The following is a 56,300-nucleotide window of genomic DNA, read 5'->3' as shown; positions in this document are numbered from 1 at the left end:
GAAGACGAGGTTGCCCGCCTCGCGGAGGTAGCCGCGCTCCGCCGCGACGGAGCCACCCGGGCCGTCCTCGACGCGGACGCGGTAGTGCTGACGGCGCAGCTCCTGCGCGGCCCGCTCCAGGACGGCGGCGGGCGCGTCGTCACCGGGCGCGAGGTCGGCGCTGCCGTACGCGGGGAGGCGGCGGAGGTTCCGGGGCGTCCGGGGCGGCTGGGCGCGCAGCGCGCGGGCGTAGACCCGGACGCGGGGCACGATGCAGCCGATCAGCGAGACGAACAGCAGCAGGTAGACCGCGGAGAACCACGGCGAGTGGTAGACGCCGAACAGCCCGACCTTGTCGTAGACCGGCCCGAGCGTCGGGTGCGCGGCGATGAAGTCGTCGACGCGGATGGGCGAGACGTTGCGCTGCGGGATGAGCGAGCCGGGGATCGCCGCGACCGCGAGCGCGAAGAGCAGCACGAGGGCGGTGCGCATCGAGGTGAGCTGCGCCCACACGAAGCGCAGCGTGCCGCGCCAGCCCAGGCGGGGCAGGTCGGGGCCCGTGGGCTCGGGCCTGCTGTCGGCGTGGCCCGCGGGGCGGGTCTGGGTGTCGGTCATCGTCTCGTGGTCATGGCTGGCGGCTCAGATCGGTGGGGTGAAGGAGGCGAAGGTCTGACGGAGGTCGGCGGTGATGACCGTCCACAGGCCGGTGACGAGGAGCAGGCCGACGACGACCATGAGGACGCCCCCGGTCCGCATCAGGGCGACCTGGTGCCGGCGCAGGAAGCCGACGGCCCGGGACACCCGCGTGTAGAGCAGACCGGCGACCACGAACGGGACGCCCAGGCCGAGCGCGAAGACGAAGGCCAGCAGCGCACCCCGGGACGCGGTCCCCTCGTTGAGCGCGAGGCTGTAGACGACGGCGAGCGTCGGGCCGATGCACGGCGTCCAGCCGAGGGCGAAGACCACGCCGAGCAGCGGCGCGGCGGCGACCCCGACGGCCGGCATCCGGTGGATCCGCAGGTCGCGACGGCCGAGCGGGAGGACACCGGCGAACATCAGCCCGAGGGCGATGATCAGCACACCGAGCACGCGGCTGATGGCGTCCGCGTGGCTCAGGACCAGGACGCCGGCGCTGCCGATCACCGCACCCGTCACGACGAAGACGGCGGCGATGCCGAGGACGAAGAGCGACGTCCCGGCGAGCATCCGCCCGCGGCGCCGGGTGCCCTCGACGACCTCGGCCGCCCCGAGCCCCGTCGCGTACGAGAGGTAGCCGGGCAGGAGCGGGACGACGCACGGGGAGAAGAACGAGACCAGCCCGGCCGCCAGCGCCACGGGGAGCGCGAGCAGCATCGACCCGCCGACGGCCTGCTGGGCCCAGGTCGCCAGGTCGAGGGGACTGAGCGCGTACAGCTCCAGCGACGTCACCGGCCGGCCGCGACCTCGGCCACCATAGCGGTGAGCGTGTTCTCCGAGACCTGGCCGAGGACGCGGATGGCCACGCGGCCCTCGCGGTCGAGCACGAGGGTCGACGGGATGGCGCTCGGCGGGACCTGGCCCGCGAGCTGGAGGAGGCTCTTGCCGGACGGGTCGAAGATGCTGGGGTAGGTGACGCCCTGCGTCCGCAGGAACGCCTCCGGCGCCGCCGGCGAGGCGTCGCGCGTGTTGATCCCGACGAACTGCGCGTCCGCCTTCGTCGCCACGCTGGCCGCCTGCAGGCCCGCGGCCTCCTGACGGCACGGCGGGCACCACGAGCCCCAGACGTTGAGCACGACGACCTTGCCCGGGTAGTCCGCGGTCGACACGGTCTTGTCGGTGGCCCCGAGCTGTTCGCCGCTCACCGTCGGGCCGGGCTCGCGCTGGTCGGGCGCGATGCGGGTGAGCGCGCCGTCCGACCCCACGTAGCCCTGCTGGTCCGCACCGCGGGTGGGCTCGTCCGCCCCGGTGGCCGAGCAGCCCGCCAGCAGCAGCGACGTGGCGGCGGCGACCGCCAGCGACGCGACGACCCCTCGGCGCGCCCTACGCACCGGCCACGAACTTCCGCGTCCGGCGCAGCGTGTAGAGCTCGGCCGCGGGCTCGGCGTAGTCGACCGCGGCGACCCGGCCGTCGACGAAGGTGAGCGAGGTGACGCTGGCCAGGTTGCACTGGCGCCTGCGCGGGTCGTGGGCGAGCCGTCGGCCCTCGGCGTCGCAGCGGGCCATCCAGATCGGGAGCTGGTGGGACACGATGACCGCCTCGTGGCCGCGCGCGGCCTCCTCGGCGTCGCGGATCGCGAGCCGCATCCGCGCGACGATCTCGCGGTAGGGCTCGCCCCAGGTCGGCCGGAGCGCGTTGCGGAACAGCCACCAGTCCTGCGGACGACGGGCCGTCCGGCCGAGCGTGAACTTGACGCCCTCGAGGTAGTTGTCGGCCTCGATCACGCGGCCGTCGGTCGTGACCGGCAGCCCGAAGACGTCGACGACCGGCTCCATCGTCTCCTGCGCCCGCTCCAGCGGCGAGCAGCGCAGGTGCACCACGTCGCGACCGCGCAGGTGCTCGGCGACGAGGTCGGCCATCGCCCGGCCGGTGTCGGAGAGGTGGTAGTCGGGCAGCCGGCCGTAGATGACCCCGGTCGGGTTGAAGACCTGCCCGTGCCGGACGAGGTGCACCGTCGTACGGGTCACGTCACACCTCCGCGGCCGCGGCCGCTGCTGCCGGGAGCGCCGCGACCACGCGGTCGAGCACCGCGTCGTCGTGGGCGCTCGAGAGGAACCACGACTCGTACGCGCTCGGCGGCAGGTAGACGCCCGCGTCGAGCATCGAGTGGAAGAACGCCGAGTAGCGCGTCGTCACCTGCGTCGACGCGGTGGCGTAGTCCGGCACGGAGTCCACGTCCTCACCCACGAAGAAGACGCTGAACATGTTCCCGGCGGTCTGGATGACGTGCGGCACGCTGGCCGACTCCAGCACGGCGTGGACCTCGCGCTGCAGGAGCGCCGACGCCCGGTCGACGTGCGCGTACACCTCGGGCGTGGCCAGCCGCAGCGTGGTCAGACCGGCCGCCGTGGCGACGGGGTTCCCCGAGAGGGTGCCGGCCTGGTAGACGCCGCCGACCGGGGCGAGGCTGTGCATGAGCTCGGTCCGCCCGCCGAACGCCGCGGCCGGGAAGCCGCCGCCCATCACCTTGCCGAAGGTCATGAGGTCGGGCACGACGCCGTCGACGCCGAACCAGCCCGACGCGGTCACGCGGAAACCGGTCATGACCTCGTCGCTGATGAACAGCGCCCCGTGGGCGTGGCACGTCTCGGACAGGAACGTGTTGAACCCGACCCCGTCCTCGACCCCGGGGGGGATGACACCCATGTTCCCGCAGGCGGCCTCGGTGATGAGGCAGGCGATCTGGTCGCCGTACGTGGCGAACGCCTCGCGCACGGCGGCGCGGTCGTTGTACGGCAGCACGATCGTGTCTGCGGTCGTGGCCTCCGTGACGCCGGGGGTGCCGGGGATGGCCAGCGTCGCGACGCCGGAGCCGGCCGAGGCCAGCAGGGAGTCGACGTGGCCGTGGTAGCAGCCGGCGAACTTCACGATCTTGTCGCGCCCGGTGATCCCGCGCGCCAGGCGCAGGACCGACATGGTCGCCTCGGTGCCGCTGTTGACGAGCCGCACCATCTCGACCGGGGTGCGGTCGACGATGGCCGCGGCCAGGTCGACCTCGGCCTGCGTCGGGGCGCCGTACGACGTCCCGTGCTGCGCCGCGTCCGCGACCGCACCCAGCACCTCGGGGTGGGCGTGGCCGAGCAGCATCGGGCCCCACGAGCAGATGAGGTCGACGAGCTCGTTGCCGTCGAGGTCCCACAGGTAGGCACCCTTGGCCCGGGCGATGAAGCGGGGCGTGCCGCCGACGGAGAGGAAGGCGCGGACGGGCGAGTTCACGCCGCCGGGGATGACCTCGCGGGCGCGGGCGAAGGCCGCGGCTGACTTCGTGTCCACCGCCGTGCCCTGAGCCGTCATCGCCGACCTCCCCGGCGCTGCGCGACCTCGAGGGCCCAGTAGGTGAGGACGATGTCCGCACCCGCCCTGCGGATCGAGGTGAGCGTCTCGCCGATGGCGGCGTCGCGGTCGATCCAGCCGTTCGCTGCGGCCGCCTCGACCATCGCGTACTCCCCCGAGATGTTGTACGCCGCGACCGGCACGTCCACCACCTCGCGGACCGCGCGGATCACGTCGAGGTAGGCCAGCGCCGGCTTGACCATGACGAGGTCGGCGCCCTCGGCGAGGTCGAGGGCGACCTCGTGCAGCGCCTCGCGCAGGTTGGCGCCGTCCTGCTGGTAGGTCCTGCGGTCACCCTGGAGGGACGACGCGACGGCCTCCCGGAAGGGCCCGTAGAAGGCGGAGGCGTACTTGGCCGCGTACGCGAGGATCGCGGTGTCGACGTGGCCGGCGGCCTCGAGGGCGTCGCGGATCGCCCCGACCTGGCCGTCCATCATCCCGCTGGGGGCGACGACGTGCGCCCCGGCCTCGGCGTGCAGGACGGCCATCTCGGCGTAGATCGCCACCGTCGCGTCGTTGTCGACCGCGCCGCCGGGGGTCAGCACGCCGCAGTGTCCGTGGTCGGTGAACTCGTCGAGGCAGACGTCGGTCATGACCAGGCAGTCGTCGCCGACCTCCTGGCGCACGGCCCGGATCGCCTCGGTGAGGATGCCGTGCTCGTCGAGCGCCCCGGAACCCCGTGCGTCCTTGGTCGCGGGGACGCCGAAGAGCATGACCCCGGCGAGCCCGGCCTGCGCCGCCTCGACCGCGGTCTTGCGCAGGGTGTCGAGCGTGTGCTGGACGACGCCGGGCATCGAGCTGATCGGGCGGGGCTCGGTCAGACCCTCCGCGACGAACACCGGCAGCACGAGCTGACGGGGCTCGACGCTGGTCTGCGCGACCATCGCCCGCATGACCGGCGACGTGCGCAGCCGTCGGGGACGCTGTCGCAGCGACGTGAGAGGCACGCTCCCAATCTAGTCGCCGAACCGCCCACGACCCTCCTCCGGCGGAGTGGACAACCTCACGATCCGGGTCCGCATCTGCCGGTCCGGCGGGAGATGTCTCCCCAGGTCAGGACCGTGTTGTCCGTCGGGCCGACTCCTGTGCACAACTCCGCGACCGGGCCGGTCGCGAGGGGTGGTTCGACCAGGCTGCGGGACATGGACGACGACATCCCTGCCCTGCTCCCGCTCCACCAGGTCGCGCCGCTGCGCACGCAGGCGGACCTGCACCACCAGTGGCGCGCCATGATGGGCCCGCTCGGCTTCGGCTCCCGGCGCCTGTGGCTGCTCTTCCTCGACCCGGACGACCGGCCGACCGAGCTCCTCATGCAGATCGACGACATCCCCGACGTCCCCCGCGAGGGCGAGACCGACTCGCTCCTCCGCCTGTGCCACGAGGTCCGGCGCGAGCACGGGCTCGGACGGGTGGCCGTGCTCCTCAGCCGGCCCGGCGAGGGCCCGGTCCGGGCCAGCGACCGGCGGTGGGGGCGCGCCCTGCTCGCGTCGGGACGCCGGCTCGACGTCCCGCTGGCCCCGCTGCACCTGGCCCACGACGCGGCGGTCGTCCCCCTGGCCGGGGACGACCTGCTCGCCGTCGTCTGACGGGGTGATCCGACGGGCTGGTCGGACCCGGGCCGGCCGACCGGCGCGGGCGTCAGGCGTTCGCGTCGGTCGCCGGGTCCCCGTCGGCCGCGCGGACGATCCGCGGCAGCGCCTGGTCGATGGCCCACCGGTTGCTGAGGACGCTCCCCCAGTCCATGGAGTAGAGGAGGTCGTCGTTCCCCCCGTTCGGCGCGAGCACGTAGCGGCCCTGCTGCGTGGTCTGCAGGGTCTTGACCAGCGGGTCGGCGAAGACCTTCTTCTCCTCCGCGACGTCGGTGCTCCAGACGACCACGTCGACCTGGTCGAGCAGGTCGATCTTCTCCGGGCTCAGCGGGGCGTTGTAGCCCTTCCCCGCGAGCGCGGTGAGGGCCGCGTGGGGCGTCATGCCGACGTCGGCGAGGAACTGGGTGCGCGGTGCCGAGGTCCCCAGGACGGCGTACTGCCCGCCGAAGACCTCTGCGCAGACCGCGGTGCGCCCGGCCAGCTGCGGGTTCGCGGCCCGGGCTCCGGCGAACGCCGCGTCGAGCTCGTCGACGAGGGTCCGCGCCAGGTCCGGCTTCCCGAGGGCCTCACCGATGTGCTCGGTGTGCTGGCGGTACGGCACGGCCCAGTCCTCCGCGTCGACCGGCTGCGCCACGGTCGGGGCGATCTGGCTGAGCTTGGCGTAGTCCTCCTTGGTCACCCCGCTCATGACGGCCAGGATCAGGTCCGGCGCGAGCGCGGCGACCTTCTCGAACGCGATCTCCTGCATGTCGAGGACCGGCGGCGGCGGGCCGGTCCGGCCGGCCTCGTTCCACGGCCGGAACGGGGTGTACGAGCCGCCGAGGAAGCCACCGACCGCGACCGGCACGAAGCCGAGCGCGATGGCCGCGTCGTGGTCGGTCTGGCCGAGCGTCACGACCCGCTGCGGCGGGCCGGTGACGGCCGTCGTGCCGTAGCGGTGACGGACCTCCCACGAGGTCGGGGCGGCCGCGGCCGGGGTCGTGACCGGGGCGGTGGCCCCGGCGTCGGTGCGGGAGCAGGCCGGCAGCGCGAGGGCCGCTGCCGCCGCCCCGAGCCCACCGAGAAAGAGTCGTCGGTCCATCGTGCCTCCTGGTTAGGTACGGCTAACCTAACCAGACTCGGAGCCGAGCGTCGTCCCTCGTCCAGCCCACGCGTCCCGGGCCGAGGTGCGCGGGGGTCCCCGGACGCACGAACCGCGCAGCACGTCACGTGCTGCGCGGTCCGGGTGGGACGGAGGTGTGACTCAGACCCGGCGGGTCGGCGCCTTGCGCTGCGAGGGACGGAGCACCGGCTCGCCACTTGCCAGCATCGCGTCGCGCCGGTCGGCGGCGAACGCGGCGAGCGCGTCGGCCAGGGCGACGACGGACGGCTTGTCGGCCACCACGTCGACCCGCAGCCCGTGCTCCTCGCACGTCTTCTGCGTGGCCGGGCCGATCACGGCGATGATCGTGCCGGGGTGAGGCTTGCCGGCGATGCCGACGAGGTTGCGCACCGTCGAGGACGAGGTGAACACGACGGCGTCGAACTTGCCCGTCTTGATCGCCTCGCGCACGGCGGCGGGCGGCGGGGCGGCGCGGACGGTCCGGTAGGCCGTGACGTCCTCCACCTCCCAGCCGAGCTCGATCAGCCCGGCGGCCAGCGTCTCGGTGGCGATGTCGGCGCGCGGCAGGAAGACCCGGTTGATGGGGTCGAGGACCTCGTCGTACGGGGGGAACTCCGCGGCCAGGCCCGCGGCCGACTGCTCGTCGCGCGGGACCAGGTCGGGCTCGATGCCCCACGCCCGCAGCGCGGTGGCGGTGACGTCGCCGACCACGGCGACCTTGAGGCCGGAGAACGCGCGGGCGTCCAACCCGTACTCCTCGAACTTCTCGCGGACGGCCTTGACGGCGTTGACCGACGTGAAGGCGATCCACTCGTAGCGGCCCTCGACGAGGCCGCGGATCGCCTTGTCCATCTGCAGCGGGCTGCGCGGCGGCTCGACCGAGATGGTCGGGACCTCCTCGCTGTGGGCCCCGTACGTGCGCAGCCGGGCGACCATGGCCGAGGCCTGGTCCTTGGTGCGCGGCACGAGGACGCGCCAGCCGAACAGCGGCTTGGTCTCGTACCAGCTCAGCTCGCCCCGCTGCTCCGCGGCGACGCCCATGATCACGTGGACCGGGTCGTGGTCGGGAGCCTCGGTGGCCGACATCGCGGTCACGACGTCGGCGAGCAGGCAGGGCACCGTCACCTGGTTGGTGCTCCCGCCGTGCAGCGTGAGGACGACGTGGTCGTCACCGGCCCGGCCGGCCGCGCGGGCGGCGTCGACGAGCGAGGAGAGGTGCCCGACCAGGGTGCTGACGACCACCGTGGCCGCGTTGCCCCAGGGCGTGGTGGCCACCTTGGTGAAGCGGCCGTCGGTCATGGACGCGAACTGGACCCCACCAGCGTGCACGAGGTCGATGCCCGCGTACTCGGGGACCGCGGTCAGGCTGGAGACGCCGGGGACGACCTCGAAGTCGATGCCGCCGCGGACGCAGGCGGCGGCCTCGTCGGCCACGGCGTTGTCCCAGAACGGGTCGCCGGTGACCAGGCGGACCACGCGGCCCCCGCCCGCCGCCTGCTTGAGGACGATGCGGGCCCGGGCGGAGGGGGTGAGGGGCTTCTGGCCCTCGGTGAAGCCGAGGGTGGTCACGGAGGCGTCGCTGCCGAGGGTGATCGCGGGGTGACCGAGGATCTCGCGCTGGCGGTCGTCGTCCAAGATCACGGCGCTCGCGTCGGCCAGGGCGGCGATCGCCCCGAGCGTCAGAAGATCAGGATCGCCCGGCCCGGCACCCACGAAGATCACGCGGCCGCGGGTGCCGGTGGAGCTCGAGGAGCCGGCGGAGCTCGAGGGGGGGTCGGAGGTGGTGGGGACCGAGGTTGTGCTCACGTGGCTCTCTCGATTCGGGCAGGCGCGGACCCGGCGCCGGTGCGCCGGACCTCGTCGTTCAGCTGGTCGAGCACCGACCGGGCCAGGTCCGTACCGAGCTGCGCCGGGTCGTTCGTCGACCCGGAGACGGCGGTCCGTACCGGAGGCTGTTTGGTCAGTCCCGACAAGGTGTTCAGCAACGTTCTTTCAACAACGGCCGACATAGTCAAATCGAAGGCGTTACCACGACGACCGGTGACGCGAGCACGCACCCCCACCGGCGCGGTGCACCCGGCCTCGAGCGTGGCGAGGAAGGCGCGCTCGGCGCGCGTCTCGGCGTGCGCGACCGCGTCGTCGAGCAGGGCCACCGCGTCCCGCGCGGGCCCCTCGAGCGACCGGCGGACCTCGAGCGCCAGGGCGCCCTGACCGGGCGCCGGGAGCATCAGCTCCTCGTCGATGATCTCCGAGAGCAGCCCTTTGACAACGGTGTCCTTTTTGTCAGAACCCGACAACTGGTCGTCGACACCCAGGTAGCCGAGCCGACGCAGGCCGGCTCCGGCGAGCACCACCGCGTCGAGCCCGCCGCCCCGGGCCAGCTCGATGCGGGTGTCGACGTTCCCGCGGACCGGGACGACCTCGAGACGCCGACCCTGCAGGCGCGCCCAGTCGAGGAGCTGCAGCGCCCGGCGGGGCGCTCCCGTGCCGATCCGGGCGCCGTCCGGCAGGTCGGCGAGCGTCGAGCCGACGAGCACGTCGCGCACGTCCTCGCGTGCCGGCACGGCCAGCACCTCAAGATCAGCTTCGGCGGCGGTGGGCAGGTCCTTGAGCGAGTGGACCGCGCAGTCGATCTTGTCGGCCCGCAACGCCTCGCGGACGCCGAGCGCGAAGACGCCGGTGCCGCCGATCTCGGTCAGCAAGCGGGGATCAAGATCACCCGACGTCGTGACCCCGACGAAGGAGGATCCCGCGCCCCGCGCGGCCAGCAGGCCGGCGACGAGGTCCACCTGGGCCCGGGCGAGCGGCGACGTGCGCGCGCCCAGCCGGAGCAGGAGCGGGTCGGTCGTCGACGGGTCGGTCATGACGGAGGTCATCCTGCCCGGTCGGGCCAGGCCCTACGCGTTCGTCTCGGGAGACATGACGGCGGCGACGGCCTGCGGGTCGAGCGCGAACAGCTCCCGCAGCGCGGCGGCGTAGTCGAGCGCGTCCGGGTCGGCGGAGAGCTCCTGCACGCGCACGGTCGGCGAGTGCAGCAGCTTGTCGGCGATGCGGCGCATCGTGCGCTGCACCTCGCCGCGCTCGTGGTCGTCCAGGCCGGGCACGCGGGCGTCGAGCCGCTTCATCTCGGCGGCGACGACCTGGGAGGCCATGCTGCGCAGCGCCACGACCGTCGGGGCGACCGCGGCCGCCCGGCGGACGCCGAGGAAGTCGCGCACCTCGGAGCGGACGAGCTCGCGCGCGGCCTCCACCTCGGGGGTCGCGGTCTCCGACCGGGTCGCGACGAGCAGGTCGAGGTTGACCAGCAGGATGCCCAGCCCCGTCACGTCGGCCGAGATGTCCGAGGGCAGGGCGAGGTCGACGGCGGCCGTGACGGGGGTGCCCGCGAAGTCGTCCGCGTCCAGGTGCAGCGAACGCGCCCCCGTGCAGGTGACGACGACGTCGGCCTCGCGCAGCGCGACGGACAACCGGCTCAGCGGCTCTGCCCGGCCGCCGACCGAGTCCGCGAGCCGCTGGGCCCGCTCGAGCGTGCGGTTGACGCAGGTCACGTGGGCCCCGGCCGCCGCGGCGGTCCGGGCGGCCAGCCCGGCCATCGCGCCGGCGCCGACGACCAGCACCCGGCGGTCCTCGAGGTCGCCCTGCGCCTCGACCAGGAGGTCGTACGCGGCCGTGACCAGCGAGCGGCCCGCGCCGGCGACGCCGGTCTCGGTCTGGACCCGCTTGCCCACGCGGATGGCCTGCTGGAACAGCGCGTTGAGGACGGTGCCGACGGTGCCCTGCTCCTGGCACACGACGAGCGCGCCGCGGACCTGCCCGAGGATCTGGCTCTCGCCCAGCACGACCGAGTCGAGCCCGGAGGCGACGGAGAAGGCGTGGGCGACCGCGCCCTCGTCGAAGAAGACGCGCGCCATGGCGCGCAGGTCGGCGACCGGCTCACCGGCGAGGTCGGACAGCGCCAGCACGGCGTCGTCGAGGCCCCCGTGGAAGCGGGAGACCGACACCCACAGCTCGGTGCGGTTGCAGGTGGAGAGGACGACGGCCTCGTCGATGTGCTCGCTGCCGACGAGAGTCTGGGCCAGCTTGCCGGCGGTGGCCGGGTCCAGCGCCAGCGCGGCCAGCCGGGCCATCGACGTGGAGCGGTGCGAGACGCTCACCGCAAGGATGCTCATGGGTGTGCGATCTCCTCGATCTTGCGCTGCTCGTGGAACGCCAGGATGGCGAGCTCCTGACCCAGGTCCACCTTGCGCACGTTGACTCCTTCGGGCACCACGAGCGCGGTGGACGCGAAGTTGAGGATGCTGGTCACCCCCTGATACACGAGCCGGTCAGTGACGGCCTGGGCCGCATCGGCCGGGGTGGCGACGACGGCGATGACGGCGCCCGCGTTACGGACCACCGCCTCGAGCTCGGTGAGGTCGGTGACGACCAGCCCGGTGACGGTCGTGCCGACCAGCGCCGGCGACGGGTCGACCAGGGCGACGACGCGGAAGCCGCGCGCCGCGAAGCCGGCGTAGTTGGCCAGGGCCGTGCCGAGGTGGCCGACCCCGACGATGACGACCGGCCACTCGGAGGCGGCGCCGATGTGGGTGGCGATCTGGCGCTGCAGGCGCGTGACGTCGTAGCCGACGCCCCGGGTCCCGTACGTGCCCAGGCAGGACAGGTCCTTGCGCAGCTGCGAGGGACTCACCCCGGCGGCCTCGGCGAGCGCCGTGCTGCTGACGACCTCGACGTGGCCGTCGAAGAGCCGGCCGAGGGCCTCGTGGTAGAGCGGGAGCCGGGCGACCGTCGCGTCGGGGACGCCTCGAGCGGGTCGGGTTCCCGCGCCGGCGCCCGGCAGCAGGTCCGAGATCACCGACCCACCTTACGTGCGGGCACGCGCGAGGGCCGCCCTGAGCCGGGCCGGGTCCACCCGCCAGTAGGCGTGCTGGGCGCCGTCGACGAAGGCCACCGGGACCTCGTCGGTGTAGCGCCGGAGCAGGTCGGGGTCGTCAGCCGCAGCGCGGTCGAGGTCGACCTCCTCGTACATCTCCCCGGCCTCCGCGCACACCTGCGCGACGACTGCACGGGCCTCCTCGCAGAGGTGGCAGCCGGTGCGGGTCAGCAGCCGGACGCGAGCCGGAGCAGCGGCGGTGCGTTCCACGGGTGGAGTCTCCCACGGGCGTCGGCGCCCACCCCTACGCTGGCACCGTGCCGACGTCGGAGCCCGTCTCGTCGATGGCGCCCGAGTCCCTGCCGCACGGGGCGGGCGCCGTCCAGCTCGTCGGCGGCCCCGTCCGGCGCCGGGACCCCATCGAGCCCGACCCGCTGGCCGCCGCCTTCTTCGACCTCGACAACACGATCGTCCAGGGCGCGTCGATCTTCCACTTCGCCAAGGGCATGTACCGCCGCGGCTTCTTCGACGCCCGCACGATCATCAAGGCGCTGTGGTTCCAGACGTACTTCCGCGCCGCCGGCAAGGAGAGCGCCGCGCACGTCGCAGACGCGCGCGCGACGATGCTGTCCTTCATCGCGGGCCACACCGTCGCCGAGATCACGCAGGTCGGCGAGGAGGTGTACGAGGAGTCCGTCGCGCAACGCATCTGGCCCGGCACGCGGGCGATCGCGCAGCTGCACCTCGACGCGGGCCAGCAGGTCTGGCTCGTCACCGCCGCCCCGGTCGAGATGGCCGGCATCATCGCCTCCCGCCTCGGCCTGACGGGCGCCCTCGGAACCACGGCCGAGCACGACGGCGGCGTCTACACCGGTCGGCTGGTGGGCGAGATGCTGCACGGCCCGGCCAAGGCGGAGGCCGTGCGTGACCTCGCCGTCGAGCACGGGCTGGACCTCGCCCGCAGCTTCGCCTACTCCGACTCCTACAACGACCTGCCGATGCTCTCGCTCGTCGGCCACCCCGTCGCCATCAACCCCGACCGTCGCCTCTCTGCGCTGGCCGAGGACCAGGACTGGCAGGTGCGCGACTTCCGCACCGGCCGCCGGGCCGCGCGGGTGGGCCTGCTGAGCGCCGCCGGCGCGGGCGCGCTCGCCGGGGGCATCGCCGCCACGGTCGCGGTCACGCGCTACCTGCGCCGCTGACCGGGGATCGGGATCAAGGGACGTTCGCGGCGCGGCGGGCGCCGCGGCGGGCCGTACGGCGGATGAGCACGACGGCCACGAGCAGGTAGACCAGGTACGCGATCAGGCCCAGGACGCCCATGGCCTCGGCCGGCCCGCCGCGGCCGACCAGGCCGAGCACGAGGACGGCGACGCCGAGCACCGCCAGGGCGCCGGACCCCACGAACACGAAACCCTGGACCTGCTCGAGGTCCACCCCGCCCGGCAGGGGTTCGGCCGCGCGTCGGCGGACGCGCCACCAGACGAGGCCGGACGCGAAGAGGGCCGTCGCGACGACGAGCAGGGCGAGAGGTCCGTACACGGTGCTCAGCCGCTCAGAAGAACGTGCCGCGCCGCTGCATGAGCAGCGTGTACAGCGTCTGCTGGATGGTCTCGCGCACCTGGTCGGTCACGTCGAAGACGACCATCGGGTCGTCGGCCGCACCGGGGGGCAGCTCGTCGGTCGCGATCGCCTCGCCCACCTCGATGACCCACTTGCTGGGCAGCGGCACCGCGCCGAGCGGCCCGAGCCACGGGAACGTGGGTGTCAGCGGGAAGTACGGCCACCCGAGCGCCCGGGCGAGGGTCGGGAGGCGACCGAGGACGGGGTAGATCTCCTCGGAGCCGACGATCGAGACCGGGACGATCGGCACGGACGCCCGCACCGCGGTCGACACGAAGCCGCCGCGGCCGAAGCGCTGCAGCTTGTAGCGGTCGGCGAAGCGCTTGCCCAGCCCCTTGAACCCCTCGGGGAAGACGGAGACGAGCTCGCCGGCGCGCAGGAGACGTTCCGCGTCCTCGGGGCAGGCCAGCGTCGTGCCGGTCTTGCGGGCGAGGTCGGCGGAGAACGGGGTGGAGAAGATCAGGTCCGCGCCGAGCATCCGCGGGTGGCGCCCGATCTCGTCGAACACGACCGTGTGGAGCACCATCCCGTCCAGCGGAAATGCGCCGGCGTGGTTGGAGACGAGCAGGGCCGGCCCGGTGGTCGGCAGGTTCTCCGCCCCGCGCAGCTCGACGCGGAACCACGACCGGACGAGCGGGCGCAGCAGCGGCAGGAACACGAGCTCGGTGAGCTCGACGTCGAAGCCGAACGCGTCGACCGGGTAGTCGCCCTGGACGCGCGAGCGCAGGAACGCGGTCAGCTCCTCCGCCGCGGCGTCGGGGTCCAGCCCGAGCGGCTCGGCCAGGGAGCGCACCGCGCTGACCGGGTCGTCGGCCACGGCGCGCACGAAGCGACGACCGGAGGCGCCGGCGTCGCGGAGCGCCGCGCCCAGCCGGGCCGCGAGGCTCTCCTCCGGTGTGGGCGGCGGCCTCACGGGGTCCTCGACCAGCACGAGCTCGCCGTCAGGCACGTCCGGCCCGTCGGGCAGCGTGTCGGTCGGCGCGGCGGTCAGCGCGCTCGGCGAAGCGGGCGACGGCACCGGCGGCGCCCTCGACCCGCTCGGCGGAGAGGAGCCCGGGCTGCGCGGTGGCCACGAACTCCGCGAGCGCCTCGGCCGTCGAACGACAAGGGACGAACCCGGCCTCGGTGAACCGCGAGGTGTCCATGACCCGACCGTAGGTCAGGGCGTCGATCTGGTCGGCCGAGAAGTCGGCCGCGCGCCAGGACCGGAAGAGGGAGGCGACCAGGGGCGCGCTCCCGCGGGGCACGCCCACGGTCGGGCGGCCCATGCGGCGGATGGCCTGGGAGAGGGTGACGACGTCGGGCGCGGCGACGTTGAACGTGCCGGGGAGGTCCTCGCGGACGACGAGCTCGAGGGCGCGTACGGCGTCGTCGGGGTGCAGCAGCTGCAGGCGGGCGTCGAAGCCGAGCACCCGTGGCACCACGGGCAGGGAGAGGTAGCGCGCGAGGCGGCTGTCCACGCCGGCACCCAGCAGGGTCGCCAGGCGCAGGGTCGTCACGACGACGTCGGGCCGGCGGCGGCCGAACCCGCGGACGTACGACTCGATCTCGATCGCGTCGTGGCCGAAGCCCGTCCTCGGCTGGACCCGTGCGGAGTCCTCCTCGGTGAAGGCCGCCGGGTCACGGGGTGACGCCCCGTAGACCGAGACCGAGCTCTGCACCACCAGCTTGCGGAACGTCGCCGCCCGCTGGCACGCGGCCAGCAGCTGCATGGTGCCGATGACGTTGATCTCTTTGGCGGTCTCCCGCGCCGATGCCCGGCCGGACTCCCCCGCGGGGGTCGCCACGATGGCCATGTGCACGACGGTGTCGACCCCGCGGCCCTGCACCACCTTGGCGATGGCGGGGCTGCGGATGTCGGCCCGGACGAACGTCGCCCGACCGAGGTCGTCACGCGGCGGGGTCATGTCGACCCCGATGACCTCGCACACTGTGTCAGCGGCGGCAGCGCGCGCGAAACGAGCGGCCAGAGAACGGGAAACCCCCGTGACCAGGACCGTAGGGGTCGTGGCCACGGGTCTGCGCTACTTGCCGGCGCGACGACGCTGGATGCGCGTCTTCTTCAGGAGCTTGCGGTGCTTCTTCTTCGCCATACGCTTGCGCCGCTTCTTGATGACCGAACCCACAGGTGACCCTCTCGTAACCGAGACAGCCTGGCCCCGGACTTCTTGTTCTGACAGCCCAGGAAGACTACCCGGATCGAGCGCGGTGGTCACCTCGAGGACATTCCGGGGCCACCACTAGGTTCGTGGGGTGGACGAACACGGCCTCGACCTGGACCTGGACTACCTCGAGGACACGGGCCCCGGGACCGGGAGACGGACCCCCGCGCGGGCCTGGGTCGACACCGACGCACCCGCGCTGAGCCTCGACGGCGACTGGCGCTTTCGCTGGTCGCCCTCCCCCGTCGGCCTGGGCACCGCCTTCGCGGACCCGGCGTACGACGACTCCGGCTGGGACACGCTGCCCGTCCCCTCGCACTGGGTCCTGCACGGCGACCCGTCGGGCGCGCGCCGCTACGGGGCGCCGATCTACACGAACGTGCAGTACCCCTTCCCGCTCGACCCGCCGCACGTGCCCGACGAGAACCCGACGGGCGACCACCGGCGGACGTTCGCCGGGCCCGGCTGGGTCGGCGAGGAGGGAACCCGGACCCTGCTGCGCCTCGACGGCGTCGAGTCGGTCTACCGCGTGTGGCTGAACGGCGTCGAGATCGGCGTCGGCCGCGGCAGCCGGCTCGTGCAGGAGCTCGACGTGACGCAGGCCCTGCGCCCGGGCGAGAACGTGATCGCCGTCCGCGTGCACCAGTGGTCGGCCGCCAGCTACGTCGAGGACCAGGACCAGTGGTGGCTGCCCGGCATCTTCCGCTCGGTCACCCTGCTCGCCCGCCCCGCCGGCAGCCTCGACGACGTCTGGCTCGCGACCTCGTACGCGCCCTCGGGCCGCACGCGCGGGCACGGCCGCCTCGACCCGCGCGTCGTGGCCGGGCCGGAGGCGTTCCCGCTGACCGTCCGGGTCCCCGAGCTCGGGGTCGAGCGCTCCTTCGGCTCGGCCGCCGAGCTGGGGACCTTCGACCTCGGTGAGGTCGAGCCGTGGACCGCCGAGTCCCCCCGCCTGTACGCCGCGACCGTCACGTCGACCGGCGAGACGGTCTCGGTCCGCCTGGGCTTCCGCAGCGTGACGATCGCGGGCGACCGGCTCCTCGTGAACGGCGACCGGCTCGTCTTCCGCGGCATGAACCGGCACGAGACGCACGCTGTGCGCGGCCGCGTCTTCGACGAGGACTTCGCCCGCGAGGACCTGCTCGCCATGAAGCGCGCCGGCGTCAACGCCGTCCGCACCAGCCACTACCCGCCGCACCCGCGGGTGCTGGACCTGCTCGACGAGCTCGGCTTCTGGGTCGTGCTGGAGTGCGACCTGGAGACGCACGGCTTCTTCTTGGCCGACTGGGCCGGCAACCCGAGCGACGACCCGGCGTGGGCCGAGGCGTACCTCGACCGCATCGAGCGGACCGTCGAGCGCGACAAGAACCACCCCAGCGTCGTCGTCTGGTCGCTCGGCAACGAGGCCTGGACCGGGCGCAACCTCGCCGCCATGGCCGACTGGGTGCACCGCCGCGACCCGAGCCGGCCGGTCCACTACGAGGGCGACCACAGCTGCTCCTACACCGACCTCTACTCGCGGATGTACCCGAACTACCGCGAGACCGCGGCCATCGGATCCGACGCCGGGTTCGTCGACTACCTGCACGGCCCCGCCGAGGCGGTGCGGATCCGGCAGCGGCCGGCGGTCCTCTGCGAGTACGTCCACGCCATGGGCAACGGCCCCGGCGGCGTCCGGACGTACGACGACCTGTTCGAGGAGCACCCGCGCCTGCACGGCGGCTTCGTCTGGGAGTGGCGCGACCACGGGCTGCTGGCGCACCGTCCGGACGGGACCGAGTTCTACGCGTACGGCGGCGACTTCGGCGAGGTCGTGCACGACGGCAACTTCGTCATGGACGGGATGGTCCTGCCCGACGGCACCCCGACGCCGGGGCTGGCGGAGTGGAGCGCGGTCAACGCGCCGGTCCGCCTGGAGTGCTCGGGCTCGATCCTGAGCGTCCGCAACCGGCAGCACTCGGCCACCACCGCCGGGCTGCGGTTCGTCGGGGTGCGCGATGTCGACGGGCACGCGGACGCCGAGGTGCGCATCGACGCGATGCCGGTCGAGGCCGGCGAGACGGGGCGGCTGGCGCTGCCCGCTGCGCTGCTCGAGCCGGCGGACACCGGGGAGACCTGGCTGACCGTGCGGGCCGAGCTGGCGCACGACACCCCTTGGGCGCCCGCCGGCCACGTGGTCGCCCGGACGCAGTGCGACCTCACGCCGCAGGCCGCCCGGCCCGTCACCGCGGCGCGACGCCCGGAACGGCTGCACCTCGCCGACCGGTCCGCCTCCGTCCGGCTCGGTCCGGCCGAGCTGGACCTCGCGACGGGCCTGCTCACGCGCATCGGTGACCTCGCCGTGTCGGGTCCGCGCCTCGAGCTGTGGCGCGCCCCCACCGACAACGACCGGAGCGCCGAGCGGGGCTCGTACGAGCTGGCCGCCCCCGAGGACAGCCTCGGCGAGGGGGTCCCGGGTCCGTCGTCCGACCAGCGCTGGCGCGAGCGCGGCCTGGACCGGCTCGTCCACCGGGTGACGGCCGTCGAGGTCGGTGACGACACCGCCGTCGTCCGGGTCCGGGTCGGCGCGGCGACGCAGGCGCTCGGCGTGGACGTCACGTTCCGCTACGGCGTGCGGGACGACGCCGTGACGCTGCGCGTCGAGGTCCAGCCCGACCCGGGCTGGGACTGCACCTGGCCGCGGGTCGGCGTGCGCCTCGATCTGCCGGTGGGGCTCGACCGGGCCGAGTGGTTCGGGACCGGGCCGCACGAGAGCTACCCCGACACCCACGACGCGGCGTACGTCGGACGCTTCGCCGCCGACCTGGGCGGGCTCGACGTGCGCTACTCGCGCCCGCAGGAGACCGGGCACCGCGCGGAGCTGCGCGAGCTGGTGGTGCGTGACGCCGACGCGGCCCGCCTGGTGGTCCGGACGCGCGCGGCCGCCGACGGCCACCGTCCCGGCTTCACCCTCACCGGGTGGACGCCGCAGCAGCTCGACCGGGCCCGGCACCCGGACGAGCTGCCGACGCCGGACGCGACGTTCCTGTTCGTGGACGACGCCGTGCACGGCATCGGGAGCCGCGCGTGCGGCATGGACGTGCTACCCGAGCACGCCCTGTGGCCGGGCGCGCGGGCGTTCGAGGTCGAGCTGTCGCTGCCCTGAGCGGTACCAGCGCAGGCAGACCAGCACGGCGAGCAGCAGGTCCACGGCGTCGCCGCCGTAGTACATGACGAGCGCGCCCCGCTGCTCGTCGAGCACGTCCGGTCCGGTCGCCGCCGCGTAGAGGCGCTTGGCCAGGACGTCGTGCGCGGCGAGGGCGAGCACGAGCACCGCGAGCAGGTGCCGCGTCCCGCGGCGGTGCGGCAGCGGGTCCGGCCCGACGAGCACCGCGGTGAAGAGGTAGCCCGCGAGCAGGACGTGCAGGTGCACGACCACGTCCACGGGCGGGTGCGCGTGCGCGACCTCGAGCAGCGGCGTCGCGTAGATCAGCCAGAGCCCGCCGACCGCGAGCACCGCGGCGACCGTGGGCTCGGTGAGGGCCCGCAGCGGACGGCTCCGCAGCAGCCGGCTCAGCCGCCGGGCGGTGGTGACGGATAGCGCGTTCAGCGCGAGGGTGACCGGCGCGCCCAGCACGAGCAGGAGCGGCGCGAGCATGCCCAGCAGGACGTGCCCGGCCATGTGCGCGGTCCAGCTGCTCGTGGCCGCCGCGGCCAGCGGGCCGCTGACGGCCGCGGTGGCCAGCAGGCAGCCGACCACCCAGGACGCCGTCCGCCGGAGCGACCAGCTCCGGCCGCGCCGCCGGGCGCGGCCGACGAGGAGCCCGTACGCGAGCAGGGCCAGCAGCGCGACGACGGGCCCGAGCACCGCGAGGAGGTCGACGCCGCCCGCGTGGTGCCCGCTCACGCGACCGCCGGCTGCGGGCCGCGCGAGCGCACGGTCAGGACGGCGCCGACGACCAGCATCGCGACGGCGAGGACGTTCCAGGTGAGGTCGTACGGCAGCAGGTCGACCTCGTAGCGGATCTGGTGCAGCCCGAAGACCTTGTGCTGGACGAGGCCGTCGTAGAGCTGGAACCCGCCCGCGCCGAGCAGCAGCCCACCGACCCACCGCCGCACGACGAGCGCCTGGTGGCGGCGCAGGTCGGCGAGGAGGAACAGCCCGGTGACGACGGCGACGAAGCCGACGGCGTGGAACAGCCCGTCCGAGACGAGGCCGGCGTCCGGCGTCGAGCGGTCGTAGAAGTGGTGCCAGTGCAGCAGCTGGTGGAACACGGTCTCGTCGACGAAGGCGACGAGACCGACCCCGGCGAGGACGCCGGACAGGGTGCTGCGGGCGGCGGGCTGACGACGGGCGGGGCTGGGCACGGGCGGGACCTCCGGGGGACGGGACTACCTGCACCCCGTACCCCGCGGAGCCCTCGCCTAGCCGGTCTCGTAGAAGGACTCCTTGAGGTAGGCGTCGACGGCGCCCTCCTTGACCCGGAAGCTGCGGCCGAAGCGCACCGCCTCCAGCTCGCCGGCGTGGATGAGGCGGTAGACGCTCATCTTGGAGACCCGCATGACCGCGGCGACCTCGGCGACCGTGAGGAAATTGACGTTCGTCAGGTTGCCGCCGATCGGCCTGACGCCGCTCGGGGCGGTCTTGTCCACCATGCTCGTGTGCTCGTTTCTGTGCCGTCGGCGCCGGGCTTCCCCTCCGGCGTCACGCGAGCACTGGTGTGAGAGTAGTGGTAAACGGTGCCCCTGGTACAGACTCCTCACAGGAAATTCTTCGACACGCAGGGCTTGGTGCTTGACGCTCAACTCGAGGGTCACACCACCCCTCCGAGCGTCGGGTAGCCGGAGCCCCGGTTCGGTCTGGACGACGAGCGAGTCAGCTGCCGAGCGGCGGCAGCGGCAGGGACGACCGCTGACGAGCGAGGAGGAAGACCGAAGCGTCAGGGCGTAGGCGGGCGCGAGGAGGACAGCTAAAAACCGGGGTCGAGGCCCAGCTCGGGGAACACGGCCCGCCGGGTCGCCATGATCGCCTGGTCGAGCCGGCTCTCCGGGTTGAAGCCGTCGTCGAAGCGACGGAAGGAGACCTGCACGCCGTCGCCCATGGTCTCCGGCGCGTACGCCCCGATCCGGTCGCGCCAGGCCTGCGGCGTGGGCGTCTCCGGGTCGAGCGGGTGGCCGCCGACGACGGCGAGGAGATGGGTCCAGGCGCGGGGCACGACGTGCAGCACGGCGTAGCCGCCCCCGCCCGTCGACACCCAGCGGCCGTCGGCGAGCTCGTCGGCCAGGTTCGCGAGGGCCACGTACGAGGCGCGCTGCCCGTCGAGGGTCAGGTCGAGGTCGGCCAGCGGGTCGTGGCTGTGGGAGTCGCAGCCGTGCTGCGTGACCAGGACCTGCGGACTGTGGGCGGCGAGGACCTGCGGCACGACCGCGTCGAACGCCCGCAGCCAGCCGGCGTCGCCGGTCCCCGGGGGCAGGGCCACGTTCACCGCGGAGCCCAGGGCGTCCGGCCCGCCGATCTCGGTCGGGAAGCCCGTGCCGGGGAACAGGCACACCGGCGTCTCGTGCAGGCTCACGGTCATGACGCGCGGGTCGTCCCAGAAGACCTTCTGGACGCCGTCGCCATGGTGCACGTCGACGTCGACGTACGCCACCCGCTCGACCCCCTGGTCGAGGAGCCACTGGATGGCGACCGCGACGTCGTTGTAGACGCAGAAGCCGCTGGTCCGGTCCGGCATCGCGTGGTGCAGGCCGCCGGCGATGTTGCTCGCCCGGCGGGCCGGGCCCTCCCAGACCTGCCGGGCCGCCTCGACCGTCGCGGTGACGACCTGCGAGGAGACCTCGTGCATCTCGGGGAACACCGGGTTGTCGCTGGTGCCGAGGCCGTGGCGCTCGTCGGCCACGCCACGCCGTACGGCCTCGATGTACTCGGGCGTGTGGACCGTAGCGAGCAGGGCGTCGTCGGCGGGCGGCGGGGCGACGACGTCGAGCGCGTCGAGCACGCCGAGGCTGGCGGCCAGCGCGACCGCGGACCGTACGCGGCCCGGCGACATCGCGTGGTCGGAGCCGAAGTCGTAGCCGGTGAGGGCCTCGGAGTAGACGAAGACCGGGCGCCCGGTCACCGGTGCGCCTGCTGGTCGCGCGCGGCGGCCGCCAGCGCCTGGCTGCGGTCGCGCGCCGCCTCCATCGCGCTGAGGAACGCGGCCCGCACCTTGTGGTCCTCGAGCTCGCGCAGCGCCGCCGCCGTCGTCCCGCCGGGCGAGGTCACGCGTTCGCGGAGCACGGTCGGGTGCTCCCCGCTCTCGCGCAGGAGCTTGGCCGAGCCGAGCATCGTCTGCACGACGAGCTCGGTGCTCAGGTCGCGGGGCAGCCCGAGGTGCACGCCGGCCTCGATCATGGCCTCGACGACGAAGAAGAGGTACGCGGGCCCCGACCCCGAGATCGCGGTCACCGCGTCGAGGTAGCCCTCGGGCACGACCTCGACGCGACCGGTGGCCGAGAGGATGTCGCGGACCCGTTCGAGGTGGTCGGGCGTGGCCGACGACCCGGCCGCGACGGCGGCCATGCCCTCGTCGACCTGGGCCGGCGTGTTGGCCATGACGCGGACCACGGGCTGGCCCGCCGGCAGGCCGGCCTCGAGCGTGGCGGTGTCGACGCCGGCCGCGAGCGAGACCACGAGGGCCTCGGCGTCGAGCGTCGGCGCGATCTCGGACAGCAGGCCGCGCATGTCCTGGGGCTTGACCACGAGGACCACGGTCGACGCCCCGGCCACCGCGTCGACGTTGGTCGTCATGGTGATGCCGTACGCGGCCTCGAGCTCGGCGACCCGTTCGGGCCGGCGGTCGGTGGCGACGAGGTCGGTCGGGTCCCAGCCCGCCCGGACGAGACCGGACAGCACGGTCTCCCCCATCACGCCGGCCCCGAGCAGGGCGAGCCGGCTGCGCTGCCGACCTTCCGCGGTCTCCGTCACCTCAGACCCGGCTGCCCGAGACCAGGTCCTGCGAGACGAGCTCCGCGATCTGCACCGCGTTGAGCGCCGCACCCTTGCGCAGGTTGTCGTTGCTGATGAACATCACCAGCCCCTTGCCGTCCGGCGCCGAGCGGTCGGCCCGGATCCGGCCGACGTAGCTCGGGTCGCGCCCCGCGGCGTCGAGCGGCGTCGGGACGTCCATGAGCTCGACCCCGGCGGCCTCGGCGAGCAGGGCGGTCGCCTGCTCGGCGCTGAGGTCCTCGGCGAACTCGGCGTGCACCGCGAGCGAGTGCCCGGTGAAGACCGGGACGCGCACGCAGGTGCCCGCGACCAGCAGGTCCGGGATGTGCAGGATCTTGCGCGACTCGTTGCGGAGCTTCTGCTCCTCGTCGGTCTCGCCCCAGCCGTCGTCGACGATGGAGCCGGCCATCGGCAGCACGTTGAAGGCGATGGGCTTCACGTACAGCTCGGGTGCCGGCAGCGCGACGGCCCGGCCGTCGAAGGCGAGCGCCGAGGCCCGGTCGGCCACGGCGCGGACCTGGGCGTCGAGCTCGGCGACGCCGGCCCCGCCGGAGCCGGACACGGCCTGGAAGGTCGCGACTTGCAGCCGGACGAGCCGGGCGGCTCGGTGGAGCGGTGCGAGCACCGGCATCGCGGCCATGGTCGTGCAGTTCGGGTTGGCGATGATGCCCTTGGCCGGGCGCAGGGCGTCGTCGGGGTTGACCTCGGCGACGACGAGCGGCACGTCGGGGTCCATCCGCCACGCGGACGAGTTGTCGATGACGACGGCCCCGGCCTCGACGACGCGCGGCGCGGTCGCCTTGGAGGCCGCCTTGCCGTTGGAGAACAGCGCCAGGTCGAGCCCGGTGAAGTCCGCGGTGTCGGTGTCCTCCACCACGACCTCGCCGTCGCCCCACGGCAACGTCGTGCCGGCGGACCGGGCCGAGGCGAAGAAACGGACCTGCTCGAGGGGGAACCCGCGCTCGGCGAGCAGCGCCCGCATGACGCCGCCGACCTGCCCGGTGGCCCCGAAGACTCCAACACGCATGGGGGCCAGCGTAGAGCGTGTGCGAAGCATCACCCCTCTCCTTCCGCGGACGTGCAGGATGGGCGCGTGATCGTCGGGCGCGTACGCGCAGGTCTGGCCGGGCTCGACGGACCGTGGCCGCAGCCGCACGGGCGGGCCGCCGGCGGGTGGATCGGGCTGGAGATCTTCCTCGTCCTCGGGCTGTCGCTGGGGCGTTCCGCGATCTACTCGATCCTGTCGATCATCGAGCGCTCGACACGCGGCACGCCGCTCTCGTCGCAGACCTCCACGCTGAACGCGTCGGCCACGCCGGACCGCCCGTGGCTCGACCTCGGCTACCAGCTCGTGGCCATCGGCTTCGCGATGGTGCCGGTGCTGCTGGCCCTCTACCTGCTCAACCAGACCAACGCGCCCGCCGGGCGCCTGGTCGGCCTCGTCCCGCCGCGCCCGAGGACCGACCTCCTCGGCGGCCTCGCCATCGCGGCGGCGATCGGGATCCCCGGGCTGGGGCTCTACCTCGGCGCCCGCGCGCTCGGCCTCAACACCCAGGTCCAGGCGTCGGGGCTCGGCGACAGCTGGTGGACGATCCCCGTGCTGGTCCTCTCGGCCGCGCAGAACGCGGCGCTCGAGGAGGTCGTGATGGTCGGCTACCTCGTCGTCCGGCTCCGGCAGCTCGGGTGGGGCCTGCCGGCGGTGGTCGCGTTCAGCGCGGTCGTGCGCGGGTCGTACCACCTCTACCAGGGCTACGGCGGCTTCGTCGGGAACCTGATCATGGGCGTGATCTTCGTGCTCGTGTTCCTGCGGTGGCGCCGCGTCACGCCGCTGGTGGTCGCGCACACGCTGCTCGACGTCGCGGCGTTCGTCGGGTACGCCCTGGTCGCGCCGTACGTCACCTGGCTGTGAGGATGCTCCCGTGATGCAGAAGGCCCCCGTCGTCGTCCTGCGACCCGCGACCGCTCCCGGCGGCAGCGCCGAGGCGTGGACGCAGGCCTGGTCGGCCCAGGGCCGTACGGCGCTCGTCCCCGACCTCACGCCGCAGCCCGGCCTGGTCGTGCTGGAGTCGCCCGGGCTCGAGGTGCTGGCCGCGCTGTCGGCCTCCGGCGCGGAACGGGCCGTGCTGCACGGGAGCGGCTACGGCGCGATGGTGGCGCTGCACGTCGCCGCCAACTACCCCGAGCGCGTCGCCGCCCTGGTGCTCAGTACTGCGAGTCGGGTCATGGACCGCCAGCGCCGCGGCATCGCCGACGCGGCGTACGGACTGCTCGCGGTCTCCCGCGTGCAGCAGCTGCACGGTCCGCAGGGCCGGGTGCTGGAGCTGCTCGACCAGGTCCGGACGGTCGACTGGTCCCCGTTCGCGGACCGCGTCCGCACCCCCGCGCTGGTCGTCCTCGGCGACAAGGACGCGATCAACCGCGGCCCGAGCCGCCGCCTCGCCGCCGTCCTGCCCGAGTCGGAGCTGGTCGTCGTCCCCGGCGCGAAGGAGGGCTGGGCCACCCGCGACCCCTCGGCCCTCGTCAGCGCCGCGGCGCCGTTCCTGGACCGCCTCGGCGTCTGAGGGATGGGCTGACCGTCTGCTCGGCTCTTTCGACGACGGGTGCGCGGGTCGGCTTCCTACTTCTGCTGTGCCGTACCCGTCTCGTCCACGGCGAACGAGCGGACGCCGGCCGCGAGGTGCTCGCGGGTGAACTCGAGCGCCTCGTGCAGCTCGGCCTCGCGACGGGCCCGCGAGCCGCTCTTGCGGGAGTTGACCTCGAGCACGACGTGGCCGTCGAAGCCGTTCTCGGTCACCCAGGTCAGGGTCTCGCCCGCCCGCTGGTCGCCGTAGCCGGGCATCAGGTGCTCGTCCTTGCGCGACCCGGTGCCGTCGGTCAGGTGGATGTGCTGCAGCCGGCTGCCCCAGGTCTTGGCCAGGTCGATCGACTGCTGCTGCGCGGTCGAGGCGTGGGAGAAGTCGAGGGTGAGGTGCTCGTACGGCAGCTCGGTCGGGTCCCAGCCCGGCACGTACGCCTTGACCTCGCGACCCGGCGTACGCCACGGGTACATGTTCTCGACGCAGAACGTCACGTCGTACTCGCGGTTGAGCCGCTCGATGCCGGCGACGAAGCCGCGGGCGTACTCGGGCTGCCACCGGAACGGCGGGTGCACCACGACGACGCCGGCGCCGAGCCGGATCGCCGCCTCCGCGGAACGGTCGAGCTTGGCCCAGGGGTCGGTCCCCCACACCCGCTGGCTGATCAGCAGGCAGGGTGCGTGCACGGCGAGCACCGGGACGCCGTGGTAGTCGCGCAGCTTCTCCACCGCGTCGATGTCGGCGGCCACCGCGTCGATGCCGACCATCAGCTCGACGCCGTCGTAGCCGAGCTTGCGGGCGAGCTCGAAGCCGCTGGACGTGCCCTCGGGGTAGACCGACGACGTCGAGAGGGCCACCTTCGGCGCCTGTGCTGTCACCCGTCGAGACTACGCTGACGGGATGCCCGAGGTGCAGATCGGATTCCCCCGGGCGTGGGCGGAGCTCACGGACCCGTCCGACCCCGACCAGGTGTTCCGCTGCGACCTCACCTGGCTCACCTCGCGCTGGACCTGCATCTTCGGCCGCGGCTGCCCCGGCATCTACGCCGACCGGCCCGACGACGGCTGCTGCACGCTCGGCGCCCACTTCGCGGACGAGGAGGACGAGTCGCGCGTGGCCGAGGCCGTCTCCTGGCTGACCGAGGAGCAGTGGCAGCTGCGCGACGTCGGTCTGCGGGACGGCTGGGTCGAGCTCGAGGACACCACGGACCTCCCCGCCGGGACCGAGCCGGCGCGCAAGACCCGGGTCGAGGACGGGGCGTGCGTCTTCCTCAACCGGCCGGGCTTCGCGGGCGGCACCGGCTGCGCGCTGCACAAGCTGGCCCTCGACACCGGCCTGGAGATCACCGAGACCAAGCCCGACGTCTGCTGGCAGCTCCCGCAGCGCCGGCAGTACCGCACGGTGACCCGCACCGACGACACCACCTACCTCGAGGTGAGCATCGGCGAGTACGGCCGTGAGGGCTGGGGACCGGGCGGGCACGACCTCGACTGGTACTGCTCGTCGAACACCGAGGCCCACGTCGCCGACGAGCCCGTGTACGCCACGAACGCCGCCGAGCTGCGGGCGCTGATGGGCGACGCGGCGTACGACGTGCTGGTCGGGCTGTGCGAGGAGTTCGAGACCCGACGGGGCCGGGCGCTGTCCCACCCGGCCGACCCCGTGGCGCCGCGCCGCGGCCCGGCAGCGAGGATGTGACGATGCAGCTCGATCACCTGGCCTTCGCCGCGGGACCCGAGGGTCTCGACGAGACGACCCGGCGGCTGGGCGGTCAGCTGGGCGGCCGCTTCCTCGACGGCGGCTTCCATCCCCGCTTCGGCACCCGCAACCGGATCCTCCCGCTCGCCGGGGGCCGCTACCTCGAGGTCGTCGAGGTCCTCGACCACCCGGCCGCCGACAAGGCCCCCTTCGGGCAGGCCGTCCGGGCCCGTTCCGCGGACGGCGGCGGCTGGCTCGGCTGGGTCGTGGCCGTGGACGACCTCGGTCCCGTGGAGCAGCGCCTCGGGCGGACCGCGGCCGAGGGCAGCCGCTTCACCCCGGACGGCTCCCAGCTGCGCTGGCGCCAGGTCGGGGTCAAGGGCCTGCAGAGCGACCCGCAGCTCCCCTTCTTCGTGCAGTGGCTCAGCGACCCCGAGCAGCACCCCTCTGCGGGCGGCGGCGACATCGCGCTGACCCGGCTGGAGATCGCCGGGGACCACGCCCGGGTCGACGAGTGGCTCGGCGGCAAGATGAACCTGGTGCTGGACGACCTCGAGGTCGAGTGGGTCGCCCCGCACGGCCAGCCCGGCGTCGTCGCCGCCGTGTTCACGACGCCCTCCGGCGTCGTCCGCATCTAGCCCTCACCGAGTCCGGGAGCACCGTGCCCGTCCCCCTCCGGCCGGCCGTCTCCGGCCTGCCCGCGTACGTCGCCGGCCGTCCGGCCCCGACGCGGCCCGACCTCGTCACCTACAAGCTGTCCAGCAACGAGAACCCCTTCCCGCCGCTGCCCGGCGTGCTCGAGGCGGTCGCGCAGGCCACGGCCTCGATGAACCGCTACCCCGACATCGCGAACACCCGGATGGCCGAGGCGCTTGGCGCCCGGCTCGGCGTCGACGCGGACCGGCTGGCCTTCGGCACGGGCTCGGTGGGGGTGCTCTACCACCTGCTGCAGGCGGTCTGCGGTCCCGGCGACGAGGTCGTCCACGCCTGGCGGAGCTTCGAGGCGTACCCGATCGCGGTCCTGCTGACCGGGGCTCGCTGGGTGGGCGTTCCGCTGGGCAGCGGGGCCGAGCACGACCTCGACGCGATGCTCGCGGCCGTCGGCCCTGCCACGCGGGCCGTCCTGCTCTGCAGCCCGAACAACCCCACCGGCCCGGCGCTGCGTCACGACGAGGTCGTCGCCTTCGTCGACGCGGTGCCCGACGACGTCCTCGTCGTCGTCGACGAGGCGTACGTCGAGTTCGTCACCTCCCCCACCGCCGTGCGCGGCCTGGAGGTCGCCGAGGGCCGCGACAACGTCGTTGTGCTACGGACGTTCTCCAAGGCGTACGGGCTGGCCGGCTTCCGCGTCGGCTACTGCGTCGCCGCGCCGCCGCTGGCGCAGGCGGTCCGGGCCGTGGCCCTGCCCTTCGGGGTCTCGCTGCCGGCCCAGGCCGCGGTGATCGCCTCGCTGGAGCACGAGCCCGAGCTGCTCGCGCGGGTCGCCGAGCTCGTGACCCGTCGCGACGCGCTCGCGGTCGGGCTCCGCGACCTCGGGCTCGACGTCCCCGACGCCCAGGGCAACTTCGTCTGGCTCGCGGCCGGTCCGGGCACGGCCGACGTGGCCGCGACCTTCGGCGAGGCCGGGCTGGTCGTGCGCCCGTACGTGTCCGGCGACCCCGGCGACGGCGTCCGGATCACCGTCGGCGAGCCCGAGGCCGACGCCCGCGTGCTCGAGGTGGCGGCGCGGCTGGCCGGAACTGTCAGCGGGCCCGCCTAGCGTCGTCGACGTGGCAAAGACTGCGGCACGACCCGGGTTCGTCTGCACGGAGTGCGGCTGGACGACCGTCAAGTGGCAGGGCCGGTGCGGGGAGTGCCAGACCTGGGGCAGCGTCAGCGAGGCCGGCGCGCCCCGGCTCGCGACCGTGCAGTCCCACACCCCCACGTCCAAGGCCGTGCCGATCGCCCGGATCGACCCCGACCTCGCGATCCGCACCCTGACCGGCGTCGGCGAGCTGGACCGCGTGCTCGGCGACGGGATCGTCCCCGGGGCCGTGGTGCTGCTGGCCGGCGAGCCCGGCGTCGGCAAGTCGACCCTGCTGCTCGAGGTCGCCGCGCGCTGGGCCAAGGCGGGCCGCCGCACGCTCTACGTCTCGGGCGAGGAGTCCGCCGCCCAGGTGCGGCTGCGGGCCGGGCGGACCAACGCGCTCGCCGACGAGCTCTACCTGGCGGCCGAGACCGACCTCGGCACCGTGCTCGGGCACATCGAGGAGGTCGCGCCGTCGCTGATGGTGCTCGACTCCGTGCAGACCGTCGGCACCGCGGAGGCGGAGGGCTCGCCCGGCGGGCCGACCCAGGTCCGCGAGGTGACGGCCGCGCTCGTCCGCGTGGCCAAGCGGCGCGGCATGGCGGTGATCATCGTCGGCCACGTGACCAAGGACGGCGCGATCGCTGGCCCGCGGCTGCTCGAGCACCTGGTCGACGTCGTGCTGGCGTTCGAGGGCGACCGGCACTCCGGGTTCCGCATGGTGCGCGCCACCAAGAACCGCTTCGGCCCGGCCGACGAGGTCGGCTGCTTCGAGATGGCCGAGACCGGCATCGTCGAGGTCACCGACCCGAGCGGGCTCTTCACCTCGGTGCACGCCGAGCCGGTGCCCGGCACCTGCATCACGGTGACGATGGAGGGCCGCCGGCCGCTGCTCGCCGAGCTGCAGGCCCTCGTCGTCCCGAGCGTGCTGCCCGCACCGCGGCGCACGGTCCACGGCCTCGACAGCGGCCGGGTGTCGATGGTGCTGGCCGTGCTCGAGCGCCGCTGCCGCGTCGCGGTGGGCAGCCGCGACGTCTACGCCTCCACCGTGGGCGGGGCCAAGGTCTCCGACCCGTCCGCCGACCTGGCGATCGCCATCGCCATCGCGTCGGCGGCCACGAACACGACGCTCGCGCCGCGCACCCTCGCCCTGGGCGAGGTCGGGCTCGCCGGGGAGCTGCGCCGCGTGCCGGGGACCGACCGGCGGCTGGCCGAGGCGGCGCGGCTGGGTTTCACCGACGCGCTCGTCCCGACCGAGACGACGACCGGCCGTCGCGGCCTGGTCGACGCCCGGCGCCTCAGCACGACCGAGCGTCCCGGCATCCGGGTGCACGAGGTCCCGACGCTCGCCCACGCGCTGTCGGCGGCCGGGGTCGACGGACGCTGAGGCGGGGCACTCCGGCTGAGAGTGACCTAAGATGACGGCGGCCGGCTGCGGGGTGGGCCGACGGGGACGGGAGCACGAGCCGTGGAGGTTGCGGAGAGCGACGGCGGGGGTCGGGCGACGCTGCTCGACGAGCTGCGGACGCTCGCGCCCGGCACCCCGATGCGCGACGGGCTGGAGCGCATCCTGCGCGGCCGTACGGGCGCGCTGATCGTGCTCGGCGACACCGACGTCATCACCGAGGTCTCGACCGGCGGGTTCGCGCTCGACGTCCCCTTCACCCCGACCGCCCTGCGCGAGCTGGCCAAGATGGACGGCGCCATCGTGCTGAGCGAGGACCGGGAGCGCATCGTCCGGGCCGGCGTCCACCTGATGCCGGACCGCTCCATCGAGACGTCCGAGACCGGGACCCGGCACCGTACGGCGGAGCGCGTCGCCCGGCAGTCGGGCCTGCCCGTGGTCACCGTCTCCGCCTCGATGGCGACGATCTCGCTGTTCCTCGCCGACCAGCGCTACCTGCTCGAGCAGTCGGGCCAGATCCTGTCGCGGGCGGAGCAGGCGCTGCAGACGCTCGAGCGCTACCGCGGCCGGCTCACCCAGGTCATCGCGCGGCTCTCGTCGCTGGAGGTGCAGGACGCCGTCACCATCCGCGACGTCGCCCTCGTGGCGCAGCGGCTGGAGATGGTGGCCCGGCTGGAGGAGGAGATCGAGAGCTACGTCCTGGAGCTCGGGACGGACGGGCGCCTGCTGACCCTCCAGCTCTCCGAGCTCGCGGTCGACTTCGCCCGCCTGCCCGACCTGCTGGAGCGGGACTACCGCCCGCACGAGGACGACGACTTCTCGCTGGCCCACCTGCGTCGCCTGACCACCCCGCAGCTGGTGGAGCCCGCGGTCGTGGCCCGGACGCTCGGCTTCGGGCCCGTCATCAACCTCGACGCCCGCGTCGTGAGCCGGGGCTTCCGTCAGGTGGCGCAGATCAGCCGGCTCCCCGCCGCCCTCGGCGTCCGGCTGATCGAGCACTTCGGCAACCTGCAGGCCCTCTTCGGGGCGAGCATCGCCGAGCTGCAGGACGTGGACGGGGTCGGCGAGAGCCGCGCCCGGGTCATCCGCGACGGCCTGCTCCGCCTGGCCGACGCCGCGTACAGCGACCGTCTCGACTGAGCGGCACCGGACCGTGCTCCTGACCGCCTAGGTCAGGATGATCCGCCAGCGCACCTCTTTGGCGTCGTCGAAGTTGGCGATCGCCCAGTAGTAGCCGGCCTTGGGGGCCTCGCGCTCCTTGCTGCACCCGTCCCCGGAACGCTGGCCGTTCCACTTGATCTTCCAGTCCAGCGACTTCTGCGACGTCAGCTTGCGGCTCTGCGCGGGCACGGCGGCCGGGCAGTCCTCGGTCGACCAGATCTTGTCCTTGCCGGACACGATCGTCAGCGTGTAGTTCGCGTTCGTGACCTTGAGGTAGCAGGACTTGCTGGAGCCGTTGATCAGCGAGACCGCGAAGGTCGCGGACTTCTTGGCCTTGACCTTCTTCGGCCCGGTCAGGGTCGGACGGAGGTCGTCGGTCGGGCAGGTGGCGAGCACCGTGGCCTTCGCCTTCTTCTTGGCCGCCGCCTTCTTGGCCTCGGCCGCGGCCTCCGCCTTCTTCTTCTCCGCCGCGGTCGGCGGCGTGGCCTTCTCCGTCTTCGTCTTCTGGCCCGGCTTGGGCGTCACGACGCTGCCGTCGGTCGGCGAGGCCGACGCGCTCGGCCTGGTCGTGGCCGCGCCGGGGGTCGGGCTCGCGGTGGTGCCAGCCGTCGGGGTGTCCGTGCTCCCGGGCGTCGGGGAGGCGGTCACGTCCACGGAAGGGCTCGCGGACGGGGTGACCGGCGGCAGGGTCGGCGCGACGACCGAGGGCGGTGCCGGCTCGGCCTGCACCGCGGATCCGGCGCTCATCGCGTTGCCGACCAGGGCGATGACGATCCCGATGGCGACGACGGCGGCGATCAGGACGGCCAGCCGCCGGACCCAGTAGCGCTCGCGTGGCTCCGGCCCGACCGGGTGCAGGACGCTGCTCATAACGGGGAGGTTAAGCAGCGCGGGCGCCGCCCGCCGTCAGGCTCGCCGCGCCCGACGGAACATCACGAACAGGTACGTTCGCCCGGTGCCGGACCACATCGTCGCTCGGGTCGTGGCCTGGTACGACGCCAACGCGCGCGACCTGCCCTGGCGCCGGCCCATCACCTCGCCGTGGGGGGTGATGGTCAGCGAGTTCATGCTCCAGCAGACCCCCGTGGAGCGGGTCCGCGAGCCCTGGGCGCGCTGGCTCGAGCGGTGGCCGACCCCGGGTGACCTCGCCGCCTCGCCGTCGGGCGACGCCGTCCGCGCCTGGGGCCGGCTCGGCTACCCGCGTCGTGCGCTGCGCCTGCACGGGGCGGCGGTCGCCATCACGGAACGGTTCGGCGGGCGGGTGCCCGACGACCTCGACGACCTGCGGAGCCTGCCCGGCGTCGGCTCCTACACCGCGGCCGCGGTGGCGAGCTTCGCGTACGGGCGACGTGCGGTCGTCCTCGACACCAACGTCCGCCGCGTCCTCGGCCGGGTCGCGGCGGGCGAGGCCTACCCCGGAGCCGCGCAGACCCGGGCCGAGGTGGCCGTGGCGGAGACGTTCCTGCCCGACGAGCCGGCGCTCGCCGCCCGCTGGGCGGTCGCCTCGATGGAGCTCGGCGCCGTCGTGTGCACGGCCCGTGCGCCGCGGTGCGACGTCTGCCCGGTCATCGACGTCTGCGCGTGGCGGCAGGCCGGCTACCCCGCCTGGGCGGGTCCACCGCGACGGGGGCAGTCGTACGAGGGGACGGACCGCCAGTGCCGCGGGGCGCTGCTGGCGGTGCTGCGCGGCAGCGACGAGCCGGTGGCCCACGACGAGCTGGCGACCGCCTGGCTCGAACCGGTGCAGCGCGAGCGGGCGCTGGCCTCGCTCGTCACGGACGGCCTCGCCGTCCGCACGGGCGCCGACGACCCGCGCTGGTCCCTGCCCGGTTGACGCGCCTCCCGGGGCAGGGCGGGCCGTCGGTAGTTTGAGGCCGTGTCCCTGACTCCCGACGAAACCGCCCACCCCGAGAACCTGCCGAAGGCGCCGGCCCCCTCGGTGCCCACCCGCAAGCTCGTGCACGGCGCGGAGATCCCGATGCTCGGTCTCGGGACGTCGCCGGTCCTCGGCGAGGAGGTCGTGCGCCAGGTGGCGACGGCGGTCGCGGCGGGCTACCGGCTGATCGACACCGCCGAGAACTACCACAACGAGGAGGGCGTCGGCGAAGGCCTTCGGGTCTCCGGCGCCGACCGTTCGGTGATCTTCCTGACCAGCAAGCTCAACCGGGAGTGGCACGGCGTCGACGGGGTCCGGCGGGCGCTGGAGGCGAGCCTCGAGCGGCTCGGCACCGACTACCTCGACCTGTTCCTCATCCACTGGCCGAACCCCGACCAGGACCGCTACGTCGACGCGGTTCGCGGGCTCGAGGCGCTCCGCGAGGAGGGTCTCCTCAAGGCCATCGGCGTCTCGAACTTCAAGCCGGCCCACCTGCAGCGCGTCATCGACGAGACCGGGATCATCCCCGACGTCAACCAGGTGCAGCTCAGCCCGTACGCCACCCGCCCCGAGGTCCGCGAGATCGACGACACGTACGGCATCGCGACCGAGTCGTGGAGCCCGCTCGGGGCCAGCAGCAGCGCGCTCCGGGAGGACGCCCGGCTCACCGGCATCGCCGAGCGCCTGGACATGACCCCGACCCAGGTCATCCTGCGCTGGCACGTCCAGATGGGCCTCGTCGCGATCCCGAAGTCCACCAGCCCCGCCCACCTCGCGGAGAACATCGGGATCTTCTCCTTCGAGCTGACCGACGAGGACATGGCGACGATCGCCGAGCTCGACGGCGGCGACGTCGACCTCGCGGACTCGGACACGTTCGGGCACTGACGCACTGGTCCGCCGCGGAGCCGGACGCCGGGAAGGGTCTGCGGCGGCCCTCGTGACTGTGCGTCCCCGCACCTCCCTGCCGCGTGTCGAGGTGCGCGAGCGCACAGGTGCGAAGCGGCTTCGCGCTCCGCGGCGGGGAGTCGAGCACGGACCTCGCGCCAGCGCTAGGCGATACCGTCGATCATGGACACCAACCGGCGGCGCGACGACGACGCGGCCGTGGACTCCCAACGAGCCGCGAACGACGAGGGCATGTCGAAGAAGGACGTCGGGGCAGCGGCGGGCGACATTCGCCCGCGGAGCGAGGATGCCGCCTTTCGCGAGCTGGCGGTTGCGGTGGTCGACCGCGCCCGCGAGCTACTGGACCGACTGGGTCGGTGACGCGCACCTACCCGCGCAGCGACCAGGCTCATCACCTAGACCGCCTGAGCCTGACCTGCAGCACCCCTCGTCGCGACAAACCGCTGACTCCGGACCGCCAGACCGCCGATGACGACGTCGGGAGTCAGCGTTTTCTCGACGTCTGCCGGGGGCGTGGATCGAGAAAAGGGGCGGGTGCAGACGCAGCGAGGCCCGGCACCGTGGGAACGGTGCCGGGCCTCGGCTGGTCTAGCGGCTGAGGATCAGCTCTTGGCGGCCTCGCCGGGCTCCTCGAAGCCCTCGAACCCCTCTTCGATGATCCCGTCGAACTCCACCGGCGGCGAGTCGGGAGCAGCGTCCCGCTTGTGGCCGACGAAGGTGAACGGGTTCTCCGAACCGGGGTCGGCGACGTCGACGACGACGATCTCCCCGGGGTTGAGCTCGGAGAAGAGGATCTTCTCCGCGAGGTGGTCCTCGATGTCGCGCTGGATCGCGCGGCGCAGCGGACGGGCGCCGAGCACGGGGTCGTAGCCCCGGGCCCCGACGAGCTCCTTGGCCGCGGTCGTGAGCTCGATGCCCATGTCCCGGTCCTTCAGGCGCAGCTCGACCTGGGCGATCATCAGGTCGACGATCCGGACGATGTCCTCCTGCGTGAGCTGGCGGAACACGACGATCTCGTCGACGCGGTTCAGGAACTCGGGGCGGAAGTGCTGCTTGAGCTCGTCCGCCACCTTCGCCTTCATCTTCTCGTACGACCCCTCGGCGTTCGTCGAGGCACTGAACCCCAGGGACACGCTCTTGGCGATGTCCCGGGTGCCCAGGTTGGTCGTCATGACGATGACGGTGTTCTTGAAGTCGACCACCCGGCCCTGGGCGTCGGTCAGGCGACCTTCGTCCAGGATCTGCAGCAGCGAGTTGAAGATGTCCGGGTGGGCCTTCTCGACCTCGTCGAAGAGGACCACGCTGAACGGCTTGCGCCGCACCTTCTCGGTGAGCTGGCCGCCCTCCTCGTACCCGACGTAGCCGGGAGGCGAGCCGAACAGCCGCGAGGCGGTGTGCTTCTCGGAGTACTCGCTCATGTCGAGCTGGATGAGCGCGTCCTCGTCGCCGAAGAGGAACTCGGTCAGCGCCTTGGTCAGCTCGGTCTTCCCGACGCCCGAGGGGCCGGCGAAGATGAACGAGCCGCTCGGCCGCTTGGGGTCCTTCAGACCCGCCCGCGTACGCCGGATCGAGCGCGAGAGCGCCCGGACGGCGTCGTGCTGGCCGATGTAGCGCTTGCCGAGCTCGTCCTCCATGTGGATGAGGCGGGCCGACTCCTCCTCGGTGAGCTTGAACACCGGGATGCCCGTGGCCGTGGAGAGGACCTCGGCGATGATCTCCTCGTCCACCTCCGCCACCACGTCGAGGTCGCCCGACTTCCACTGCGCCTCACGCTCGGCGCGCGACGACAGCAGCTTCTTCTCGTCGTCGCGGAGACCCGCGGCGCGCTCGAAGTCCTGCGCGTCGATCGCCGCCTCCTTCTCGAGGCGGACGCTGGCGACCTTCTCGTCGAACTCGCGCAGGTCCGGCGGTGCGGTCATGCGACGGATCCGAAGTCGGGCGCCGGCCTCGTCGATCAGGTCGATCGCCTTGTCCGGGAGGAACCGGTCGGAGATGTACCGGTCGGCCATCTGCGCCGCGGCCACGAGGGCCTGGTCGGTGATGGTGACGCGGTGGTGCGCCTCGTAGCGGTCACGCAGCCCGCGCAGGATGTCGATCGTGTGCGCGATCGACGGCTCGGCGACCTGGATCGGCTGGAAGCGGCGCTCCAGCGCGGCGTCCTTCTCGACGTACTTGCGGTACTCGTCGAGCGTCGTGGCGCCGATGGTCTGCAGCTCGCCACGGGCCAGCATCGGCTTCAGGATGCTGGCGGCGTCGATGGCGCCCTCGGCGGCACCCGCACCCACGAGGGTGTGGATCTCGTCGATGAAGAGCACGACGTCGCCGCGGGTCTTGATCTCCTTGAGCACCTTCTTGAGGCGCTCCTCGAAGTCACCGCGGTAACGGCTGCCGGCCACCAGCGCGCCGAGGTCGAGGGTGTAGATCTGCTTGTCCCGCAGCGTCTCGGGCACGTCGCCGCGCACGATCGCCTGGGCCAGGCCCTCGACGACCGCCGTCTTGCCGACGCCGGGCTCGCCGATCAGCACCGGGTTGTTCTTGGTGCGTCTGCTGAGCACGGTCATCACGCGCTCGATCTCGGTCTCCCGACCGATGACCGGGTCGAGATTGTTCTCGCGCCCGGCCTGGGTCAGGTTGCGGCCGAACTGGTCGAGCACCATCGAGGACGACGGCGTCGAGCCCTGCTCGGGAGCACCGGACGTCGCGGCCTCCTTGCCCTGGAATCCCGAGAGCAGCTGGAGGACCTGGTTGCGCACACGGTTGAGGTCGGCGCCGAGCTTGACGAGGACCTGCGCGGCAACACCCTCGCCCTCGCGGATGAGGCCGAGAAGAATGTGCTCGGTCCCGATGTAGCTGTGGTTGATCTGCAGCGCCTCGCGGAGGCTCAGCTCCAGGACCTTCTTGGCCCGGGGGGTGAACGGAATGTGTCCGCTGGGGCTCTGCTGGCCGTGGCCGATGATCTCTTCGACCTTCTGGCGGACGGCCTCGAGGGAAATGCCGAGGGACTCCAGCGCCTTTGCGGCGACGCCCTCGCCCTCGTGGATGAGGCCGAGCAGGATGTGCTCGGTCCCGATGTAGTTGTGGTTGAGCATGCGGGCTTCTTCTTGCGCCAGCACGACGACGCGACGCGCCCGGTCGGTGAACCTCTCGAACATGCTTTCGGTGCTCCTCGCTCTACGGTGCGGACGCCCGTCGGCGACTGCACTCCAGCGCGTCTCATGCTAGTCGCGGGAGCAGACACCCCGAGGGCCGTGGATCCGATGGACCACGTCACCCCGACGTCGGGGGCTCTCGGACGTTCCGTGCTGGTGACAACGTCGTGACGGCCCCGCACGATTCCCCACGCAGGAGGAGCGGAGACACGCGTACGCCCGGCGGGCGAGCCGTTCGTGCACGAGGAACGCCCCGGACGAACGAGCCGTTCGCCCAGGGCGCAACACTTCGGTCGGGCCTGGGGTGGTGCCTCGGCTCAGCCGTGCGCCTTGTCGTACGCGTCACGGACCTCGGCGGACACGCGTCCGCGGCTCGAGACCTCGTAGCCGTTCTCCTGGGCCCACGCGCGGACGTCGCTGGTGTTCGCCCCGCTGCCGTTCTCCGCGGGCCTCGGCGCCGGTGCGCCAGCGGTCGCCCGCTTGCGTCGGCCGCCGGTCCGGCGGGCCACTGCGACCCATTGCGCGAGGGCGTCGCGCAGGCCCTGGGCATTCTCCGTGGACAGGTCCACCTCGTACTCGGCCCCGTCGAGACCGAAAAGGACGGTCTCGTCGGCCTGGGAGCCGTCTAAATCGTCTTCGAGTATCACCTGCACCCGCTGAGCCATTGTCTTCCCCTTTCTTTGCATCGATTTCCTGACAGGAGGACGATAGCGCAGCCGAGGGCAAAAAGTTTCAGACCAGGTCCATAGCAATATCGAGAATTGGCGCGGAATGCGTGATCGCCCCGACCGCGATGAAGTCGACACCCGTACGGGCCACGGAAGCGGCGGACGCCAGCGTCAGACCACCGCTCGCCTCGAACCGCGCACGCCCCTTCAGCGACGTGACGACCTCGGTCATCGTGGCGAGGCTCATGTTGTCGAGCAGGACCTCCGTGGCACCGGCGGCGACGACCGCCTCGGCCTGCTCGGGGGTCGTGACCTCGACCTGCACCCACAGGTCCGGGAACATGGCCACCACCCGCTCGTACGCCGGCACGACGCCGCCCGCGGCCAGGACGTGGTTGTCCTTGATCAGCGCCGCGTCGGCGAGCGACAGACGGTGGTTGACGCCGCCGCCGACCCGGACGGCGTACTTCTGCAGCATCCGCAGGCCCGGCGTCGTCTTCCGCGTGTCCCGAACCCGCGCGCCGGTGCCCTCCAGCGCGTCGACCCAGGCCCGGGTGGCGGTCGCCACGCCCGAGGTGAGGGTCAGCAGGTTCAGCGCCACGCGCTCGGCCGTGAGAAGCGCCCGCGTGCCGCCGTCGACGCGGACGAGCACGTCGCCGGTCTCGACCCGGTCCCCCTCGTCGGCCAGGACCTCGACCACGAACGGTCCGGGCGACCCGACGACGCTCGTGAGCACGACGGCGAGCACGTACGCGGCCACGGGCAGGCCGGCGACCACCCCCGGGCGTCGGGCCACGAGCTCGGCGGTGGCGACCGCGTCGGCGGCGATGGTGGCGACCGACGTGACGTCGACGCCCTTCCCGGTGCCGGTCGGCAGGACCCCGCGACCGCCCAGGTCCTCGCCGAGCGCCTCCGCGACGATGACGGCGAGGGCGGAGACGTCCAGCCCGACCGAGGCGACGTACGCCTCGGCCTGCGCCAGGTCGGTGATGCGTACGGTCATCGGTCGACCTCTCCCTCGGGTGACCTGGTGCTGCCGACCGGCGTCAGGCGGTGCACCAGCCGGCCGTCCTCGGACTGCACCACGAGGTGGCGCTGCCACGACTCCCGGCGCTCGCCGAAGTCGTCGCGCCAGTGCGCGCCGCGCGACTCCTCCCGCCGTCCAGCGGAGGACAGCACGGCGACGGCCACGCAGAGCAGGTTCGTCGCCTCCCACGCGGCCAGGCCCGGCTCCGTCGTCCGCCGCCCGGCCAGCCGGTCGAGGCTGCTCGCCGCGCGGTCGAGGCCGGTCGCGTTCCGCAGGCCGCCGCAGTCGCGGCTCATCGTCCGCTGCAGCGCCGGCACCACGGCCGGGTCCACGAGCCAGCCCTCCCGGTCGTCGTCGAGCGGCTCGCGGAGCGGCGGCAGGTCCCGCGCCAGGGACCCGGCGATGCGCGCGGCGAAGACCAGGCCCTCGAGCAGCGAGTTGGAGGCCAGCCGGTTGGCGCCGTGGACCCCGGACGAGGCGACCTCGCCGCAGGCGTAGAGCCCGGCCAGGTTCGTGGCGCCCTCGAGGTCGGTCTCGACCCCGCCGCAGAAGTAGTGGGCCGCCGGCGCGACCGGGATGAGGTCGGTCACGGGGTCGATCCCGGCCACCCGGCAGCTGTGCAGGATCGTCGGGAAGCGGACCCGCCAGGTCTCCTCGCCGAGCATCCGGCCGTCGACGTAGACGTGGTCGGACCCCTCGCGGGCCATCTCCTTCATGATCGCCTTGGCGACGACGTCGCGGGGGGCGAGCTCGGCGAGCTCGTGCTGGCCGACCATGAAGCGCTCGCCGACGGAGTTCACCAGCAGCCCGCCCTCGCCGCGGACGGCCTCGCTGACCAGCGGCAGCTGGCCGCGGGCCCCCGTGCCCAGGAACAGCACCGTCGGGTGGAACTGGATGAACTCGACGTCGCGCAGCCGGGCCCCGGCCCGCAGCGCCGCCGCGACCCCGTCACCGGTGGAGACGGGCGGGTTGGTGGTGACGGCGTAGATCTGGCCGATGCCGCCGGTCGCCAGCACCACGGCCCGGGCGCGTACGGCCCCGACGCCCTGGCGGCTGCCCTCGCCGAGCACGTGCAGGGTGATCCCGGCGACGGCCGGCGCCCCGTCCTCGGTCACGGCCTGCAGCAGGTCGAGCACCAGCGCCTGCTCCACGATCTCGATGCCCGGGTCGGCCTTGACGGTGGCGACCAGGGCGCGCTCGATCTCCGCGCCCGTGGCGTCGCCGCCCGCGTGCGCGATGCGGTTGCGGTGGTGCCCGCCCTCGCGGGTCAGGGCGAGGCGCCCGGCGGCGTCCAGGTCGAACTGCGTGCCACGCTCCACGAGCGTCGCGACCTCGTCCGGGCCCTCGCTGACGAGCACCTCGACCGCAGCCGGCTCGCAGAGACCGGCCCCGGCCACGAGGGTGTCGGTGACGTGCTCGGCGACCGTGTCGCCCTCGGCCTGGACCGAGGCGATGCCGCCCTGCGCCCACCGGGTCGAGCCCGCGGCCACGACGTCCTTGGTGACCACCATGACCCGGGTTTCCCGACCCATCCGCTCGCGGCACTCGAGCGCGGCGGTCAGGCCCGCGACCCCGGAGCCCACGACGACCACGTCGACCTCGCGGACCCAGCCGGGGGGCTCCGAGGCGAGGCGGCGCGGCAGCGGCGGGCCGGCCTGCGGTGGGAGGGGGGCGTCCGGGACGGCCCGTGTCGGAACATCACGTTCGGCGCGCTCGTCGTCGAGCTCGGCCGTCGTCGGCAGCATGGACCCATGGTCCTCCATCGCCCGCCCGCTCCCGCGCCGACGCCGGGGTCGCGGACGGGAGGTTCCTGGCGCTCCTGGCGCGCGGCGTGGACGGAGGCGGCGTACGGGCCCGACGGCTTCTGGTCGACGCAGCGTCCGGGCGGGCACTTCAGCACCGGCGTCGGCGTCGGGCCGCTCGTCGCGGAGGCCGTCGCCGGGGTGGTGCCGAAGGGTGGGCGGGTCGTCGTCGACGTCGGTGCCGGGGACGGCCACCTGCTGTCCCACCTGGTCCACCGGCTGCCGGACGTCGCGCTGGTCGGCGTCGACCGCCGGGCGCGACCGCCGGGGCTCGACCCGCGGGTGGCCTGGGTCGAGGACCACCATGACGTCGACACCGGGCGCTGGGTGGTCGGCCCCGACGGGTGGACCGAGGGGGCGGCGCCGCTGCTGGTCGCCCACGAGTGGCTGGACGACCTCCCCGTCGCGGTCGTGGAACGTTCCGCCGACGACTGGCGCGAGGTCGAGGTCGACGACGACGGCCACGAACGCGTCGGCCCGGCCCCCGCGGCCGACGACCGCGCGTGGCTGGCGCGCTGGTGGCCCGAGGGCCGGCGGGCCGAGGTGGGCCGGGCCCGCGACGTCGCCTGGGCGGCACTGGTCCGGTCCGCCGTACGCCGTGGTGGCCGTGCGCTAGCCGTCGACTACGGCCACGAGGCCGGCAGTCGACCGGCGGACGGGACGTTCCTCGCGTACGGGGCGGGCCGGCAGCGGGCCGCGGTGCCCGACGGCCGGGTCAACCTCACCGCCGGCGTCGCCGTCGACGCCCTGGGCGCCGCGGGCGAGGCGACCGGGGCGGCGACGCTGCTGCTGCGTCCGCAGGCGAAGGTGCTCACCGCGGTGCCGGACGCCCCGGCGGACGCGCTCGGCGCGCTCGTCCGGCGCAGCGAACGGGCGGCCCTGACCGCGCTCGACCGGTGGGGCGACCTCTGGTGGCTGCTGCAGGGCTCACCCACCTAGCCTGAGCCGGTGCCCACCCCCCTGCGCGTCCTCGTCGGCGCGCTCGGGCCGGGCGTCCTGCCGACCTCGGCCACGGAACCTCCCCCGACCGGCACGGTGCTGCTGGACCTGGGGCCCGAGCACCCGAGCGGCACCGGGCTCGTCGAGCTGCGGCTGTGGGTCGAGCACGGCCTCGTCAGCGACGCGACGGTGGTCGTCGGCGCCCTGCACCGCGGGGTCGAGAAGCTGTTCGAGGTCCGCGACTACCGCCAGGTCCTGATGCTGGCCGACCGGCACGACTGGCAGGCGCCGTACGCCGCCGAGCTCACGGTCGCGCTGACCTGCGAGCAGCTGCTCGGGCTCGAGGTCCCGCCGCGGGCCGTCTGGCTGCGCACGCTCCTCGCCGAGCACACGCGGCTGCTGAGCCACCTCGGCTTCCTCGCCTGGGTGCCGTTCCGGCTGGGCGTCCCCTCCCCCACCGCCGCGCTGCGCGAGGTGCTGCGGCTCCAGCTGCAGCACCTGACCGGCAACCGGGTGCACCCGATGGTCAACCGGGTCGGAGGGCTGGCCGCCGACGCCGACGCCGCCTGGCTCGACGCCGAGCGCGCGGTGCTGGCCGACGTCCGCACCGTCGCCGACCGCCTGGGGACCTGGCTCGACGACCCCGTCCTGCGGGACCTGACCACCGGGACGGCCGTCCTCTCCCGCGAGCTCGTCGCCGCGCACGGGGTCACCGGACCGGCCGCGCGCGCCGGCGGGCTCGACGTCGACCTGCGGACGCAGCGGCCCTACCTCGCGTACGCCGAGCTCGCCGACCTGCTGGTGCCGAGCCCGGAGACCTCCGGCGACGCGGCCGCGCGGCTGGCGACGCTGGTGCACGAGCTCCGGGTCTCCGCCGACCTCGTCGAGGCGTGCGTCGAGCGGCTGGGCTCGCTGCCCGGGGACGTCGCGGTCCGGCTCGGCAAGGTCGTCCGCCTGCCCGAGGGCGAGGCGTACGTCGCGACCGAGGCGCCGCTGGGCGTGTCGGGGGTGTTCCTGGTGTCGCGGGGCGACAAGACGCCCTGGCGACTCAAGCTGCGGACGCCGTCGTTCAACCACGTCTCCGCCCTCGAGCCGCTGCTCGTCGGCCTGCCCGTCGACGCGATCGAGGCGACGCTCGCCTCGGTCGGCTACGTCGTCGGCGACCTCGACAAGTGACCACCGCGACGAGCACGCAGGCTCTCAGCCACGCACGCCCGCGAGCGTCGGGGACCGGGCGCCGGTCCGTCTGGACGAGCGAGCGAGTGCGACAACGCTTTTCCGTCGTGCTCGCGAGCGAGGAAGACGGAGCGCTCGAGCGCCCGGTGCGCGAGCGGGCAGCCCAGACTAGACAGCGAAGCGGCGGGTGGTCTCGTAGTTCGGCAGGACCATGGCGAGCTCGGCCATCTCGGCGTCGATCACGTGGTGCTCGTCAACGGGACGCGTGCGGCGCGGGAGCGCGTGCACCTCGGCGTCGGCCTGGGCGCTGATCTGCGCGGCCAGCTCGCTCTGCTGGGCGCGGACGGCGAGCAGCGCGGCCTCCTGGTCGCGCAGGCTGGCGCGGAAGAGCCCGATCAGCCCGTCGCGCTCGGCGACCTGCTCCTGGAGGGCGTCGCGCTCGGTGGTCAGGACCCCGACCTCGCCGCGCAGGTGGGTGATGGTCGCCCGCTGACCCACCACGACCATGCCAGTGCTGCTCAACCGCTCGCCGAGCGCGTCGACGACCTCCGCGTTGCGCGTGCGCTCGGTGCGGAGCGCGTCGCCGTGGCGCCGGTCGGCGACCAGCAGGCGGTGCGCGTGCCGACGCCGGGCGTCGGCCAGCTCGCGCCAGGCCAGCAGGCAGGTGGCGATGCAGGTCACGACGGCGACGACGACCCCGGCCCGCACGAGCCAGACGGGGCCAAGCGTGGCCGCCAGCGCGAGGACGCTGCCGACGACCAGGACGGTCTGGGTGGTGCGGTGGGCCCGGGCGACCGGCTCACGCCGAGCGGCGTCCCCCGGACGTCGGGAAGGGGCCGGTCGAGAGCTCATGGGAGGACCCTAGGTCGGGTCGCGGTCCGCTCCAGGGAGCCACGCGGAGCACCGCTGAGCGCGGCAGGAGACGCGCCTCACTCCTCGGCCTCGAGGCGCCGGCGCTCACGTTCCTCGTCCTCGTCGACGGGCACGCGGCAGGCCCGTTCCAGGAGCAGCCCGGCGACGCAGAGGCCCACCCCGCCGACCACGGCCACCAGCGAGCGGACGACCCGCTCGCGGGGACCCTCGGCCTCGATCCGGCCGACGAAGGAGAGGGCGTAGCCGAGGTAGCCGCCGGCCACGAGGGCTCCCCCGAGGGCGGACGCCTTGCCCAGCACGAGGAACGCGACGGCCCGCTGCGGCTCCATCCGCTCACGGCGGACCTGGATCTGCTGGTGCGTCGACCGGGCGAGCGCCCCGACCAGCGCGGCGACGACGAGCAGCCCGACCGGGGCCGACCAGGGGATCGACGGCGGGGCGACGTCGAGCGCCTCGGTCGAGACGGCCAGCAACCAGCCCGCCAGCCCGCCGAAGAGCGCGGCGACGGCCAGCGCCCGCCGGGGCGTGCTGGTGACCTGGTTGCCGCTGGGGGCCTGGCTCATCCTCGGTCTGACGTCCGGCGTCAGTCGATGACCAGGTCGTCGCGACGGGTGATCCCGGCGTCGTCGACCTCGGCCACCAGCGCGGCGAGCGGACCCTGCCCCGGGACCTCGCCCTGCGGGTCGACGGCGAACCACGGGACGAGCACGAAGCCGCGCTCGTGCGCGAGCGGGTGCGGCAGGCGCAGGTCCTCGTGGTCGACGACCGCCGCGCCCACCATGATCAGGTCGACGTCGAGCGTGCGCGGGGCCCAGTGGCTCGTGCGCTCGCGCCCGTACGCGTCCTCGATGGCCAGCGCCCGCTCGAGGAGCGTGCGGGGCTCGAGGGTCGTCTCGGCCACGACGACGAGGTTGAGGAAGTCGGGGCTGTCCTCGGGACCGCCGACCGGGCTCGTCTCGTAGACCGGGGAGACGTCGACGACGATCACGTCCGGGGTGTCGCGGAGCGCGTCGACCGCGCCCTGCAGGTTGCCCTGGCGGTCGCCGAGGTTGGAGCCGATCGAGTAGACGACCTTGCGGAGCGGCTTCATGCCGCTGAGGGTGTCGGTGTCGATCGCGTGCGGGTTGGGGCTGGTCATGGGCGGCTCCTGGTGAGCGTGACGGCCACGTCGGTGAACGCGACCCCGATGGGCGCCTCGGGCTTGTGCACCGTGACCTCGACCTCGGTGACCGCCGCCTGGCGCAGGCAGGTCTGCGCGATGCGTTCGGCGAGGGCCTCGATCAGGTTCAGCGGCTCCCCCTGGACGTCGGCCACGACGGCCTCCGCGAGGGTCCCGTAGTCGACGGTGCGGCTCAGGTCGTCCGACGTCGAGGCGGGTGAGAGGTCGAGGGCGAGCGCGACGTCGACGACGAAGTGCTGACCCTGCTCGCGCTCGTGGTCGAACACGCCGTGGCGTCCCCGCGCACGCAGGCCCGTGAGCACCACGCGGTCGCGCACGACCACCGGTGCGGCGGCCCGTGCCACCTCGCGCGCAGCGCTCGTCATCCCACCTCCCCAGGCACGGCGACCTTATCCGACGTCGCGGGGGCGTCCGCGCGCTCGGTGGACAGCCGCCGGACGACCTCCACCGCGTCGCGGTTGGCCCGGACGGCGTGCACCCGGACCCCCCACACCCCCTGCTGGGCGAGCAGCGCGGTCAGCGCGACGGTCGCGTCGTCCCGTCCCCGCGGCGGCCGCGGTGCACCGTCGGGACCGGCGAGCAGGCTGCCCAGGAACGACTTGCGCGACACCCCGACGAGCTGCGGCAGGCCCAGCGCGGCGACCTCGTCGAGGCGGTCCAGCAGCTCCCAGCTGTGGTCCCCCGTCTTGGCGAAGCCGAAGCCCGCGTCCACCACCAGGCGGTCCTCGCCGACACCCGCTGTTCGGGCAAGTTTCACCTGCTCGGACAGCTCGCGGGCCACGTCGGCGACCACGTCGTCGTACGTCGCCCGCCCCTGCATCTCGCGCGCGTGGCCCCGCCAGTGCATGCAGACGTACGCGACCCCGAGCCCGGCGACGACCTCGAGCATGCGGGGGTCGGCCCGGCCGCCGGAGACGTCGTTGACCAGGCAGGCCCCCGCCTCCACCGCCGCGCTCGCGACCTCGGACCGCATCGTGTCGACGCTGACGCTCGCCCCGGCCGCCACCAGCCCCTCGACCGTGGGCAGCACCCGCCGCAGCTCCTCGTCGAGGCCGGGCCGCTCGGCCCCGGGCCGGGTCGACTCGCCCCCGACGTCCACGACGTCCGCGCCTTCGGCGAGCAACGCCAGCCCGTGCTCGAGCGCCGCCTCGGGCGCGAACCAGGTGCCCCCGTCGGAGAACGAGTCCGGGGTGACGTTCACGACGCCCATCACCAGGGTCCGTCCCGGGGCCGGGAGCCCGGCCACGACGGGATAGCTCATCGCCACACCCTAAGCGGCCTGGTGGGAGGCACCTCGGTGCTTATGCTCGTGCGGTGCCGCCCCCCTCCGACCCCTGGGCGCCCCCGGGACCGCCGTCCGGCGAGGGCCCCGGCCGAGGGCGCGGCTGGCTCTTCGCGGTCGGCGTCGTCTCAGCGCTGGTCCTCACGGGGATCGTCGCCACGGTGGTCGTCCTCGCGATGCGGACGGACGGCACGACGCCCACGGCGGCCAGCCCCGCGGCCACCCGCTCGGCCGCACCGCGGGCGGTCCCGGCTCCCGGCAGCCCCACGCCGACCCCCACGGCCACGCCGACCCCCACGCCCGCCGTGACGCCGGCGTCCACGACGTCACCCACGGCCGCTCCCCAGGCACCGCTGCCCACCGCGCCGACGCAACCGGCCCCCGCGCCCGGGCCGGACCGCAGCCTCAAGACCAACGCCCTCTACGGCGTCGACCTCGGCAAGGCCTCCGTCTCCTGCGACCTGAAGGTGCGCCGGCCCAAGCCGCCGCTGGCGGACAAGAAGCTGCAGCCCTACCTGACCGACGTCGTCGACTGCCTGACGAAGGTCTTCGAGGGCCCGCTCGCCGCGCAGGGCTTCACCCTCGAGCAGCCGAAGGTGCAGACGTACCACAAGCGGGTCGAGACCCCCTGCGGCGACTTCGGCCAGAGCGGTTCGCCGGCGTACTACTGCTCGGGCACGCGCACCATCTACTGGCCCGACACCGTCGACGACGGGCGGGAGGCGTACACGTTCGCGCGGCTCGGCTATGTCGGCCTGGTCGCCCACGAGTTCGGTCACCACCTGCAGAAGACGACCGGGATGCTCGACGCGTACGCGATGGCGCACGAGAAGGCGACGTCGAAGGGCGGCTCGAAGAAGGAGGGGTACGCCCTCAGCCGGCGCCTCGAGCTCCAGGCTCAGTGCTTCGAGGGCGTGTTCCTGCACGCGACGGCCAAGGACCTGGACGTGTCGTCCAAGGACCGCCGCGAGCTGAAGGCATGGCACAGCTACACCGGCGACGAGGACCCGCCGGACGACCGGAAGCCGGACCATGGTTCGTCGAAGTCGCAGTTCGGTTGGCTCGACCGCGGCCTCGACTCCGGCGACTTCGCCGACTGCAACACCTGGACGGCGTCGGCCTCGAAGGTCGGCTGACCTCTGCTCGGCGTGCTCGGTCCAGGGTGAGGTGAGTTGCCGGGCGCTCCTCGGGAGGCGGCGCTTCGCAACCATCCGCCCGGGCGCCGTCGCGTACGCCCCTTGCTGCTGGTTCGTCGCGCCCGGGCTCCCGCCAGACCCATCCACGCTCAGCGCCGCCTCCCGAGGATCACCCTTCACGGAGAACCTCCTGCCCCCACGCCCGCTCTTCCTCCAGGAAACGCTGACTCCCGACACCTCCGCTGGCCGGCCGGATGTCGTGGGTCAGCGGTTTCTTGGAGGGAGGGGACGCGGTCGGAGCAGGTGGGGGTTGCGGGCAGGGGCGTTCAGGAGCGGATGAGGTGCATCGCCTCGGCGCGGGTGGTGGCGCTGGTGCGGAGGTGGCCGCGTACGGCGCTGGTGACGGTGCGGGAGCCGGGCTTGCGGACGCCGCGCATGGTCATGCAGAGGTGCTCGCACTCGATGACGACGATCACGCCGCGCGGGGAGAGGTAGCGCTCGAGGGCGTCGGCGATCTGCGTCGTCATGCGCTCCTGGACCTGCGGGCGCTTGGCGTAGACGTCGACGAGGCGAGCGAGCTTGGACAGGCCGGTGATGCGGCCGTCCCGGCTGGGGATGTAGCCGATGTGCGCCACCCCGGTGAAGGGGACGAGGTGGTGCTCGCAGCTGCTCCAGACCTCGATGTCCTTGACCAGCACGAGCTCGTCGTGGCCGAGGTCGAAGGTCGTGGCCAGCACGTCGGCGGGGTCCTGGCGCAGCCCCGCGAACATCTCGGTGTACGCCCGGGCGACGCGTTCCGGGGTCTTCTGCAGACCGTCACGGTCGGGGTCCTCGCCGATGGCGAAGAGGATCTCGCGGACGGCGGCGGCGATGCGCGGCTCGTCGATCGGCGGTCGTTCGTCGGGCGGGTTCTCGTCGACCTCGAGCGCGAGGTCGGGAGTGTCAGGGCGGCTCACCACCCCATCCTCGCCGAGCGAGGTGGGGCGGTGGGCAGCGCCCTCAGCGGAAGTCGGGACCGCGCGGCGGCAGCGTGCCGCCACCGGCCGGGCCCTGCGGCAGCTGCGGCGGCACCGGGGACTGGCCCGGAGGGATCTGAGCCCCGCCGGCGGGGACGCCCTCGGGCTCGGGCGCGTGTCCGTTGGAGCCGTGACCGTTGGAGCCGTTGGAGCCGTTGGTGCCGTTCGAGCCGTTCAGCCCACGGGGCCCGTCGCCGTTGATGCGCGGCGGGGGCGTCACGGGCGGCAGCTCGGACGGGACGCGGCTGTCCGAGCCCGTCCAGGCCGGGCGCTTCGGCCAGAGCCGCAGGTTCTGGAAGATCCCGGCCACCGCGGCCCGGTCGAGCGTCTCGTGCTCGAACAGCGCGCGGACGAGGTCGTCCAGCACGTCCCGGTTGGCGGTCAGGATGTCGAAGGCCTCCTGGTGGGCCGTGCTGATGAGGCGCGAGATCTCCTCGTCGACGACCGCCGCGATCTCCTCGGAGTAGTCGCGGCCCTGGCCGTAGTCGCGGCCCAGGAATGGCTCGGAGTCACCGGTGCCGAGCTTGATGGCCCCGAGACGCTCGGTCATGCCGTACTGCGTGACCATCGCCTTGGCGACGCCGGTCGCCTTCTCGATGTCGTTGCTCGCGCCGGTGGTCGGGTCGTGGAAGACCAGCTCCTCCGCCGCGCGGCCGCCCATCATGTACGCGAGCTGGTCGAGCAGCTCGGCGCGGGTGTTGGAGTACTTGTCGTTCTCCGGCAGCACCATCGTGTAGCCGAGCGCACGACCACGCGGCAGGATCGTGATCTTCTGTACGGGGTCGGTCCCCGGGAGCGCCGCCGCGACGAGCGCGTGGCCGCCCTCGTGGTACGCGGTGACGAGCTTCTCCTTCTCGTTCATCAGCCGGCTGCGCTTCTGCGGCCCGGCGATGACGCGGTCGATCGACTCGTCCAGGAACGCGTTGGTGATGATCTTGGCGTTCGAGCGGGCGGTGAGCAGCGCGGCCTCGTTCAGGACGTTGGCCAGGTCCGCACCGGTGAAGCCCGGCGTACGGCGGGCGACCGACTCGAGGTCGACGTCCGGGGAGACCGGCTTGCCCTGCGAGTGCACCTTGAGGATCTGCAGGCGCCCCTTCATGTCGGGGTTGTCCACCGGGATCTGCCGGTCGAAGCGCCCGGGGCGCAGCAGCGCCGGGTCGAGGACGTCGGGCCGGTTCGTCGCCGCGATGAGGATGACCCCGCCGCGGACGTCGAAGCCGTCCATCTCGACCAGGAGCTGGTTGAGCGTCTGCTCACGCTCGTCGTGGCCCCCGCCCATGCCGGCTCCGCGGTGACGACCGACGGCGTCGATCTCGTCGATGAAGATGATGGCGGGCGCGTTCTCCTTGGCCTGCTCGAAGAGGTCGCGCACGCGGCTCGCGCCGACACCCACGAACATCTCGACGAAGTCCGAGCCAGAGATGGAGAAGAAGGGGACCCCGGCCTCGCCGGCGACGGCCCGCGCGAGCAGCGTCTTGCCCGTACCGGGCTGGCCGTACAGCAGCACGCCCTTGGGGATCTTGGCGCCGACGGCCTGGAACTTGGCGGGCTCGGAGAGGAACTCCTTGATCTCCTGGAGCTCCTCGACGGCCTCGTCGGCCCCGGCGACGTCCGCGAACGTGGTCTTGGGCGTGTCCTTGTTGGCCACCTTGGCCTTGGACTTGCCGAACTGCATGACCCGGCTGCCGCCGCCCTGCACGGAGTTGAGCAGGAAGAAGAAGACCACCGCTATGAGGATGAACGGGATCAGCGTGGCGAGGAGGTTCGACAGGAAGCTGGGCTGCGGGTTCTCGCCCACCCAGGTGTCGAGGGTCTTGTCCGCCACCCGCTGGTTGAGCCGGTCGATCAGCTGGTCGCTCTGGTTGCCCACCCAGACGGCCTCGAGCTTCTGCTGCGGGGTGGCCTTCGTCGTGACCTGGATGGTCTGCTCACGGTCCTTGAGCACCACCTCGGACAGCGGCTCGTTGCCGTTGATGAGGGCGACGACCGTCGAGGTGGGCTCCTCCTTGAAGCCACCGCTGAGGCGGGTGCTGAAGTCGATCAGCAGCCCCACGGCGATGACCGCGAGCACGATCCAGATGAGCGGACCGCGGAAGATGCGCTTGAGGTTCATACCTGCCTTGAGAGTCGGGAGCAGCACGCCCGAAGGAACGGCGTGCCCTCAAGGCGCCAGGCTACCGGTGCCGGGCAAAGTGCAGAGCCCCGTATGCGGCCCCGGTCGGAGCCCGGGCGCGCCGGTGTCAGCCGTGCGTCAGCTGTAGACGTGCGGCGCGAGGGTCGCCACGCCGGTGAGGTTCCGGTAGCGCTGGTCGTAGTCGAGGCCGTAGCCGACGACGAACTCGCTGGGGATGTCGAAGCCGACGTAGCGCACCTCGACGGGCATCTTGAGCGCCTCCGGCTTGCGGAACGCAGTCAGGACCTCGAGGCTCGCCGGGTTGCGGGAGCGCAGGTTGCTGATCAGGTACGACAGGGTCAGGCCGGTGTCCACGATGTCCTCGACCACCAGGACGTGCATCCCGGCGATGTCGGTGCTGAGGTCCTTGAGGATCCGCACGACGCCCGACGACTTGGTGCCCGAGCCGTACGAGGAGATGGCCATCCAGTCCATCCGGCAGTGGATCGACAGCGCCCGCGAGAGGTCGGCCATGATCATCACCGCGCCGTTCAGGACCCCGACGAGCAGGACGTCCTTGCCGGCGTAGTCCTCGTCGACCTGGGCCGCCAGAGCGGCGATCCGGTCCTGCACCTCCTCGGGGGTGTACAGCACGCGGGACAGGTCGTTGCCGAGGGCCGAGACGTCCACGCGCTCAGACTGCCACAGGTCCGCCGGGCCCCGGCACCAGGAGCCGGGCGGGCAGGACATCCTGGGGTCCTGCCGCCGCCCCGGGTCACCGGCGCGGCCGCGGACCAGCGACGCCCGACCGAGGAGCCACCACGTGAGCACGGACAACCCCTTCGACCTGACCGGGCGGACCGCCCTCGTCACCGGCGGCAACCAGGGCCTCGGCCAGGCCTTCGCGCTGGGCCTGGCCCGGGCCGGTGCCCGGGTGGCGATCTCCGGACGCCGCACCGAGGCCAACGAGGCCGCGGCCGCGGAGGCCGCCGAGGCCGGGATCGAGCTCGTCACGATCGCCGCCGACATCACCGACGACGACCAGGTCACGTCGATGACCGAGCAGGCGCGCGACGCCTTCGGCGGACGCATCGACATCCTCGTGAACAACGCCGGCACCTGCTACCACGCGCCCTCGTTCGAGGTGACCGACAGCCAGTGGGCCGACGTCTTCGACCTCAACGTCCGCGCCCTGTGGAAGTGCTCGCTGTCCGTCGGCGCGCTGATGCGCGAGCAGGGCGCGGGCTCGATCGTCAACATCGGCAGCATGTCGGGGCTGATCGTCAACCGCCCGCAGTGGCAGCCCGCGTACAACGCGTCGAAGGCCGCCGTCCACCACCTGACGAAGTCCCTCGCCGTGGAGTGGGCTCCATACGGCATCCGCGTCAACGCGGTCGCCCCCGGCTACGTGAAGACGGCCATGGCGCCGGTCGACGACCCGCAGTTCTACCGCCACTGGATCGAGGACGCGCCCCAGCAGCGCGCCGCCCTGCCCGAGGAGATCGCCCCGAGCGTGGTGTTCCTGGCCAGCGACGCCTCGAGCTTCATCACCGGCTCGATCCTCGTCGCCGACGGGGGCTACTCCGCGGTCTGAGGCCTCTCTCGTACGACTCTGCGCCCCGCCAGCCACCTTGCGCCCGTTCCTGCGGGCGCAAGGAGGCCGGCGGGGTTCAACGTCGCGCCGCTGCTCGGGCGAAGGCCCTCCGAAGGCGCTCGGCGATCACGTCCGGTCGTCGTAGGTCGGCCCAGATCCAGCGCACGACCTCCCAGCCCAGGTCGCGCAGCAGGTCCTCGCGCACCTTCTCGTCGAACACTGCCCGCTCCGGCCGCCCTCCCGGAGCCAGCCTCCGCCCGTACTTGATCTTGCCGTCGAACTCGGCGACGACCCTCGGGCCGGCCCAGCCGAAGTCGCAGCGGGCGATGACGGATCCGTGCTCGTCCCTGACCTCCAGCTGCGGCTCGGGGTCGCCCTCAGGCAGGCGGATATCGCGGATCAGTAAGCGGCTCAGGCTCTCGCCCGCGCTCTCCGCCCGCCCGTCCATCAGCCCCACCGCGTGGCGCGCTCGTCCGACACCCGGACGTCGGGCCGACCTCTCGAGCGCACGATCGAGCTCGTCCCGGCTCCGGAGACGGGCCAGGGCGGCGTCTCCAGTCACCACCGCGCTCTCCGGACGGCTGCTCCGTGCGAGGTCCACGACCGTACGGGCGAGGGCCGTCGTCGCGATCCCGTCGAGGAGGACGACGTCACCCTCGCCCAGGCCGGCGGCGTGCAGGTGGACGCCCCCGCGATTCTTCCCGGCACGTGCGTCCCCGCGCGTCACCTGGACCCGCGGCGGTGGCGGGTCGAGCAGCGGGAGACCGTGGAGGACGGCGGCCGACGCATGACTGACGACGGCTCCGTCGGCGAGCAACGGAACCGTGGCGTGCACCATCGCGCGGTGCCGCGCGACCGCATCCGCGACCGCGTCCGGCTCGACGTAGGCCCCGCGCCGCAGGTGGAGCAGCTCCCCGCTCCTCACCTTCCTGGCGCGCTCGGCGCTGCCCATTCCCTGCGAGCGCAGGTCGGCCGTCGTCTGGATGCCCCCCATGAGCAGCAAGCCGATCACGCCCTGCGCCGCTCGAGCCCGAGCGCGATGACATCTGTGGACAGCTCGGCGACGTTGCGCCCGCTCAGTCACCTTGCGCCCGTTCCTGCGGGCGCAAGGACGCCGCAGGGGTTCAGAGTGCGCGGAGGAGGCCGTCCGTACGCCCCACGCGGAGGCCGGGCAGGTGGGCCGGGCCCTGGCCGTGCCAGTCCGTGACCAGGGCGTCGACCGCGGCGAGGTGGTCGGCGGTCAGGTCGTGGGCGCCGAGGGTGCGGAGCCAGTCGCGCAGGACCCGGGTGCGCAGCGCGGTGGGCAGGGTGGCCAGGTGCGCGCAGGCCAGGCCGCCCTCGCGCTCGGCCCCGGACCTGGCGTCGGCCGCGAGCCGGTCGAGCAGGTCCGCGTCGGCGCGCAGCAGCTCAGCGGAACGGGCCAGCGCGGCCGCCACGCCCGGGCCCAGCTCGGCCTCGAGGACCGGCAGCACCGTCGAGCGGACGCGGACGCGGGCGTACGCGGGGTCGGCGTTGTGCGGGTCGGACCACGGCGCCAGCCCGAGCTCGTCGCAGCACGCGACGGTGGTCGCGCGCGGCAGCCCGAGCAGGGGCCGGAGCCGCCCGTCACCGCGGACGGCCATGCCGGCCAGCGAGCGCGCCCCCGAGCCCCGGGCCAGCCCCAGCAGCACCGTCTCGGCCTGGTCGTCGCGGGTGTGGCCGAGCAGCAGCGTGGCGCCGCGGTCCTCGCACTCCGACCGCAGAGCCGCGTACCGGACCTCCCGAGCGGCGGCCTCCGGACCGGCGCCGTAGGTGCGGGCGACCTCGCCGCGCACCACCGTCACGTCCTCGTACCCGAGCCCGGTCAACGCGACCCGCGCCGCGTCGGCCACCTCCGCGGAACCCTCCTGCAGCCCGTGGTCGACGACCACCGCCGCGTACGCCCGTCCCGACGCCCGCGCGACGTGGGCCACGCCCGCCGCCAGGGCGAGCGAGTCCGGCCCGCCGGAGCAGGCGACCAGCAGGGAGGTGTCCGCCGGCTCGAGCGCGGCCGCGACCGCCTGGACGACAGCCAGGGTCGCCGGACCGAGGGCCCGCCGGGACAACGCGTGAGCTCGGTCGACGGTCAGCCGGCGGGCGGGGTCGCGGGCTCGGGGTGGTTGCGGATCACCCAGAGCTGCGGGTTGGCGATCTCGGCCCGGCTGGGCAGCGTGTCCGGGGAGGTCCACACCCGGTTGAGCCCGTCCATCCCGACCTCGTCGAGGACGTGGCGGCAGAAGGCGGCGCCGTCGCGGTACTGCCGCATCTTGGCGTCGAGGCCGAGCAGCCGCCGGATGATCTTGTCGGGCCCCTGGCCCTGGCGCCGGACGTCGAACTTCGCCCGGATCTGCGCGACGCTCGGGACGACCTCGGGCCCGACGCTGTCCATCACGACGTCGGCGTGACCCTCGAGCAGCGACATCACGGCGGTGATCTCGTCCACGATCACCCGCTGCGCCGGGGTCTGCACGAGGTCGACGACCGACAGCTCCTCGCCCGTCCGGACGCCCTCGGCGATCCGGCGGACGGCCTCGCGCACGACCTGGCCGAGGACGCCGTTGTCGAGGTCGGCGGTGGCGATCAGCCGGCCGATGAGGCCGAGCAGGTGGTCGCGCAGCCACGGCACCGCCGTGAACTGCACGCGGTGGGTCTCCTCGTGCAGGCACACCCAGAGCCGGAAGTCGCTGGCCGGCACGCGCAGCACCCGCTCGATCTCCACGACGTTCGGCGCGACCAGCAGGAGCCGCCCCTGGGCGCCGTCCGGTCCGGTCCAGAAGGGGTCGAACTGCCCGAGGACCTTGGGCGCTAGATAGCTCAGCAGGACGCCCACCTCGGCCCCGGTGACCCGCGAGCCGAGGCTCACCGCGCGCGGGCTGGACGTCAGCTTGTCGGCTGCCAGGTCGGTCAGGGGGGTCAGCAGCATCCGGAACGCGTCCAGGTTGGCCTGGATCCAGCCCGCGCGGTCCACGACCAGCACCGGCGCATGGCCCGAGCTGGCGTCCAGCCCGGTCACCTCGGTGACGTAGCGCTCGGCCCGCGACGCCGCGTCCCTGAGCTCGGCCACCGTGGCGAGGGCGCCGTCCGCGGAGATCGCCGGGCCCGGCTTCACCAGGCGCGTGGCGGTGCTGCGGGCGAGCGCCCAGTCGACCATGGGCGGCGCTTCGGCTGACATGACCCGAGCGTAGTTCCGTGACGGGCCGGCCGGGCCTCGGGCCGCCGACCGCTCAGCGGCAGCCGCAGGTGCTGATCGCCGCCGTGACGCGCTGCAGCCAGACCGTGGCGTTGTAGTCGTTCTTGGGGTCGTTGACCAGGAACGCGTACGCCAGCACCGACCCGTCGCGGGTGGTGATGGTCCCGGCGAGGCCGTGCACCTTGCTCAGGGTCCCCGTCTTGCCGCGGACGACACCGCGCCCGGCGAGGCTCTCGTCGTCGCCGAACCGGGTCGCGAGACTGCCCTCGACGCCGGCGACCGGCAGCCCGGTGATCAGCGGCCTCAGCTGGGGGTGGCTCTCCTCGCCGGCCACCCGCAGGAGCTTCGTCAGGGTCGCGGCCGGGATCCGCGTGCTGCGGGACAGCCCGCTGCCGTCGACCAGCCGCGTGCCCGACGTCCACGCCCCCAGGTCCTTCAGCCGCGCCGCGACCACCGCGGTCCCGTCGGCGAACGAGCCCTTGCGGCCCCCGGCGACCCCGGCCTGGCGCAGCAGCACCTCGGCGCCGTCGTTGTCGCTGGTCATGAGGACGTGCTCGACGATCCGTTCGAGGGTCATCGAGGAGACGGCCGCGAGGCGGGTCGCGTCCTTGCCCGCCCTGGCGGTGCTGACGCCACCGACGTCGATCCCCTGCTTCTCCAGCTGGGAGGCGAAGGCCTTCGCGGCGTCCTTCGCCGGGTCGCCCTCGCGCGGCCCGAGCACGCCGCCGCCCGGCGTCGTCCGGCCCTCGTTGACCCAGAGCGCCGAGACGCGCGACGCGACGTCGCCGTACGAGCCCGGCCAGGTCGGGTTCCAGGCCGGCCCCGAGAACAGGGACGCGTCGTAGCCGAGGGACACCTTGCGCACGCCGTCGGCCTTGAGGGCGGTGGCGGTCCGGCGGGCCAGGGTGCTCAGCGACGCACGGGTCGGCTGGTCGCTCGACCCCTTCTCCAGCAGGTACGGGTCCCCGCCGCCCACGAGGACGACCCGGCCCTTGCCCGCGGCCACCACCGAGGTGGTGAAGCGGTGCTCGGCGCCCAGCAGGTCGAGGGCCGCGGCGGCGGTGACGAGCTTGGTGGTCGAGGCGGGGATGGCCCCGCTGCCGGCGCGGTGGCTGAAGACGACCGCGCCCGTCCGCATGTCCCGGACCTCGCCGGAGTAGCCGCCCGAGTCCTTGACCTTCACCCCGCGGATGCGGTCGGAGAGCGCGGCGCCGGACACCGTGCCCTGGCCCTCGGTCCCGGCCAGGACGGGGGCCGGCAGCGCGACGGCGCCGTCCGGACCCGCGGTCGAGGGGGCTGCAGTCGAGGGGGCTGTGGTCGAGGGGGCTGCGGACGCGGCCGGGCTGGTCGCCCCCGCCGTACCGCTCGCGGACGGGTCGAGCGCGCTGGCGGGGAGGGTGCTGG

57 protein-coding genes (2 of these 57 cut by a window edge) are annotated in these 56,300 nt (G+C 73.6%); 17 read left to right on the top strand and 40 right to left on the bottom strand.

What is annotated here, in order from left to right:
- The 6 genes from resB to hemB all read right to left on the bottom strand — a co-directional run.
- Positions 1-471, bottom strand: the beginning of a protein-coding gene (gene resB / locus FHX39_RS01665) for a cytochrome c biogenesis protein ResB (RefSeq protein ID WP_232530743.1). It extends 1,050 nt beyond the left edge of the window; the window shows 471 of its 1,521 coding nt (coding positions 1-471); the start codon lies at positions 469-471; its stop codon lies off the left edge, out of view.
- Positions 472-618: 147 nt separating this feature from the next.
- Complete coding sequence (locus FHX39_RS01660; protein WP_183340759.1) at positions 619-1,332, bottom strand: cytochrome c biogenesis CcdA family protein; 714 nt, start codon at positions 1,330-1,332, stop codon at positions 619-621.
- 71 nt (positions 1,333-1,403) lie between these two features.
- Complete coding sequence (locus FHX39_RS01655; protein ID WP_183336236.1) at positions 1,404-2,006, bottom strand: TlpA family protein disulfide reductase; 603 nt, start codon at positions 2,004-2,006, stop codon at positions 1,404-1,406.
- The gene (locus FHX39_RS01650) at positions 1,999-2,643 is read right to left on the bottom strand and encodes a histidine phosphatase family protein (protein ID WP_183336234.1); all 645 of its coding nucleotides are present in this window, start codon (positions 2,641-2,643) and stop codon (positions 1,999-2,001) included. The genes FHX39_RS01655 and FHX39_RS01650 overlap by 8 nt, the downstream gene beginning before the upstream one ends.
- A gap of 1 nt (position 2,644) precedes the next feature.
- A complete protein-coding gene (hemL, locus tag FHX39_RS01645) occupies positions 2,645-3,970 on the bottom strand; it encodes a glutamate-1-semialdehyde 2,1-aminomutase (protein WP_183336232.1) in 1,326 nt (441 codons plus the stop codon).
- The gene (gene hemB, locus FHX39_RS01640) at positions 3,967-4,902 is read right to left on the bottom strand and encodes a porphobilinogen synthase (protein ID WP_183340757.1); all 936 of its coding nucleotides are present in this window, start codon (positions 4,900-4,902) and stop codon (positions 3,967-3,969) included. The genes hemL and hemB overlap by 4 nt, the downstream gene beginning before the upstream one ends.
- Before the next feature lie 249 nt (positions 4,903-5,151).
- On the opposite strand from hemB, the gene FHX39_RS01635 reads away from it, so the two are divergent.
- A complete protein-coding gene (locus tag FHX39_RS01635; protein WP_183336230.1) occupies positions 5,152-5,595 on the top strand; it encodes a hypothetical protein in 444 nt (147 codons plus the stop codon).
- 52 nt (positions 5,596-5,647) lie between these two features.
- On the opposite strand, the gene FHX39_RS01630 is transcribed toward FHX39_RS01635, so the two are convergent.
- From FHX39_RS01630 to FHX39_RS01605, 6 genes are all read right to left on the bottom strand, one after another.
- On the bottom strand, positions 5,648-6,679 hold the full coding sequence (locus tag FHX39_RS01630; RefSeq protein ID WP_183336228.1) for an ABC transporter substrate-binding protein: 1,032 nt from the start codon (positions 6,677-6,679) through the stop codon (positions 5,648-5,650).
- A gap of 162 nt (positions 6,680-6,841) precedes the next feature.
- A complete protein-coding gene (locus FHX39_RS01625; protein ID WP_183336226.1) occupies positions 6,842-8,506 on the bottom strand; it encodes a bifunctional uroporphyrinogen-III C-methyltransferase/uroporphyrinogen-III synthase in 1,665 nt (554 codons plus the stop codon).
- A complete protein-coding gene (gene hemC / locus FHX39_RS01620) occupies positions 8,503-9,564 on the bottom strand; it encodes a hydroxymethylbilane synthase (protein ID WP_183336223.1) in 1,062 nt (353 codons plus the stop codon). Before hemC ends, FHX39_RS01625 begins: the two co-directional genes overlap by 4 nt.
- Before the next feature lie 33 nt (positions 9,565-9,597).
- A complete protein-coding gene (gene hemA / locus FHX39_RS01615; protein WP_183336221.1) occupies positions 9,598-10,869 on the bottom strand; it encodes a glutamyl-tRNA reductase in 1,272 nt (423 codons plus the stop codon).
- Positions 10,866-11,552 (bottom strand): redox-sensing transcriptional repressor Rex, encoded by a 687-nt coding sequence (locus FHX39_RS01610; protein WP_332836616.1) that lies wholly within the window; start codon positions 11,550-11,552, stop codon positions 10,866-10,868. The genes hemA and FHX39_RS01610 overlap by 4 nt, the downstream gene beginning before the upstream one ends.
- 9 nt (positions 11,553-11,561) lie before the next feature.
- The gene (locus FHX39_RS01605; RefSeq protein WP_183336219.1) at positions 11,562-11,840 is read right to left on the bottom strand and encodes a glutaredoxin family protein; all 279 of its coding nucleotides are present in this window, start codon (positions 11,838-11,840) and stop codon (positions 11,562-11,564) included.
- 47 nt (positions 11,841-11,887) lie between these two features.
- On the opposite strand from FHX39_RS01605, the gene FHX39_RS01600 reads away from it, so the two are divergent.
- Entirely contained in the window at positions 11,888-12,772 is an 885-nt protein-coding gene (locus FHX39_RS01600) for an HAD family hydrolase (protein ID WP_332836615.1), read from the top strand.
- 13 nt (positions 12,773-12,785) lie between these two features.
- Here FHX39_RS01600 and FHX39_RS01595 read toward each other — a convergent pair whose 3' ends face one another.
- Genes FHX39_RS01595 through FHX39_RS01580 form a run of 4 tightly spaced genes read right to left on the bottom strand, consistent with a single transcriptional unit; the run spans position 12,786 to position 15,319 of the window.
- On the bottom strand, positions 12,786-13,112 hold the full coding sequence (locus FHX39_RS01595) for a hypothetical protein (protein ID WP_183336217.1): 327 nt from the start codon (positions 13,110-13,112) through the stop codon (positions 12,786-12,788).
- Positions 13,113-13,125: 13 nt separating this feature from the next.
- Positions 13,126-14,211: a 1-acyl-sn-glycerol-3-phosphate acyltransferase gene (locus FHX39_RS01590; RefSeq protein ID WP_183336215.1), complete on the bottom strand. Its 1,086-nt coding sequence runs from the start codon at positions 14,209-14,211 to the stop codon at positions 13,126-13,128.
- Positions 14,135-15,208 carry an NAD-dependent epimerase/dehydratase family protein gene (locus FHX39_RS01585; protein WP_332836614.1) on the bottom strand — a complete coding sequence of 358 codons (1,074 nt, stop codon included), beginning with the start codon at positions 15,206-15,208 and terminating at the stop codon, positions 14,135-14,137. The genes FHX39_RS01590 and FHX39_RS01585 overlap by 77 nt, the downstream gene beginning before the upstream one ends.
- 9 nt (positions 15,209-15,217) lie before the next feature.
- Entirely contained in the window at positions 15,218-15,319 is a 102-nt protein-coding gene (locus tag FHX39_RS01580) for a 30S ribosomal protein bS22 (protein ID WP_002550589.1), read from the bottom strand.
- A gap of 127 nt (positions 15,320-15,446) precedes the next feature.
- Here FHX39_RS01580 and FHX39_RS01575 point away from each other — a divergent pair, with 127 nt between their 5' ends.
- Positions 15,447-18,500, top strand: coding sequence for a glycoside hydrolase family 2 TIM barrel-domain containing protein (locus FHX39_RS01575; RefSeq protein WP_332836613.1), 3,054 nt, complete (start codon positions 15,447-15,449; stop codon positions 18,498-18,500).
- On the opposite strand, the gene FHX39_RS01570 is transcribed toward FHX39_RS01575, so the two are convergent.
- From FHX39_RS01570 to FHX39_RS01545, 6 genes are all read right to left on the bottom strand, one after another.
- Entirely contained in the window at positions 18,438-19,241 is an 804-nt protein-coding gene (locus tag FHX39_RS01570) for a cytochrome c oxidase assembly protein (RefSeq protein ID WP_183336213.1), read from the bottom strand. The two genes, FHX39_RS01575 and FHX39_RS01570, sit on opposite strands and share 63 nt — an antisense overlap.
- Positions 19,238-19,702, bottom strand: a complete 465-nt coding sequence (locus tag FHX39_RS01565) for a DUF2243 domain-containing protein (protein ID WP_183336211.1) — start codon at positions 19,700-19,702, stop codon at positions 19,238-19,240. The genes FHX39_RS01570 and FHX39_RS01565 overlap by 4 nt, the downstream gene beginning before the upstream one ends.
- A gap of 57 nt (positions 19,703-19,759) precedes the next feature.
- Positions 19,760-19,990 carry a helix-turn-helix domain-containing protein gene (locus FHX39_RS01560; RefSeq protein WP_183336209.1) on the bottom strand — a complete coding sequence of 77 codons (231 nt, stop codon included), beginning with the start codon at positions 19,988-19,990 and terminating at the stop codon, positions 19,760-19,762.
- A gap of 314 nt (positions 19,991-20,304) precedes the next feature.
- Complete coding sequence (locus FHX39_RS01555) at positions 20,305-21,453, bottom strand: acetoin utilization protein AcuC (RefSeq protein ID WP_332836612.1); 1,149 nt, start codon at positions 21,451-21,453, stop codon at positions 20,305-20,307.
- The gene (gene proC / locus FHX39_RS01550) at positions 21,450-22,301 is read right to left on the bottom strand and encodes a pyrroline-5-carboxylate reductase (RefSeq protein ID WP_332836611.1); all 852 of its coding nucleotides are present in this window, start codon (positions 22,299-22,301) and stop codon (positions 21,450-21,452) included. The genes FHX39_RS01555 and proC overlap by 4 nt, the downstream gene beginning before the upstream one ends.
- 1 nt (position 22,302) lies before the next feature.
- Complete coding sequence (locus FHX39_RS01545; RefSeq protein ID WP_198423509.1) at positions 22,303-23,358, bottom strand: aspartate-semialdehyde dehydrogenase; 1,056 nt, start codon at positions 23,356-23,358, stop codon at positions 22,303-22,305.
- Between the two features lie 141 nt (positions 23,359-23,499).
- Between FHX39_RS01545 and FHX39_RS01540 the strand changes: the two genes are divergently transcribed.
- On the top strand, positions 23,500-24,231 hold the full coding sequence (locus FHX39_RS01540; RefSeq protein ID WP_332836925.1) for a CPBP family intramembrane glutamic endopeptidase: 732 nt from the start codon (positions 23,500-23,502) through the stop codon (positions 24,229-24,231).
- A gap of 10 nt (positions 24,232-24,241) precedes the next feature.
- Positions 24,242-24,883 carry an alpha/beta fold hydrolase gene (locus FHX39_RS01535; protein WP_183336205.1) on the top strand — a complete coding sequence of 214 codons (642 nt, stop codon included), beginning with the start codon at positions 24,242-24,244 and terminating at the stop codon, positions 24,881-24,883.
- Positions 24,884-24,939: 56 nt separating this feature from the next.
- On the opposite strand, the gene FHX39_RS01530 is transcribed toward FHX39_RS01535, so the two are convergent.
- Positions 24,940-25,776, bottom strand: a complete 837-nt coding sequence (locus FHX39_RS01530; RefSeq protein WP_183336203.1) for a sugar phosphate isomerase/epimerase family protein — start codon at positions 25,774-25,776, stop codon at positions 24,940-24,942.
- Positions 25,777-25,798: 22 nt separating this feature from the next.
- Between FHX39_RS01530 and FHX39_RS01525 the strand changes: the two genes are divergently transcribed.
- The 5 genes from FHX39_RS01525 to disA all read left to right on the top strand — a co-directional run bounded on the left by FHX39_RS01525 (position 25,799) and on the right by disA (position 30,927).
- Entirely contained in the window at positions 25,799-26,596 is a 798-nt protein-coding gene (locus tag FHX39_RS01525) for a hypothetical protein (RefSeq protein ID WP_183336201.1), read from the top strand.
- A 2-nt stretch (positions 26,597-26,598) separates the two neighbouring features.
- Positions 26,599-27,234, top strand: a complete 636-nt coding sequence (locus FHX39_RS01520; protein ID WP_183336199.1) for a VOC family protein — start codon at positions 26,599-26,601, stop codon at positions 27,232-27,234.
- A gap of 23 nt (positions 27,235-27,257) precedes the next feature.
- Positions 27,258-28,355: a histidinol-phosphate transaminase gene (locus tag FHX39_RS01515; RefSeq protein ID WP_183336197.1), complete on the top strand. Its 1,098-nt coding sequence runs from the start codon at positions 27,258-27,260 to the stop codon at positions 28,353-28,355.
- Positions 28,356-28,365: 10 nt separating this feature from the next.
- On the top strand, positions 28,366-29,769 hold the full coding sequence (radA, locus tag FHX39_RS01510; RefSeq protein ID WP_183336195.1) for a DNA repair protein RadA: 1,404 nt from the start codon (positions 28,366-28,368) through the stop codon (positions 29,767-29,769).
- Positions 29,770-29,850: 81 nt separating this feature from the next.
- Complete coding sequence (gene disA, locus FHX39_RS01505; RefSeq protein WP_332836610.1) at positions 29,851-30,927, top strand: DNA integrity scanning diadenylate cyclase DisA; 1,077 nt, start codon at positions 29,851-29,853, stop codon at positions 30,925-30,927.
- Between the two features lie 27 nt (positions 30,928-30,954).
- Here disA and FHX39_RS01500 read toward each other — a convergent pair whose 3' ends face one another.
- Positions 30,955-31,818, bottom strand: coding sequence for a RodZ family helix-turn-helix domain-containing protein (locus tag FHX39_RS01500; RefSeq protein WP_183336193.1), 864 nt, complete (start codon positions 31,816-31,818; stop codon positions 30,955-30,957).
- An 85-nt stretch (positions 31,819-31,903) separates the two neighbouring features.
- Here FHX39_RS01500 and FHX39_RS01495 point away from each other — a divergent pair, with 85 nt between their 5' ends.
- From FHX39_RS01495 to FHX39_RS01485, 3 genes are all read left to right on the top strand, one after another.
- On the top strand, positions 31,904-32,782 hold the full coding sequence (locus FHX39_RS01495; RefSeq protein ID WP_332836609.1) for an HhH-GPD family protein: 879 nt from the start codon (positions 31,904-31,906) through the stop codon (positions 32,780-32,782).
- Positions 32,783-32,824: 42 nt separating this feature from the next.
- On the top strand, positions 32,825-33,712 hold the full coding sequence (locus FHX39_RS01490; RefSeq protein ID WP_332836608.1) for an aldo/keto reductase: 888 nt from the start codon (positions 32,825-32,827) through the stop codon (positions 33,710-33,712).
- Positions 33,713-33,895: 183 nt separating this feature from the next.
- Positions 33,896-34,093 carry a hypothetical protein gene (locus tag FHX39_RS01485; RefSeq protein WP_183336191.1) on the top strand — a complete coding sequence of 66 codons (198 nt, stop codon included), beginning with the start codon at positions 33,896-33,898 and terminating at the stop codon, positions 34,091-34,093.
- A 242-nt stretch (positions 34,094-34,335) separates the two neighbouring features.
- Here the strand turns inward: FHX39_RS01485 and FHX39_RS01480 are convergent, their stop codons facing one another.
- The 4 genes from FHX39_RS01480 to FHX39_RS01465 all read right to left on the bottom strand — a co-directional run bounded on the left by FHX39_RS01480 (position 34,336) and on the right by FHX39_RS01465 (position 40,322).
- A complete protein-coding gene (locus FHX39_RS01480; RefSeq protein ID WP_183336189.1) occupies positions 34,336-36,885 on the bottom strand; it encodes an ATP-dependent Clp protease ATP-binding subunit in 2,550 nt (849 codons plus the stop codon).
- A 314-nt stretch (positions 36,886-37,199) separates the two neighbouring features.
- On the bottom strand, positions 37,200-37,547 hold the full coding sequence (locus FHX39_RS01475) for a histone-like nucleoid-structuring protein Lsr2 (protein ID WP_183336187.1): 348 nt from the start codon (positions 37,545-37,547) through the stop codon (positions 37,200-37,202).
- Positions 37,548-37,614: 67 nt separating this feature from the next.
- On the bottom strand, positions 37,615-38,553 hold the full coding sequence (gene nadC, locus FHX39_RS01470; RefSeq protein ID WP_183336185.1) for a carboxylating nicotinate-nucleotide diphosphorylase: 939 nt from the start codon (positions 38,551-38,553) through the stop codon (positions 37,615-37,617).
- Positions 38,550-40,322 (bottom strand): L-aspartate oxidase, encoded by a 1,773-nt coding sequence (locus tag FHX39_RS01465; protein WP_183336183.1) that lies wholly within the window; start codon positions 40,320-40,322, stop codon positions 38,550-38,552. The genes nadC and FHX39_RS01465 overlap by 4 nt, the downstream gene beginning before the upstream one ends.
- A 6-nt stretch (positions 40,323-40,328) precedes the next feature.
- Here FHX39_RS01465 and FHX39_RS01460 point away from each other — a divergent pair, with 6 nt between their 5' ends.
- Entirely contained in the window at positions 40,329-41,318 is a 990-nt protein-coding gene (locus FHX39_RS01460; protein ID WP_183336180.1) for an SAM-dependent methyltransferase, read from the top strand.
- 9 nt (positions 41,319-41,327) lie between these two features.
- Positions 41,328-42,494, top strand: a complete 1,167-nt coding sequence (locus FHX39_RS20840; protein ID WP_198423219.1) for an NADH-quinone oxidoreductase subunit D — start codon at positions 41,328-41,330, stop codon at positions 42,492-42,494.
- 168 nt (positions 42,495-42,662) lie between these two features.
- Here the strand turns inward: FHX39_RS20840 and FHX39_RS01450 are convergent, their stop codons facing one another.
- The 5 genes from FHX39_RS01450 to folP all read right to left on the bottom strand — a co-directional run bounded on the left by FHX39_RS01450 (position 42,663) and on the right by folP (position 45,808).
- Complete coding sequence (locus FHX39_RS01450; RefSeq protein WP_183336178.1) at positions 42,663-43,346, bottom strand: hypothetical protein; 684 nt, start codon at positions 43,344-43,346, stop codon at positions 42,663-42,665.
- A 77-nt stretch (positions 43,347-43,423) separates the two neighbouring features.
- Positions 43,424-43,930, bottom strand: a complete 507-nt coding sequence (locus tag FHX39_RS01445) for a DUF3180 domain-containing protein (RefSeq protein WP_183336176.1) — start codon at positions 43,928-43,930, stop codon at positions 43,424-43,426.
- 20 nt (positions 43,931-43,950) lie between these two features.
- Positions 43,951-44,505: a 2-amino-4-hydroxy-6-hydroxymethyldihydropteridine diphosphokinase gene (gene folK / locus FHX39_RS01440; protein WP_183336174.1), complete on the bottom strand. Its 555-nt coding sequence runs from the start codon at positions 44,503-44,505 to the stop codon at positions 43,951-43,953.
- On the bottom strand, positions 44,502-44,912 hold the full coding sequence (gene folB / locus FHX39_RS01435) for a dihydroneopterin aldolase (protein ID WP_183336172.1): 411 nt from the start codon (positions 44,910-44,912) through the stop codon (positions 44,502-44,504). Before folB ends, folK begins: the two co-directional genes overlap by 4 nt.
- On the bottom strand, positions 44,909-45,808 hold the full coding sequence (gene folP / locus FHX39_RS01430) for a dihydropteroate synthase (RefSeq protein WP_183336170.1): 900 nt from the start codon (positions 45,806-45,808) through the stop codon (positions 44,909-44,911). Before folP ends, folB begins: the two co-directional genes overlap by 4 nt.
- Before the next feature lie 53 nt (positions 45,809-45,861).
- Between folP and FHX39_RS01425 the strand changes: the two genes are divergently transcribed.
- On the top strand, positions 45,862-46,965 hold the full coding sequence (locus FHX39_RS01425) for a neutral zinc metallopeptidase (RefSeq protein WP_183336168.1): 1,104 nt from the start codon (positions 45,862-45,864) through the stop codon (positions 46,963-46,965).
- A gap of 326 nt (positions 46,966-47,291) precedes the next feature.
- Here the strand turns inward: FHX39_RS01425 and folE are convergent, their stop codons facing one another.
- The 3 genes from folE to hpt form a co-directional block, all read right to left on the bottom strand.
- Entirely contained in the window at positions 47,292-47,852 is a 561-nt protein-coding gene (gene folE / locus FHX39_RS01420) for a GTP cyclohydrolase I FolE (protein ID WP_332836923.1), read from the bottom strand.
- Between the two features lie 112 nt (positions 47,853-47,964).
- Positions 47,965-50,094, bottom strand: coding sequence for an ATP-dependent zinc metalloprotease FtsH (gene ftsH, locus FHX39_RS01415; RefSeq protein ID WP_183336164.1), 2,130 nt, complete (start codon positions 50,092-50,094; stop codon positions 47,965-47,967).
- Between the two features lie 138 nt (positions 50,095-50,232).
- Positions 50,233-50,784 carry a hypoxanthine phosphoribosyltransferase gene (gene hpt, locus FHX39_RS01410; RefSeq protein WP_332836607.1) on the bottom strand — a complete coding sequence of 184 codons (552 nt, stop codon included), beginning with the start codon at positions 50,782-50,784 and terminating at the stop codon, positions 50,233-50,235.
- 133 nt (positions 50,785-50,917) lie between these two features.
- On the opposite strand from hpt, the gene FHX39_RS01405 reads away from it, so the two are divergent.
- Positions 50,918-51,688 carry an SDR family NAD(P)-dependent oxidoreductase gene (locus FHX39_RS01405; protein ID WP_183336162.1) on the top strand — a complete coding sequence of 257 codons (771 nt, stop codon included), beginning with the start codon at positions 50,918-50,920 and terminating at the stop codon, positions 51,686-51,688.
- Between the two features lie 76 nt (positions 51,689-51,764).
- Here the strand turns inward: FHX39_RS01405 and FHX39_RS01400 are convergent, their stop codons facing one another.
- The 4 genes from FHX39_RS01400 to dacB all read right to left on the bottom strand — a co-directional run.
- The gene (locus FHX39_RS01400) at positions 51,765-52,700 is read right to left on the bottom strand and encodes a hypothetical protein (protein WP_183336160.1); all 936 of its coding nucleotides are present in this window, start codon (positions 52,698-52,700) and stop codon (positions 51,765-51,767) included.
- A 112-nt stretch (positions 52,701-52,812) separates the two neighbouring features.
- Positions 52,813-53,772 carry a tRNA lysidine(34) synthetase TilS gene (tilS, locus tag FHX39_RS01395; RefSeq protein ID WP_183336158.1) on the bottom strand — a complete coding sequence of 320 codons (960 nt, stop codon included), beginning with the start codon at positions 53,770-53,772 and terminating at the stop codon, positions 52,813-52,815.
- A 20-nt stretch (positions 53,773-53,792) separates the two neighbouring features.
- Positions 53,793-54,878 (bottom strand): zinc-dependent metalloprotease, encoded by a 1,086-nt coding sequence (locus FHX39_RS01390; protein WP_232530561.1) that lies wholly within the window; start codon positions 54,876-54,878, stop codon positions 53,793-53,795.
- A gap of 52 nt (positions 54,879-54,930) precedes the next feature.
- Positions 54,931-56,300, bottom strand: partial view of a D-alanyl-D-alanine carboxypeptidase/D-alanyl-D-alanine endopeptidase gene (gene dacB, locus FHX39_RS01385; RefSeq protein ID WP_183336156.1) — the 3' portion only. It continues 139 nt past the right edge of the window; only the last 1,370 of its 1,509 coding nucleotides appear in the window; its start codon lies beyond the right edge, outside the window; it ends in the stop codon at positions 54,931-54,933.

This window comes from Microlunatus antarcticus, from assembly GCF_014193425.1.
GTDB classification, from domain to species: Bacteria; Actinomycetota; Actinomycetes; order Propionibacteriales; family Propionibacteriaceae; genus Microlunatus; species Microlunatus antarcticus.
This window is presented reverse-complemented; position numbering and strand designations above follow the sequence as displayed.

Excerpts from the sequence above, each read along its gene's own strand:
- FHX39_RS01390 (WP_232530561.1), bottom strand. The coding sequence starts at position 54,878 with ATGTCAGCCGAAGCGCCGCCCATGGTCGACTGGGCGCTCGCCCGCAGC.
- FHX39_RS01660 (WP_183340759.1), bottom strand. The coding sequence starts at position 1,332 with ATGCTGCTCGCGCTCCCCGTGGCGCTGGCGGCCGGGCTGGTCTCGTTC.
- FHX39_RS01475 (WP_183336187.1), bottom strand. The coding sequence starts at position 37,547 with ATGGCTCAGCGGGTGCAGGTGATACTCGAAGACGATTTAGACGGCTCC.
- FHX39_RS01445 (WP_183336176.1), bottom strand. The coding sequence starts at position 43,930 with ATGAGCCAGGCCCCCAGCGGCAACCAGGTCACCAGCACGCCCCGGCGG.
- FHX39_RS01460 (WP_183336180.1), top strand. The coding sequence starts at position 40,329 with ATGGTCCTCCATCGCCCGCCCGCTCCCGCGCCGACGCCGGGGTCGCGG.
- folK (WP_183336174.1), bottom strand. The coding sequence starts at position 44,505 with ATGACCAGCCCCAACCCGCACGCGATCGACACCGACACCCTCAGCGGC.
- FHX39_RS01480 (WP_183336189.1), bottom strand. The coding sequence starts at position 36,885 with ATGTTCGAGAGGTTCACCGACCGGGCGCGTCGCGTCGTCGTGCTGGCG.
- ftsH (WP_183336164.1), bottom strand. The coding sequence starts at position 50,094 with ATGAACCTCAAGCGCATCTTCCGCGGTCCGCTCATCTGGATCGTGCTC.
- hemL (WP_183336232.1), bottom strand. The coding sequence starts at position 3,970 with ATGACGGCTCAGGGCACGGCGGTGGACACGAAGTCAGCCGCGGCCTTC.
- FHX39_RS01465 (WP_183336183.1), bottom strand. The coding sequence starts at position 40,322 with ATGCTGCCGACGACGGCCGAGCTCGACGACGAGCGCGCCGAACGTGAT.
- FHX39_RS01635 (WP_183336230.1), top strand. The coding sequence starts at position 5,152 with ATGGACGACGACATCCCTGCCCTGCTCCCGCTCCACCAGGTCGCGCCG.
- FHX39_RS01630 (WP_183336228.1), bottom strand. The coding sequence starts at position 6,679 with ATGGACCGACGACTCTTTCTCGGTGGGCTCGGGGCGGCGGCAGCGGCC.
- hemB (WP_183340757.1), bottom strand. The coding sequence starts at position 4,902 with ATGCGGGCGATGGTCGCGCAGACCAGCGTCGAGCCCCGTCAGCTCGTG.
- FHX39_RS01500 (WP_183336193.1), bottom strand. The coding sequence starts at position 31,818 with ATGAGCAGCGTCCTGCACCCGGTCGGGCCGGAGCCACGCGAGCGCTAC.
- FHX39_RS01520 (WP_183336199.1), top strand. The coding sequence starts at position 26,599 with ATGCAGCTCGATCACCTGGCCTTCGCCGCGGGACCCGAGGGTCTCGAC.
- folB (WP_183336172.1), bottom strand. The coding sequence starts at position 44,912 with ATGACGAGCGCTGCGCGCGAGGTGGCACGGGCCGCCGCACCGGTGGTC.
- folP (WP_183336170.1), bottom strand. The coding sequence starts at position 45,808 with ATGAGCTATCCCGTCGTGGCCGGGCTCCCGGCCCCGGGACGGACCCTG.
- FHX39_RS01560 (WP_183336209.1), bottom strand. The coding sequence starts at position 19,990 with ATGGTGGACAAGACCGCCCCGAGCGGCGTCAGGCCGATCGGCGGCAAC.
- FHX39_RS01485 (WP_183336191.1), top strand. The coding sequence starts at position 33,896 with ATGGACACCAACCGGCGGCGCGACGACGACGCGGCCGTGGACTCCCAA.
- FHX39_RS01525 (WP_183336201.1), top strand. The coding sequence starts at position 25,799 with ATGCCCGAGGTGCAGATCGGATTCCCCCGGGCGTGGGCGGAGCTCACG.
- hemC (WP_183336223.1), bottom strand. The coding sequence starts at position 9,564 with ATGACCGACCCGTCGACGACCGACCCGCTCCTGCTCCGGCTGGGCGCG.
- hemA (WP_183336221.1), bottom strand. The coding sequence starts at position 10,869 with ATGAGCATCCTTGCGGTGAGCGTCTCGCACCGCTCCACGTCGATGGCC.
- FHX39_RS01450 (WP_183336178.1), bottom strand. The coding sequence starts at position 43,346 with ATGAGCTCTCGACCGGCCCCTTCCCGACGTCCGGGGGACGCCGCTCGG.
- nadC (WP_183336185.1), bottom strand. The coding sequence starts at position 38,553 with ATGACCGTACGCATCACCGACCTGGCGCAGGCCGAGGCGTACGTCGCC.